52 protein-coding genes and 2 pseudogenes (2 of these 54 cut by a window edge) are annotated in these 57671 nt (G+C 71.2%); 39 read left to right on the forward strand and 15 right to left on the reverse strand.

Going from position 1 to position 57671, the window contains the following annotated elements:
* Both KK483_RS25825 and thiD read left to right on the forward strand, forming a co-directional pair.
* Nucleotides 1-520 carry the 3' portion of a thiamine-phosphate kinase gene (locus KK483_RS25825; protein WP_262007607.1) on the forward strand. The gene continues 443 nt to the left of window position 1, outside the view, so 520 of the gene's 963 nt are visible here — the last part of the coding sequence; its start codon lies beyond the left edge, outside the window; the stop codon is at nt 518-520.
* Nucleotides 517-1302 (forward strand): bifunctional hydroxymethylpyrimidine kinase/phosphomethylpyrimidine kinase, encoded by a 786-nt coding sequence (thiD, locus tag KK483_RS25830; RefSeq protein WP_262007608.1) that lies wholly within the window; start codon nt 517-519, stop codon nt 1300-1302. The genes KK483_RS25825 and thiD overlap by 4 nt, the downstream gene beginning before the upstream one ends.
* Nucleotides 1303-1492: 190 nt before the next feature.
* On the opposite strand, the gene rpmB is transcribed toward thiD, so the two are convergent.
* Complete coding sequence (gene rpmB, locus KK483_RS25835; protein ID WP_003957616.1) at nt 1493-1678, reverse strand: 50S ribosomal protein L28; 186 nt, start codon at nt 1676-1678, stop codon at nt 1493-1495.
* 148 nt (nt 1679-1826) lie between these two features.
* On the opposite strand from rpmB, the gene KK483_RS25840 reads away from it, so the two are divergent.
* Nucleotides 1827-3554: a DAK2 domain-containing protein gene (locus KK483_RS25840; RefSeq protein ID WP_399014910.1), complete on the forward strand. Its 1728-nt coding sequence runs from the start codon at nt 1827-1829 to the stop codon at nt 3552-3554.
* A gap of 153 nt (nt 3555-3707) precedes the next feature.
* On the opposite strand, the gene KK483_RS25845 is transcribed toward KK483_RS25840, so the two are convergent.
* Both KK483_RS25845 and KK483_RS25850 read right to left on the reverse strand, forming a co-directional pair.
* Entirely contained in the window at nt 3708-6629 is a 2922-nt protein-coding gene (locus KK483_RS25845; RefSeq protein ID WP_262007610.1) for a tetratricopeptide repeat protein, read from the reverse strand.
* On the reverse strand, nt 6626-8464 hold the full coding sequence (locus tag KK483_RS25850; RefSeq protein ID WP_262007611.1) for an HSP90 family protein: 1839 nt from the start codon (nt 8462-8464) through the stop codon (nt 6626-6628). The genes KK483_RS25845 and KK483_RS25850 overlap by 4 nt, the downstream gene beginning before the upstream one ends.
* A 360-nt stretch (nt 8465-8824) precedes the next feature.
* On the opposite strand from KK483_RS25850, the gene recG reads away from it, so the two are divergent.
* The 8 genes from recG to mutM all read left to right on the forward strand — a co-directional run bounded on the left by recG (nt 8825) and on the right by mutM (nt 16229).
* Nucleotides 8825-11002 carry an ATP-dependent DNA helicase RecG gene (gene recG / locus KK483_RS25855; protein WP_262007612.1) on the forward strand — a complete coding sequence of 726 codons (2178 nt, stop codon included), beginning with the start codon at nt 8825-8827 and terminating at the stop codon, nt 11000-11002.
* A 115-nt stretch (nt 11003-11117) separates the two neighbouring features.
* Entirely contained in the window at nt 11118-11702 is a 585-nt protein-coding gene (gene rsmD / locus KK483_RS25860) for a 16S rRNA (guanine(966)-N(2))-methyltransferase RsmD (RefSeq protein ID WP_262007613.1), read from the forward strand.
* Complete coding sequence (gene coaD / locus KK483_RS25865) at nt 11699-12208, forward strand: pantetheine-phosphate adenylyltransferase (protein WP_262007614.1); 510 nt, start codon at nt 11699-11701, stop codon at nt 12206-12208. The genes rsmD and coaD overlap by 4 nt, the downstream gene beginning before the upstream one ends.
* A gap of 142 nt (nt 12209-12350) precedes the next feature.
* Nucleotides 12351-13403, forward strand: a complete 1053-nt coding sequence (locus KK483_RS25870) for a cell division initiation protein (protein WP_262009695.1) — start codon at nt 12351-12353, stop codon at nt 13401-13403.
* 107 nt (nt 13404-13510) lie between these two features.
* The gene (locus KK483_RS25875) at nt 13511-14182 is read left to right on the forward strand and encodes a YceD family protein (protein ID WP_399016173.1); all 672 of its coding nucleotides are present in this window, start codon (nt 13511-13513) and stop codon (nt 14180-14182) included.
* Nucleotides 14183-14184: 2 nt separating this feature from the next.
* Complete coding sequence (rpmF, locus tag KK483_RS25880; RefSeq protein ID WP_026165248.1) at nt 14185-14358, forward strand: 50S ribosomal protein L32; 174 nt, start codon at nt 14185-14187, stop codon at nt 14356-14358.
* Between the two features lie 19 nt (nt 14359-14377).
* Nucleotides 14378-15226: a ribonuclease III gene (rnc, locus tag KK483_RS25885; protein ID WP_262007615.1), complete on the forward strand. Its 849-nt coding sequence runs from the start codon at nt 14378-14380 to the stop codon at nt 15224-15226.
* A gap of 139 nt (nt 15227-15365) precedes the next feature.
* A complete protein-coding gene (mutM, locus tag KK483_RS25890) occupies nt 15366-16229 on the forward strand; it encodes a bifunctional DNA-formamidopyrimidine glycosylase/DNA-(apurinic or apyrimidinic site) lyase (RefSeq protein WP_262007616.1) in 864 nt (287 codons plus the stop codon).
* 117 nt (nt 16230-16346) lie between these two features.
* Here the strand turns inward: mutM and KK483_RS25895 are convergent, their stop codons facing one another.
* The gene (locus KK483_RS25895; protein ID WP_262007617.1) at nt 16347-16787 is read right to left on the reverse strand and encodes a VOC family protein; all 441 of its coding nucleotides are present in this window, start codon (nt 16785-16787) and stop codon (nt 16347-16349) included.
* 378 nt (nt 16788-17165) lie between these two features.
* On the opposite strand from KK483_RS25895, the gene KK483_RS25900 reads away from it, so the two are divergent.
* A complete protein-coding gene (locus KK483_RS25900) occupies nt 17166-17582 on the forward strand; it encodes a hypothetical protein (protein ID WP_262007618.1) in 417 nt (138 codons plus the stop codon).
* A 23-nt stretch (nt 17583-17605) separates the two neighbouring features.
* Here KK483_RS25900 and KK483_RS25905 read toward each other — a convergent pair whose 3' ends face one another.
* Nucleotides 17606-18466 (reverse strand): CAP domain-containing protein, encoded by an 861-nt coding sequence (locus KK483_RS25905; protein ID WP_262007619.1) that lies wholly within the window; start codon nt 18464-18466, stop codon nt 17606-17608.
* Between the two features lie 143 nt (nt 18467-18609).
* Here KK483_RS25905 and KK483_RS25910 point away from each other — a divergent pair, with 143 nt between their 5' ends.
* From KK483_RS25910 to KK483_RS25925, 4 genes are all read left to right on the forward strand, one after another.
* Complete coding sequence (locus KK483_RS25910; RefSeq protein WP_262007620.1) at nt 18610-18891, forward strand: acylphosphatase; 282 nt, start codon at nt 18610-18612, stop codon at nt 18889-18891.
* A gap of 393 nt (nt 18892-19284) precedes the next feature.
* The gene (locus KK483_RS25915) at nt 19285-19503 is read left to right on the forward strand and encodes a hypothetical protein (protein ID WP_093653542.1); all 219 of its coding nucleotides are present in this window, start codon (nt 19285-19287) and stop codon (nt 19501-19503) included.
* 218 nt (nt 19504-19721) lie between these two features.
* On the forward strand, nt 19722-23312 hold the full coding sequence (smc, locus tag KK483_RS25920; RefSeq protein ID WP_262007621.1) for a chromosome segregation protein SMC: 3591 nt from the start codon (nt 19722-19724) through the stop codon (nt 23310-23312).
* A 226-nt stretch (nt 23313-23538) separates the two neighbouring features.
* Nucleotides 23539-24963 (forward strand): sugar porter family MFS transporter, encoded by a 1425-nt coding sequence (locus KK483_RS25925; protein WP_262007622.1) that lies wholly within the window; start codon nt 23539-23541, stop codon nt 24961-24963.
* A gap of 64 nt (nt 24964-25027) precedes the next feature.
* On the opposite strand, the gene KK483_RS25930 is transcribed toward KK483_RS25925, so the two are convergent.
* Nucleotides 25028-25999, reverse strand: coding sequence for an LLM class flavin-dependent oxidoreductase (locus KK483_RS25930; RefSeq protein ID WP_262007623.1), 972 nt, complete (start codon nt 25997-25999; stop codon nt 25028-25030).
* Nucleotides 26000-26061: 62 nt separating this feature from the next.
* Nucleotides 26062-27510 carry a cytosine permease gene (locus KK483_RS25935; protein ID WP_262007624.1) on the reverse strand — a complete coding sequence of 483 codons (1449 nt, stop codon included), beginning with the start codon at nt 27508-27510 and terminating at the stop codon, nt 26062-26064.
* Between the two features lie 138 nt (nt 27511-27648).
* Here KK483_RS25935 and ftsY point away from each other — a divergent pair, with 138 nt between their 5' ends.
* The gene (gene ftsY, locus KK483_RS25940; protein WP_262007625.1) at nt 27649-28872 is read left to right on the forward strand and encodes a signal recognition particle-docking protein FtsY; all 1224 of its coding nucleotides are present in this window, start codon (nt 27649-27651) and stop codon (nt 28870-28872) included.
* Between the two features lie 135 nt (nt 28873-29007).
* On the opposite strand, the gene KK483_RS25945 is transcribed toward ftsY, so the two are convergent.
* Nucleotides 29008-29667: a bifunctional DNA primase/polymerase gene (locus tag KK483_RS25945; protein ID WP_262007626.1), complete on the reverse strand. Its 660-nt coding sequence runs from the start codon at nt 29665-29667 to the stop codon at nt 29008-29010.
* A 581-nt stretch (nt 29668-30248) separates the two neighbouring features.
* On the opposite strand from KK483_RS25945, the gene KK483_RS25950 reads away from it, so the two are divergent.
* The 6 genes from KK483_RS25950 to ftsH all read left to right on the forward strand — a co-directional run bounded on the left by KK483_RS25950 (nt 30249) and on the right by ftsH (nt 40322).
* Nucleotides 30249-31727, forward strand: coding sequence for a hypothetical protein (locus KK483_RS25950; RefSeq protein ID WP_262007627.1), 1479 nt, complete (start codon nt 30249-30251; stop codon nt 31725-31727).
* A 366-nt stretch (nt 31728-32093) separates the two neighbouring features.
* On the forward strand, nt 32094-33452 hold the full coding sequence (locus KK483_RS25955; protein ID WP_262007628.1) for an ammonium transporter: 1359 nt from the start codon (nt 32094-32096) through the stop codon (nt 33450-33452).
* Nucleotides 33449-33787 carry a P-II family nitrogen regulator gene (locus tag KK483_RS25960; protein ID WP_242330074.1) on the forward strand — a complete coding sequence of 113 codons (339 nt, stop codon included), beginning with the start codon at nt 33449-33451 and terminating at the stop codon, nt 33785-33787. Before KK483_RS25955 ends, KK483_RS25960 begins: the two co-directional genes overlap by 4 nt.
* A 14-nt stretch (nt 33788-33801) precedes the next feature.
* A complete protein-coding gene (locus tag KK483_RS25965; RefSeq protein ID WP_262007629.1) occupies nt 33802-36255 on the forward strand; it encodes a [protein-PII] uridylyltransferase in 2454 nt (817 codons plus the stop codon).
* A 315-nt stretch (nt 36256-36570) separates the two neighbouring features.
* Entirely contained in the window at nt 36571-38124 is a 1554-nt protein-coding gene (gene ffh, locus KK483_RS25970) for a signal recognition particle protein (RefSeq protein WP_262007630.1), read from the forward strand.
* A 272-nt stretch (nt 38125-38396) separates the two neighbouring features.
* Nucleotides 38397-40322: an ATP-dependent zinc metalloprotease FtsH gene (ftsH, locus tag KK483_RS25975; protein ID WP_262007631.1), complete on the forward strand. Its 1926-nt coding sequence runs from the start codon at nt 38397-38399 to the stop codon at nt 40320-40322.
* 157 nt (nt 40323-40479) lie between these two features.
* Here ftsH and KK483_RS25980 read toward each other — a convergent pair whose 3' ends face one another.
* Nucleotides 40480-41334: a class I SAM-dependent methyltransferase gene (locus tag KK483_RS25980; RefSeq protein WP_262007632.1), complete on the reverse strand. Its 855-nt coding sequence runs from the start codon at nt 41332-41334 to the stop codon at nt 40480-40482.
* A 216-nt stretch (nt 41335-41550) separates the two neighbouring features.
* Here KK483_RS25980 and proS point away from each other — a divergent pair, with 216 nt between their 5' ends.
* The 15 genes and pseudogenes from proS to KK483_RS26055 form a co-directional block, all read left to right on the forward strand.
* Nucleotides 41551-42966 (forward strand): proline--tRNA ligase, encoded by a 1416-nt coding sequence (proS, locus tag KK483_RS25985; RefSeq protein ID WP_262007633.1) that lies wholly within the window; start codon nt 41551-41553, stop codon nt 42964-42966.
* A 199-nt stretch (nt 42967-43165) separates the two neighbouring features.
* On the forward strand, nt 43166-43795 hold the full coding sequence (locus tag KK483_RS25990; protein WP_262007634.1) for a hypothetical protein: 630 nt from the start codon (nt 43166-43168) through the stop codon (nt 43793-43795).
* 293 nt (nt 43796-44088) lie between these two features.
* The gene (gene rpsP, locus KK483_RS25995; protein ID WP_262007635.1) at nt 44089-44541 is read left to right on the forward strand and encodes a 30S ribosomal protein S16; all 453 of its coding nucleotides are present in this window, start codon (nt 44089-44091) and stop codon (nt 44539-44541) included.
* 2 nt (nt 44542-44543) lie between these two features.
* On the forward strand, nt 44544-44783 hold the full coding sequence (locus KK483_RS26000; protein WP_018850017.1) for an RNA-binding protein: 240 nt from the start codon (nt 44544-44546) through the stop codon (nt 44781-44783).
* Between the two features lie 80 nt (nt 44784-44863).
* The gene (gene rimM / locus KK483_RS26005) at nt 44864-45445 is read left to right on the forward strand and encodes a ribosome maturation factor RimM (protein ID WP_262007636.1); all 582 of its coding nucleotides are present in this window, start codon (nt 44864-44866) and stop codon (nt 45443-45445) included.
* Nucleotides 45445-46266 (forward strand): tRNA (guanosine(37)-N1)-methyltransferase TrmD, encoded by an 822-nt coding sequence (trmD, locus tag KK483_RS26010; RefSeq protein ID WP_262007637.1) that lies wholly within the window; start codon nt 45445-45447, stop codon nt 46264-46266. Before rimM ends, trmD begins: the two co-directional genes overlap by 1 nt.
* Nucleotides 46267-46396: 130 nt before the next feature.
* Nucleotides 46397-46747: a 50S ribosomal protein L19 gene (gene rplS, locus KK483_RS26015; RefSeq protein ID WP_242330094.1), complete on the forward strand. Its 351-nt coding sequence runs from the start codon at nt 46397-46399 to the stop codon at nt 46745-46747.
* 72 nt (nt 46748-46819) lie between these two features.
* Nucleotides 46820-47575: a signal peptidase I gene (gene lepB, locus KK483_RS26020; protein ID WP_262007638.1), complete on the forward strand. Its 756-nt coding sequence runs from the start codon at nt 46820-46822 to the stop codon at nt 47573-47575.
* Between the two features lie 142 nt (nt 47576-47717).
* Nucleotides 47718-48662: a signal peptidase I gene (gene lepB / locus KK483_RS26025; RefSeq protein ID WP_399014930.1), complete on the forward strand. Its 945-nt coding sequence runs from the start codon at nt 47718-47720 to the stop codon at nt 48660-48662.
* The gene (gene lepB / locus KK483_RS26030) at nt 48544-49656 is read left to right on the forward strand and encodes a signal peptidase I (protein ID WP_262009697.1); all 1113 of its coding nucleotides are present in this window, start codon (nt 48544-48546) and stop codon (nt 49654-49656) included. Before lepB (KK483_RS26025) ends, lepB (KK483_RS26030) begins: the two co-directional genes overlap by 119 nt.
* 77 nt (nt 49657-49733) lie before the next feature.
* The gene (gene lepB / locus KK483_RS26035) at nt 49734-50483 is read left to right on the forward strand and encodes a signal peptidase I (protein ID WP_262007640.1); all 750 of its coding nucleotides are present in this window, start codon (nt 49734-49736) and stop codon (nt 50481-50483) included.
* Nucleotides 50484-50667: 184 nt separating this feature from the next.
* Nucleotides 50668-51144 carry an NUDIX hydrolase gene (locus KK483_RS26040; RefSeq protein WP_262009698.1) on the forward strand — a complete coding sequence of 159 codons (477 nt, stop codon included), beginning with the start codon at nt 50668-50670 and terminating at the stop codon, nt 51142-51144.
* 55 nt (nt 51145-51199) lie between these two features.
* Nucleotides 51200-51508, forward strand: coding sequence for a DUF2469 domain-containing protein (locus KK483_RS26045; RefSeq protein WP_003965949.1), 309 nt, complete (start codon nt 51200-51202; stop codon nt 51506-51508).
* An 84-nt stretch (nt 51509-51592) separates the two neighbouring features.
* Nucleotides 51593-51973 carry a YraN family protein gene (locus KK483_RS26050; protein ID WP_262007641.1) on the forward strand — a complete coding sequence of 127 codons (381 nt, stop codon included), beginning with the start codon at nt 51593-51595 and terminating at the stop codon, nt 51971-51973.
* Nucleotides 51973-52986 (forward strand): annotated as a pseudogene (locus tag KK483_RS26055) (YifB family Mg chelatase-like AAA ATPase); the annotation flags it as partial. The gene KK483_RS26050 and the pseudogene KK483_RS26055, both read left to right, overlap by 1 nt.
* Nucleotides 52987-53056: 70 nt before the next feature.
* Here KK483_RS26055 and KK483_RS26060 read toward each other — a convergent pair.
* Nucleotides 53057-53299, reverse strand: a pseudogene (locus tag KK483_RS26060) (IS5/IS1182 family transposase); the annotation flags it as partial.
* Between the two features lie 419 nt (nt 53300-53718).
* Between KK483_RS26060 and KK483_RS26065 the strand changes: the two are divergent.
* Nucleotides 53719-54258, forward strand: a complete 540-nt coding sequence (locus KK483_RS26065) for a hypothetical protein (RefSeq protein ID WP_262007642.1) — start codon at nt 53719-53721, stop codon at nt 54256-54258.
* A 228-nt stretch (nt 54259-54486) separates the two neighbouring features.
* On the opposite strand, the gene KK483_RS26070 is transcribed toward KK483_RS26065, so the two are convergent.
* The 5 genes from KK483_RS26070 to KK483_RS26090 form a co-directional block, all read right to left on the reverse strand.
* A complete protein-coding gene (locus tag KK483_RS26070) occupies nt 54487-55035 on the reverse strand; it encodes an NUDIX hydrolase (protein WP_262007643.1) in 549 nt (182 codons plus the stop codon).
* Between the two features lie 13 nt (nt 55036-55048).
* Nucleotides 55049-56170: an adenosylhomocysteinase gene (locus KK483_RS26075; RefSeq protein ID WP_262007644.1), complete on the reverse strand. Its 1122-nt coding sequence runs from the start codon at nt 56168-56170 to the stop codon at nt 55049-55051.
* 92 nt (nt 56171-56262) lie between these two features.
* Nucleotides 56263-56781: a hypothetical protein gene (locus KK483_RS26080; protein WP_262007645.1), complete on the reverse strand. Its 519-nt coding sequence runs from the start codon at nt 56779-56781 to the stop codon at nt 56263-56265.
* Entirely contained in the window at nt 56778-57218 is a 441-nt protein-coding gene (locus KK483_RS26085) for a hypothetical protein (RefSeq protein ID WP_262007646.1), read from the reverse strand. The genes KK483_RS26080 and KK483_RS26085 overlap by 4 nt, the downstream gene beginning before the upstream one ends.
* Nucleotides 57219-57273: 55 nt before the next feature.
* Nucleotides 57274-57671, reverse strand: the end of a protein-coding gene (locus KK483_RS26090; protein WP_262007647.1) for a helix-turn-helix domain-containing protein. It continues 832 nt past the right edge of the window; only the last 398 of its 1230 coding nucleotides appear in the window; its start codon lies beyond the right edge, outside the window; its stop codon occupies nt 57274-57276.

Consider the following 57671-nt stretch of genomic DNA (forward strand, 5'->3'; position numbering starts at 1 on the left):
CCCCGTGACCCGCGCGGGCGCCCAGCCCGGCGATGTCGTCGCCTACACGGGCTGGTTGGGCTGGTCCGCCGCCGGGCACGCCGTCCTCTCGCGGGGCTTCCGCTCGCCCCGCGCCTTCGTCGAGGCCCACCGGCGCCCCGAACCGCCGTACCACGCGGGCCCGGCCGCCGCGGGGCTCGGCGCCACCGCCATGACCGACGTCAGCGACGGACTCGTCGCCGACCTCGGGCACATCGCCGAGGCCAGCAAGGTCCGCATCGACCTGCGCTCCGGACTCATCGACATCCCCTCGCAGATGAACGACATCGGCCAGGCCGTCGGCGTCGACCCGCTCCAGTGGGTGCTGAGCGGCGGCGAGGACCACGCGATCGTCGCGACCTTCCCGCCGGACGTGAAGCTGCCCGCCCGCTGGAAGGTCATCGGCGAGGTGCTCAACCCCTCCGCGCTGCCCCAGGTGACCGTGGACGGGGCACCCTGGACCGACAAGGGCGGCTGGGACCACTTCGGAGAGGAATCATGACGCCACCACGCGTGCTCACGGTCGCCGGATCCGACTCGGGCGGCGGCGCCGGGATCCAGGCCGACCTCAAGACCATGCTGGCCCTCGGCGTCCACGGGATGAGCGTGGTCACCGCCGTCACGGCGCAGAACTCGCTCGGGGTCCAGGGGGCCTGGGAGCTCCCGACGGACGCGGTGCGCGCGCAGTTCAGGAGCGTCGTCGACGACATCGGCGTACAGGCCGTGAAGACCGGCATGCTGGCCTCGGCCGAGCTCGTCGAGACAGTCGCCGAGCTGCTGGCCGGGACGGACGCGCCCGTCGTCGTCGACCCGGTCGGCGTCTCCAAGCACGGGGACGCGCTGCTCGCCGCCTCCGCGCTGGAGTCCGTACGGACGAAGCTGCTGCCGACGGCGACCGTGGCCACGCCGAACCTCGACGAGGTCGCCCAGCTCACGGGCGTACGCGTGGAGACCGAGACCGATCTGCGGCGGGCGGCCGACGCGGTGCTCGGCCACGGCCCGCACTGGGCGCTGATCAAGGGCGGCCATCTCGCCGGAGACGCCGTCGACCTGCTGACCGACGGGACCGACGAGCACTGGCTGCGGGCCCCGCGCCACGACAACCGGCACACGCACGGGACCGGCTGCACGCTCGCGTCGGCGATCGCGGCCGGGCTGGCGAAGGGGCTGAGCGTGCCGGAGGCGGCACGGACGGCCAAGGAGTACGTCACGGGCGCGATCGTGGCCGGCTTCGCACTGGGCGGCGGGATCGGCCCGGTCGACCACGGCTGGCGATTCCGCTAGGCGCAGCGAGCGGGGCACACCGAGCAGGGCCCCGCAAGCATCGAGCAGGGTGCCGTAAGCACCGAGCAGGGCCCCGCAAGCACGGCAAAAAGCCGGTCCACTGATGTGGACCGGCTTTTCAAGGCAACCGCAGGGGCTGCGCTACGACAGACGTCGCGGGGACATCCCCGCGTACGCGGGGAGCATCACCTTAGCGCGAGACCTTGCCGGCCTTGATGCACGAGGTGCAGACGTTGAGCCGCTTCGGCGTCCGACCGACCACGGCACGCACGCGCTGGATGTTCGGGTTCCAGCGACGGGACGTACGGCGGTGCGAGTGCGAAATGTTGTTGCCGAAGCCCGGCCCCTTGCCGCAGACGTCGCAGTTGGCAGCCACGGGTCACTCCAAAGACTTCAGATGCACTTACAGTGAAATCCGGCGTGCCGGAATCAGTGATCTGAAGTGGCCTGCCGGGGGAATGGCCCGACTTTCATCGGGCAACCGGAGCAGCATACAACGGCTGCGCCCGTACAACGAAACTACCATGCGCCGCTCCGCCCCCGCCCCGGCTCCCGCCGGGGTCCGGGTCTACCCTGCGGTGACGCCCTCCCCTACGCCCGGGTGCGTGGGGCGACCCCGGAGGAGGACCTCGTTGCCGCAGACTCTCGACGCCCTGGCGGTACGCACATGGTGCTCACTGGCGCTGGAGGCGCTGGGCAGGGAGCGCGAGCAGATCGACGCGATCAATGTGTATCCGGTCGCGGACGGGGACACCGGCACCAATCTCTATCTGACGGTCGAGTCCGCGGCACAGGCCGTGGAGGCGGTGTTCGCCGCGTACGAGACCGGCTCGACGGCACCCGCGCTGGCCGACGCGGTGCGGGCCATGGCCCACGGGGCGCTGATCGGAGCACGGGGCAATTCCGGGACGATCCTGGCGCAGCTGCTGCGGGGCATGGCCGATGTGCTGGGGGACGGCGACCGGGGCGGGGCGGCCGAGGCGCTGCGCAGGGCCGCCCTGGCCGCGCGCGAGGCGGTCGCGCACCCGGTCGAGGGCACGATCCTGACGGTGGCGTCGGCGGCCGCGGACGCGGCGGTCGCCGTGCCGGCGCCGGACGACGACGCGAGCGCCGTGGCGGCGGCGTACGCACGCGCCTGCGAGGCGCTGGACGAAACCCCCCGCCAGCTGGACGTGCTGGGCCGGGCCGGCGTCGTGGACGCCGGCGGACAGGGGCTGCTGGCGGTGCTCGGCGCACTCGTCGAGGCCGTGACGGGGGAGACACCGGCGGTACGGGCCTCCGCACGGCCCTCCCCGCGGGCGCACCCGGCCGTGGCGGCGTCGGCCACCACCGAGCCGTGCGCCGACGGGGGCCCCGAGTTCGAGGTGATCTACCTCCTGGAGGCGGACGACGCGGCCGTCGCCCGGCTCAGGGCCCGTCTGGACGCACTGGGCGATTCACTCGTCGTGGTCGGCGGCGACGGGCTGTGGAACGTCCATGTGCACGTGGACGACGCGGGCGCCGCGGTCGAGGCGGGCGTCGAGGCGGGGCGGCCGTACCGGATCCGCATCACCCACTTCGGCACGGCCGGCCCCGTCGTGCCGCGGGAACGGGTCCAGCGGGCCGTCGTCGCGGTCGTGCCGGGGGAGGGGCTCGCCGGTCTCTGCGAGACGGCCGGGGCGACCACCGTGCTCGCCAGGCCGGGCGAACCCCCGGCGAGCGGAGAGCTGGTCGAGGCGATCCGACGGGCCCACGCGCGCGAGGTGGTCCTCCTGCCCAACGACACGGAGCTGCGGCACACCGCTGCCGCCGCCGCGGAACAGGCCCGCGCCGAGGGCGTACGGGTCGCCCTCATCCCGACCCGCTCCGCGGTCCAGGGCATCTCGGCGCTCGCCGTCCACGAGCCCGACCGCACCTTCGACGAGGACGTCGTTGCGATGACCTCGGCGGCGGGCGCCACCCGCTACGGCGAACTCGCCGTCGCCGAGCGGCAGTCCTTCACCTCCGCCGGGGTCTGCCAGGCGGGCGACGTGCTCGGCCTCATCGACGGCGACGTGGCCGTCATCGGCACGGAGCTCGCCGCCACGGCGGAGACGGTCCTCGACCGCATGCTCTCCGCGGGCGGCGAACTCGTCACCCTCGTCCTGCCCGACGACGCGCCCCCGTCCCTGGCGGACCGCCTGGAATCCCACGTCCGCCGGGGCCACCTGGCGGTGGACACGGTCATCCACCACGGCGGGCGGGGCTCTCCTCTGCTGATCGGCGTGGAGTAGCCGGCGCGGGCGGCGGCCCGGCGCCTGCCCGCCACCCGCGTTACGACACGTACTCCAGGACCGATCTCGCCTCTGTCCGCCGTGACTCCGCCGTGTCGCCCGGGGCGTTCGCGTACGTCGCGGCGGGGGCCCGGTGCCGGTCCGCCGCTCGCGTTAGGTCACGTATTCCTGGACCGATCTCGCCTCTGCGCGCCGTGATTCCGCCGTGTCGCCCGGGGCGTTCGCGTACGTCGCGAGGACCGCCTCCGCGCGGCGCATCGCGGCCGGGGTGTCGCCCAGGTCCGCTTCCAGCCAGGCGGCGGCGAGTTCCGCCGCCGTGCGCAGGTCCGTGAAGTCGTCGCCCGCCTCGGCGAAGCCGGCGATGGCGCGTTCGACGTGCGGGAGGGCCTCGCGCGGGTCGTCCACGAGGAGCTCGCCTGTCTGGCGGTGGGTGTCGGCGAGCTCCGCGCGCAGCCGGGCACGTGCCGCCGGCTCGGTGGCCTCCGTGAGCGCCTCCTCGCACTCCCGCTCGGCCGCCGCCATGAAGTCCCGCGCCGCGTCCGGCCCCGCCTGTCCCTCGCGGACCGCGATCCACGCCCGTACCCGCAGCGCGCGTACGACCGCGTGGACATCGCCCAGATCGCGCCAGAGGGTGCACGCGCGCTCGTAGACGCGGTCGGCCTCCGTGTTGAGCCCCGCCCGGTACAGCGCCTGGCCGGCGAGGTTGGCGAGCATCGCGTGGTCGTGCTGCTCCGGCCAGCCGCGGGCGATGTCGGCCGCCCCGAGCCAGTGCTCGGCCGCCGCACGCGGCTCCCCGAGCGCGGTCAGGGCGTCGCCGAGCCACCACAGGGTCTCGACGACCATGCCCTCACCGTGGCCGTCCACGGTGAGATCGGGCAGCACCGCCTCCAGCACGGCCGCCGCCTCCGCCGCCCGGCCCGCCCGCAGCAGCGAACCGCCCAGCTGATGGCGGGCGTACGCGCCGATTCCCGTGCCCTCGCCGGCCTCGTCGGCCCAGTGCGCCGCCTCCAGGGCGTGCTCCACCGCCTCGTCGAACCGGCCCGAGCCGACGAGGATTTCGGTGAGCTGGAGGTGGAGCCGGGTGCTGCCGGGAGCCTCCAGATGCGTCCCGCCGTGCTCCAGCGCCGCACGGGCGGCCCGCTCCGCGCCCTCCAGATCGCCGAGGTGGCGGGCCACGGCGACGAGGCGGGCCTCGGGCTCGGCCGCGTACCAGGGCAGCCCGGCCTCGTGGAACAGGCCGGCCGCGGCCCCGTACAGCTCCGCGGCGGCCGCGGCGTCGCCGCCGTGCGCGGCGAGGTCGCCCCGCACGGACATGGCCTCGGCGACCCGGTCCGCGACGTGCGGGTCGGCCTGGTGGGGACCGGCCAGGTCGAGGAGTTCGGACACGGCCTCCTCCACGGCGCGGATCTTCGCGCCCCCGCCCCCGCCCCCGTCTCCGCCTCCGTCTCCGTCCCCGTTCTCGTTCTCGTTCTCGTGCTCGTGCTCGTCGTGCAGCCGGAGCAGATGGATACGGACCCGGCAGAGCAACGCCCCGGCGGCCTGGCGGGTGCTCGCGGCCCCCTCGGCGTGCAGCGCGAGCGCGCGGGCGACCGGCTCCGCGACGGCCGCGACGGCCGCGTCCGGGTCCCCGCCGAGCGCGAGCGCGAACGCCCCGCGGGCCAGCGCGGCCACCGCGCTGCCCGGGTCGCCCGCGGCCTCGTACCGCTCGGCGGCCGACCGGAACAGCCGGACGGACTCCGCCGGCTCGTTCGCCGGGGCCATCGCGCGGTGGTCGTCGATCTCGGCGAGCGCCCGGTCGTCGAGCTCCGCGTCCCCCGCGGCCCCGGCGACCGCCTCCCAGGCGCGGATGGCGTCCGGGTGCCGCGCCTCGGACAGCAGCCGCGCCTCGGCGAGGAGCTCGTCCACGCCCCGGGACTCCGGTGCCTTCGCGGACGCGGCCGCCTTCACGGGAGCCGCGGAAGCGGGCCGTACCGCCCGGATCCCCAGCGGTAGCCGCTCCAGCAGCGGCCGCCTCCCCAGCCGTTCCCGTACGCGCGAGCCGACCGCGTCCGTGCCGTTGCGCTCGTCGAAGCGCGCGGCGATCGCAAGGGCCTGCTCCCGCGCATGGGCGGCCAGCGTCCGGGCCGTCCAGGACGTCCCGGCGGGCCCTGGCACGCCCTGCTCGCCGTGGCCGAGGGCGACCAGCCGGTCCATCAGCACGGCCGTGGCGGCCAGATGGCGCATCAGCGAGTCGGGGTCGCCGCTGTCCGTGAAGTACGCGGGCCGGTCCGAGAGGATCTCCAGCGCCCGCGCCTCATTGCCGGTCAGCGCGCAGAACTCGACGTGCAGAGCGACCCAGCCGCGCATGCTCTCCAGCGGGCGCACCATGCGGTAGCCGCGCAGATGGTGGGCGCGCGCCTCCTCCGCCCGGCCGAGCCGCAGCAGCGGCAGCAGGGAGGCCGCCAGCACGGCATGCGGCTCGTGCGCACACGTGTACTCGCCGTCGAGGACCGGACGCCACAGCTCCAGCGCCTGCTCGTCGTTGCCCACGCGGGCCTGCCATGCGCCCTGGTCGTGCAGTTCGCAGGCGTGGCAGTCGGCCATCCGGTCCCGGTCCGCGGCGAGCCACGCCGTATACGCCCGCTCGGCCCGCTTCTCGTCGCCGATGTGCCGGGCGAGGCAGAACTCGCCTTGGCGTACCGCCCGTTCCGAGTACCCGGCCAGCCGGTAGCGCTGCTCCATCTCGCCGAGCCACTTCTCCATGGAGGCGAGCGGGATGTGCGGCTGGTCGAGCATGTCCGTGGAGACCCATTTGAAGTACCAGTGCAGCGAGTGGGCCGACTGCTCGTCGAACTCCCCGGGCCGCTCGTCCCACAGCCGCAGCAGCCGGGCGAACGGCACGAACAGCTTGTCCCGTTCCGAGCTGTAGTTGTACGCCTGGAGCAGGTGCGACAGGGCCTCGATCAGCAGGGGCGTGTCGCCGGTCCCCTCGGCCTCGGCGAGCAGCCGCTCCGCCCGGGCGTTGCGCGCGGCGCCTTCCGGCGCCCGGTAGTTGTCGTACAGCGCCTGCCGAATCGCGGCGGTGTCGTGGCTCATCGGCCGCCTCCCTTGGGGTCCGTCTCGCCGTGGGTGGCCCATTCGAGCAGGCCGACGAAGGCGCGGTTGAGCAGCGCCGAGTCGGCCGGGCGCAGCGGACGCTGCGCCATGAGCAGGGCCTGCCCGTAGAGCGACTCGACGGCCGTGCCCGTGAGCTCCGGGTCGTCGAGAGTGCTGATCCTGCGGATCAGCGGACTGAGGTGGTTGAGGACGAGACGGGCGCGCGGCGCGCTGCCGCGCAGCGAGCCGAGGATGCCCGCCCACAGGTCGTCCGCCTCCTCCTCGGCCTCCGCGCGGGCCTGCTCATGGCGGGCCGCCCGGTCGTCGAGGTGCAGTGCGGGCACGGTCAGGGGGTGGAAGGAACGCAGGGACACATCGCAGCCGAGCGGATCCAGCGTGGCACGCGCCACTGACAGGAAGCTCGCGAGCGCGAGTTCCTGGGCCGGGTCGACCATGTCGAGATGGGCGGTGACGGTGTCCGCGTCGAGCTCGGCGACCGCCGTTCCGGGGCGGACCGAGGGCAGCGCCTCGACGAGTTCGGAGTCGTACGTGTAGCCGCCGTTGACGACGCCGATGCCCTGGGCCGAGGCGATCGGGGCGACCTGCCGGTACTCCTCGACGGTGCGGGTGAAGTGGACGACCGGATGGCGCTGGGCGAACTCCTCCAGGGACAGCCGGCCGTCGGTCGTCTCGAACGGCAGCCACGGCAGCATCGTGCGCAGCATGTCGCCGTCGTGCCGGGCCAGCGACTTCACACCCAGGTGGTGCACGGACAGAAAGCGCGCGAGCCGTTCGGGGTCGCCCGCTGCGAGCCCGGTCAGCCAGTCGCGGATACGTCCGCCGAGCGCGTCCCGTACGCCCGCCAGGGCCTCGTCCGCGTACAGCGACTCGCGCGACGCGGTCGGCCGCAGGCTGTCCGTGTCCAGGACGCAGCGCACGAAGAAGGCCCAGTCGGGCAGGAGTTCGTCGGCACGGTCGGTGAGCAGCATCCCCTTGAGGTGCACCCGGTGGCCCGCACGCTGGGCGGGGCTCACCGCCGAGGGCAGTACGTACGCGACGCCGCGGACCCCCGCCAGTGGCAGCTCCAGCTCGATCGAGTCGAGCGGGGTGAAGCCGAAGAGCTCGTGGCAGTGGCCCGCCAGGGCGACGCGACGCGCCGCCGGGCTCGGATACGAGCGGTCCCACGGCGCCGGCAGACCGGTGACCGCCTCCTCGCCCACGCGCACGTCGTACGGCAGCAGCGACCCGAAGTCCCGTGCCAGCGCCAGGACCCGGTCCTCGGTGAGCCATTCGCCGCTGCCGGGACGCGCGGTGAGGTACACGGTCGTACCCGGCTCCTCGCGGGCGCTGTCCGGGAGGGTGCGCACCGTGTACGAACCGTCGTCGCGGGCGGCCCACTCGACCGGCGGCGCGCCCTGCGCCCGCGCGGAGCGGCTGACCACCCGGATCTCCGCCGCGACGACGAAGCAGGCGAGCAGCCCGATCCCGAACTGGCCCAGGAACTCGGCCCGCGCCGACTCCAGATCGCCGTCGCGCTTGGAGCTGCGGCCGATGGTGGCGAGCAGACTGTGCACGTCCGACTCGGTCAGCCCGATGCCGCTGTCCTCGACGCGCAGCCGGCCCTCCTCGGCGTACAGCCGCACACGGGCGGGCGCGTCCGGCTCGACGGCACGGCGCGCGGTGATGGCGTCCACGGCGTTCTGCAGCAGCTCGCGCAGATAGACCCTGGGACTGGAGTAGAGGTGATGGGAGAGGAGATCGACCAGGCCGCGCAGATCGACCTGGAACGTGTGCGGGGTGGCTGGCGTGGAATGCGGTGTGGTCTCAGCAGTCATCGTCGCTGCGCCGGTGGGGGGCCGAACGGCGGCGCGGGTCGGGCGATCCCGTCACACGGTGATCGCGGCGTGGCAGTGCCGGGGCGGGGGAGACCGCGCCATCCTAGGGTGCACGGCACCGGCGTGACCAGCGCGTATCGGGCGGTGCGCGACGCCTGTCGGTGCGGTGGTGTGGAATGGATCGCGTGTCCGCACTGGATGAACCGCTCACGAAGACCCTCGGTCCGGCCACGGCGAAGGTGATGGCCGAGAGCCTTGACCTGCGTACGGTCGGCGATCTGCTCCATCACGCTGCGTTTTTCCGGGGGGCGACCCCCGGTCCCCCGGCAGGGTGCGCGTTGGGGCGGGGCGGGAGGCATTGTGCTCGGTGAACCGCTCACGAGGGCTCTTGGCCCGGCCACGGCGAAGGTGATGGCCGAGAGCCTTGACCTGCGTACCGTCGGCGATCTGCTCCATCACTACCCCCGGCGGTACGAGGAGCGCGGCCAGCTGACCCGGCTCGCCGAGCTGCCGCTCGACGAGCACGTCACGGTCGTCGCCCAGGTCGCGGACGCGCGCGTGCACAAGTTCAACGCCGGGCGCGGCCAGCGCCTGGAGATCACCATCACCGACGGCAGCGGACGGCTCCAGCTGGTCTTCTTCGGTCGCGGCATCCACAAGCCGCACAAGGACCTGCTGCCCGGCAGCCGCGCGATGTTCGCCGGCAAGGTGTCCATGTTCAACCGCAAGCTCCAGCTCGCCCACCCCACCTACGAGCGGCTGGACGCGGAGAGCGGCGACGGAGCGGTCAGCGCCTTCGCCGGAAGGCTCATCCCGATCTACCCGGCCTGCAAGGGACTGGAGTCCTGGAAGATCGCCAAGGCCGTCGACGCGGTCCTCCCGCAGGCCGGGGAAGCCACCGACCCGCTGCCGCCCGCGCTGCGCGAGGGCCGCGGGTTCGTCTCCCTCCCCGAGGCGCTGCTCAAGATCCACCGCCCGGCCACGAAGGCGGACATCGAGGACGCCCGCGAGCGCCTCAAGTGGGACGAGGCGTTCGTCCTCCAAGTCGCCCTCGCCCGGCGGCGTCACGCGGACGCGCAGCTGCCGGCCGTCGCCCGCAGGCCCGTGCCGGACGGACTGCTCGACGCCTTCGACGCCCGGCTGCCGTTCACGCTCACCGAGGGCCAGCAGAAGGTCTCGGCGGAGATCTTCGGCGACCTCGCCACCGAACACCCCATGCACCGCCTGCTCCAGGGCGAGGTGGGCAGTGGTAAGACCCTGGTCGCGCTGCGCGCCATGCTCGCCGTCGTCGACGCGGGCGGCCAGGCCGCCATGCTCGCGCCCACCGAGGTCCTCGCCCAGCAGCACCACCGCTCGATCGTCGAGATGATGGGCGAGCTCGCCGAGGGCGGCATGCTCGGCGGCGCCGAGCACGCGACCAAGGTCGTGCTGCTCACCGGCTCCATGGGCGCCGCCGCCCGGCGCCAGGCCCTGCTCGATCTCGTCACCGGCGAGGCCGGGATCGTCATCGGCACCCATGCGCTGATCGAGGACAAGGTGCACTTCCACGACCTGGGGCTGGTCGTGGTCGACGAGCAGCACCGCTTCGGCGTGGAGCAGCGCGACGCGCTGCGCGGCAAGGGCAAGCAACCGCCGCATCTGCTGGTCATGACCGCCACCCCCATTCCCCGCACGGTCGCGATGACGGTCTTCGGCGACCTGGAGACCTCCGTGCTGGACCAGCTCCCCGCCGGGCGCTCGCCGATCGCCACCCATGTCGTCCCCGCCGCCGACAAGCCGCACTTCCTGGCGCGGGCCTGGGAGCGGGTGCGCGAGGAGGTCGAGGGCGGGCACCAGGCGTACGTGGTCTGCCCCAGGATCGGCGACTCCGCCGACGAGCAGGACGGGCCCAGGAAGAAGTCGGCGGAGGACGAGGCCGAGAAGCGGCCGCCGCTCGCCGTCCTGGACGTCGCCGGGCAGCTGACGGCGGGGCCGCTCGCGGGCTTGCGGGTGGAGGTGCTGCACGGCCGTATGCCGCCCGACGACAAGGACGACGTGATGCGCCGCTTCGCCGCCGGCGAGGTGGACGTGCTGGTGGCCACCACGGTCATCGAGGTCGGGGTGAACGTACCGAACGCGACCGCGATGGTGATCATGGACGCCGACCGCTTCGGCGTCTCCCAGCTGCACCAGCTCCGCGGCCGCGTCGGCCGTGGCTCGGCCCCGGGCCTGTGCCTGCTCGTCACCGAGATGCCCGAGGCGAGCCCCGCCCGGTCCCGGCTCGGCGCGGTCGCCGCCACGCTCGACGGCTTCGAGCTGTCCCGGATCGACCTGGAGCAGCGCCGGGAGGGCGATGTGCTGGGCCAGGCCCAGTCCGGCGTCCGCTCCTCGCTGCGGGTCCTCGCCGTCATCGAGGACGAGGAGGTCATCGCGGCGGCCCGCGAGGAGGCGGTGGCGGTCGTCACCGCCGATCCGGAGCTGGAGGCGCTGCCGGAGCTGCGCACCGCGCTCGACGCACTGCTGGACAAGGACCGCGAGCAGTACCTGGACAAGGGCTGAGACCCGAGGGCTGAGACCCGAGGGCTGAGAGCACCTCCGCATCCGGAGCCCATATCGTGGAGGTGACCGAATCGGTCCGCAGTGCATGTCTCCGTGAAGGACTCGAAGGACTCAGATGACCCGCGTGATCGCCGGTGCGGCCGGCGGACGTCGCCTGGCCGTGCCGCCGGGCAACGGCACCCGCCCCACCTCCGACCGGGCACGCGAGGGCCTCTTCTCCACCTGGGAATCCCTGCTGGGCACGTTCCAGGGCCTCCGCGTCGCCGATCTGTACGCGGGTTCGGGCGCCGTCGGACTGGAGGCGCTGTCACGCGGCGCGTCCCACGCGCTGCTCGTCGAGGCCGACAACCGGGCCGCCCGCACGGTCCGCGAGAACGTACGGACGCTGGCCCTGCCCGGCGCGGAGGTCCGCACCGGCCGTGCCGAGCAGATCGTCCAGGGCCCGCCGCCCGCGGAGCCGTACGACATCGTGTTCCTGGACCCGCCGTACGCGGTCACGGACGACGATCTTCGGGAGATTCTCCTCACACTCCGCACGCGGGGCTGGCTCGCCGAGGGCGCTCTCGTCACCGTGGAGCGCAGCACCAGAGGCGGGGAGTTCGGCTGGCCCGACGGGGTCGAGCCACTGCGGGCCCGTCGCTACGGCGAGGGCACGCTTTGGTACGGTCGCGCCGCCTCTACGTGCGAAGACGCACCATGACCGGACCGGAGAGCGAGGGACTTCAGTTGCGCCGCGCCGTCTGTCCGGGGTCGTTCGACCCCATCACCAATGGACATCTCGACATCATCGCCCGCGCCTCCAAGCTGTACGACGTCGTGCACGTCGTGGTGATGATCAACCAGGCCAAGCAGGGTCTGTTCACCGTCGAAGAGCGGATCGAGCTGATCCGCGAGGTCACCGCCGAGTACGGGAACGTCGAGGTGGAGGCGTATCACGGGCTGCTCGTCGACTACTGCAAGGCGCGGGACATCCCCGCCATCGTCAAGGGCCTGCGCGCCGTGAGCGACTTCGACTACGAGCTCCAGATGGCCCAGATGAACAACGGCCTGTCGGGCGTCGAGACGCTGTTCGTGCCCACCAGCCCGACCTACAGCTTCCTGTCGTCCTCCCTGGTCAAGGAGGTCGCGGCCTGGGGCGGCGACGTCTCGCACCTGGTGCCCCCGGCGGTGCTCGCGGCGCTGACGGAGCGCCTCCCCAAGAAGTGACGCCGCGGGCCGTTGCCGGCGTCCCGGTGCTGACTGGCCGTCACCCGGTGTCGGACGGCCGCCGACTGGCCGTACAGTCGTCCCGTCCGTCTCCATATCGGCCGTAGTGGCTGAAGTGACTGTAGAGAGTGGCGAGCACACGGTGGACGTGCAGAAGAAGCTCGACGAGATCGTCGACGCGGTCGGGAACGCCCGGTCCATGCCCATGTCGGCCTCCTGCGTGGTCAACCGCGCCGAGCTGCTCGCGATGCTCGAAGAGGTGCGGCAGGCTCTGCCCGGCTCGCTCGCCCAGGCGCAGGAGCTGATCGGCGGCCGGGAGCAGCTGGTCGAGCAGGCCCGCCAGGAGGCCGAGCGGATCATCGAGGCCGCCCACTCCGAGCGCGGTTCGCTGGTCTCCGGCACCCAGATCGCGCTGCAGTCCCAGGAGGAGGCCGACCGCATCCTCGCCGAGGCCCGCCGGGAGGCCGAGGAGATCCGCGCCGAGGCCGACGACTACGTCGACTCCAAGCTCGCCAACTTCGAGGTCGTCCTCAACAAGACCATCGGCTCGGTCGACCGCGGCCGCGAGAAGCTCCTCGGCCGCGGCCCGGGACTCGACGAGCAGGGATACATCGACCCTGCCGAGGATGACGCGCCCGAGTACAGCGCGGACCCGGACACCCTGATCCGGCGTGCGGACGACTACGTCGACGCCAAGCTGGGCGCCTTCGAGGCGGTGCTCACCAAGACACTGGAGGCCGTCGGGCGCGGCCGGCAGAAGCTGCACGGCCGCACCGTCACGGACGACCTCGGGGCGCACATGGCCGCCCAGGACGCGGCCGGTACGCAGCACACGAGCGACGCCGACTATCTGGCGGGGCTCGCGGAGCTGGCGGACCGGGAGCCGCAGCAGGCGCCGCAGACCCCCCAGGCGCCGCAGGTCCAGCAGCCGGTGCCGGCGCAGGCGGACCCGTACGGGTACCAGCCCCAGGTCCAGCCGCAGGAGGTCTACGCGTACCAGCACCAGGACCCGTACGCCTACCAGCAGCAGGCGTACGCGTACCAGCATCCGCAGCAGGACCCGTACGCCTACCAGCAGCCGCAGGCCCAGGCCCAGCAGCAGCACCAGCAGCAGCCCCAGCTCGACGAGACCAGCTTCTTCGACACGAGCATGATCGACATGGAGCAGCTGCGCCGCTACGAGCAGGGACGCTGATCCGGCACGGACCGGATTGGGCCAATAGCGAACGGTCCAGTATCCTGGCTCTTCGGTCGCGCGTGCGTGGAGCTGATGCCTGCGCTGACATCGCGGCCTCCCACACGATTCCGAAAGCAGGAAGAGCCCTGAACGCCCGCCTCGACCACCGCAACCCCCTCGTGTTCGACACGCACGAGCTGGGTCGGCGGCCCGGTGCGCTCCAGCGGCTCTCCCGCTCGGTCCCGGGCCCCAAGGATCTCGGGATCGAAGGAGTCATCGGAGTGCCCGAGGGTGCGCCGGTGGAGCTTGAGCTCCGTCTTGAGTCGGTCATGGAAGGGGTGCTCGTCACAGGCACCGCCCGTGCCACTGCCGAGGGGGAGTGCGTAAGGTGTCTGGAGCCGCTGCGCCAGCAGGTCGCGGCGGACTTCCAGGAGATGTTCTCGTACCCCGACGCCGACGACCGGGGCCGCCCGAAGACGGCCTCGTCCGACAAGGACACGGTCGACGACGAGGACGACGAGGGCAGGCTCTTTATCGAGGACGGACTCTTCGACCTCGAGCCCGTGCTGCGTGATGCGGTGGTGCTCGCACTGCCGATGCAGCCGGTGTGCCGGGAGGACTGTGCGGGTCTGTGTTCCGACTGTGGGACCAGCCTGAACGAGAACCCGGACCACCACCATGACGCCGTCGACATCCGTTGGGCGGCACTGCAGGGACTCACCGATTCACTCGGAACCGGTGAGAAGGACAACATGAGCGGCGCCGAAGCGGGCGTCGACGAGAAGCAGGAGAAGTAGCCGTGGCTGTTCCGAAGCGGAAGATGTCGCGCAGCAACACGCGCCACCGCCGGTCGCAGTGGAAGGCTGCGGTCCCCACCCTGGTTTCGTGTGAGCGTTGCCAGGAGCCGAAGCAGCAGCACATCGCGTGCCCGAGCTGCGGCACCTACAACAAGCGCCAGGTCCTCGAGGTCTGAGCGGCTGGTGAGAGGCTCCATGTCTGACGCCGGCAACAGCGACAAGCAGGCAGAGACCGCAAGCGCAGCCTCGTCCCACACGCTTCTGGAAGGGCGGCTCGGGTATCAGCTCGAGTCCGCCCTTCTGGTGCGTGCGCTGACCCACCGTTCGTACGCGTACGAGAACGGCGGCCTGCCCACCAACGAGCGGCTGGAGTTCCTCGGGGACTCCGTGCTCGGACTGGTGGTCACGGACACGCTCTACCGAACCCACCCCGACCTGCCCGAGGGCCAGCTGGCCAAGCTGCGGGCCGCGGTGGTCAACTCGCGTGCGCTGGCGGAGGTCGGGCGCGGCCTCGACCTGGGCTCCTTCATCCGGCTCGGCCGCGGTGAAGAGGGCACGGGCGGCCGGGACAAGGCGTCCATCCTCGCCGACACCCTCGAAGCGGTGATCGGCGCGGTCTATCTCGACCAGGGCCTCGACGCGGCGTCCGAGCTGGTGCACCGGCTCTTCGACCCGCTGATCGAGAAGTCCTCGAACCTCGGTGCCGGCCTGGACTGGAAGACCAGCCTCCAGGAGCTCACCGCGGCCGAGGGGCTCGGTGTCCCCGAGTACCTGGTCACCGAGACCGGACCGGACCACGAGAAGACCTTCACTGCTGCCGCCCGCGTCGGTGGTGTCTCGTACGGCACCGGCACCGGCCGCAGCAAGAAGGAAGCGGAACAGCAGGCGGCGGAGTCCGCGTGGCGCGCGATCCGCGCCGCCGCGGACGAGCGAGCGGAGGCGGCGAAGTCCGCGGCCTCCGAGGCTTCCGCCGTCTCCGAGGCTGAAGGGGCCGAAGGGGCCGAAGGTGTCGCCGACACCCCTTCACCCCAGACGACCCCCTGACCGTCCCGCTTCCGGCCCCCGCCACGCCTCGCGCGGCGGGGGCTTTCCGCTGCCGCCGGGGACAAGGCCCGCCGCGGGCGCGGTCCCCCGTGGGAGGTACGCTGCGGGCGTCGTCCCGTACGCCTTCCGGAGGAGCCCCGTGCCCGAGTTGCCCGAGGTCGAAGTCGTCCGGCGCGGGCTCGAGACCTGGGTCACCGGCCGAGTCGTCGCCGACGTGGCCGTCCTCCACCCCCGCGCCGTGCGGCGCCACATCGGTGGCGGCGAGGATTTCGCCGCGCGCCTCAAGGGCCACCGGCTCGCCGCCGCCGGACGCCGGGGCAAGTACCTCTGGGTGCCGCTCGCGGACGGCGACGCCGCGATCCTCGGCCACCTCGGCATGAGCGGGCAGCTGCTCGTCCAGCCGGAAGCCGCCGCGGACGAGAAGCACCTGAGGATCCGGATCCGCTTCGAGGACGACCTCGGCACCGAGCTCCGCTTCGTCGACCAGCGCACCTTCGGCGGTCTCTCGCTGCACGACACCACCCCCGACGGCCTCCCCGACGCCATCGCGCACATCGCGCGGGACCCGCTCGATCCAAAGTTCGACGACGCGGCGTTCGCCACCGCCCTGCGGCTGCGCCGTACGACCGTCAAGCGCGCCCTGCTCGACCAGTCACTGATCAGCGGCGTCGGGAACATCTACGCCGACGAGGCCCTGTGGCGCGCCAGGCTGCACTACGACCGGCCGACCACCGGACTGACCCGGCCCCGGGCCGCCGAGCTGCTCGGACACGTGCGGGACGTGATGAACTCCGCCCTGGCCGCCGGCGGCACCAGCTTCGACAGCCTCTACGTGAACGTGAACGGCGAGTCCGGGTACTTCGACCGTTCCCTGGACGCCTACGGCCGCGAGGGCGAGCCCTGCCGCCGCTGCGGCACCGCGATGCGCCGCCGCCCCTGGATGAACCGGTCCAGCTACTTCTGCCCGCGCTGCCAGCGCCCGGCGAGGCCGAAGGCCCTGTAGGGCCGGGGTTGCGCAAGCCTCAGGCCCTGCGAGCCCTCAGGCCCTGCGAGCCCTCAGGTCCTGGGGCTCAGACGTTGCGCGGGGTTCCGTCCTTGGTGACGTAGGCCAGGCGGGTCCTCAGCGCAGTTGCTCGGCCAGTCCGACGATGATGCCCTCCGGGCCGCGGATGTAGCAGAGCAGATAGCTGTCCTCGAACCGGGCGATCTCGCCGACGAGTTCGGCGCCGTGAGGGCGCAGGCGGGCAACGGTGTCCTCGATGTCGTCGACGGCGAACATGACGCGGTGCGTGCCCAGAATGTTGTGCGGCCGGTTGCGCGGCCCGACGCTGATCACCGCGGGGCTCCGGTACTTCGCCAGCTCGAGCCGGCTGTGACCGTCCGGGGTCCGGACCATCGCGATGTCACAGCGGACGCCGTCGAGTCCGGTGCACTGGTCGGCGAAAAGGCCCTCGACCTCTGCCCTGCCCTCCAGCTCCATACCGAGTTCCACGAAGAACGCGATGGCGGCATCCATGTCCTCGACGACGATGCCGACGTTGTCCATCCGCTGAATCGCCATGCTGGATTCCCCTTCCTCCTCGTCCGGCCGGTGGTGGCCGCTGATGTCCCTGGGACGGAGCCGGTGCCACGTTCTCGACGTGCGCAGACCGCCGAACTCCGAAAATCTGAAACCCCTTGGGCCCCTCGATGCGAACTACGGGCGGGCCGGCCGCTGCGGTCTGCTGGGCTGCCTGTGCGGCTCCGCACGGGCGCTGTGTCGGTCGCCTGCGGTCACCATGACTGCTGTACTCCGCTGCTGTACTCCGCTGCTGTACTGCACAGCTGTACTGCACAGCTGTACTGCACAGCGCTGACCACCGCTTGTGGAGTGCGCTCCGAAAGCCGTCCGGCACCGTGAGGCCGGGCGCGGAAGGGGCACGCCTGCGAGGATGCTGAGATGGTGCAGTCACACGCAGCGTGGGAGAAGCGCGTACGGGTCCTGGTCGAGTCCCTCGTGGCCTCTGACTCAGACCTCGGGCGTTGGGACGTGCTCGACTTCCTCACGGCCGGTGAGCACGGCCTCGCCATCGAGACGCTCGCCGACTGGATCGGGGATCTCGAAGACCCCGCGCTCGTTTCGCCCGGCGACCGCGCGCGAGTGCTCGACCTGGTCTCCGACTTTCCGGAGGAGACACGGACTCGCGTGAGGCGGGCTCTCACTGACGCTGCCGAGTCGCGGCTGAGCACACACTTGATGCCGTCGAGCGAGACGCGTACGCAGACGCGTACGCAGACGCGTACGCGGGCCCCTGTGGATGCAGTCCGGGCCGCCCCGGTCGCCGACAACGGCGCCGAGACGGCCCAGGAAAGCTGACGCGTCGCTGACCCGCGGAAATCTCAGAAGCCGAAGTCCTGGGTCCACCAGGGACCGCCGTCCGCGAAGTACACGCCCACACCGAGCGTCCGGTACTCGCAGTTGACGATGTTCGCACGGTGGCCGTCGCTGTTCATCCAGGACCGCATCACCGTCTCGGCGTCGGCCTGGCCACGGGCGATGTTCTCGCCGCCGAGAGCGCCGACACCGGCCTGGGCCGCCCGCTCCCAGGGGTCGTCGCCGTCCGGGTCGGTGTGGTCGAAGAAGCCGCGCGCCGCCATGTCCGCGCTGAACCCGCCGGCGAGCGCCGCCAGCGAGGAGTCGGCACGCACCGGGCTGCAGCCCACCTTGGCGCGCTCCTCGTTCACCATCCGCAGGACCTCCGCCTCCATCGCGGCCGAGGTGGTCGGCGCCTTGGGACGGATCGGTTCGACGGGCTTGACGGGAGCGGGCGGGGCCTTGCGCTCAGGAGCCCTGGTGGCGGTCTTCGACGGCTTGGCCGGCGCCGCCGGAGCCTTCTGCACCGGCGTCGTCTTCACGGGAGCCGCCGGCTTCTTCGCCTCGGGCGCCTTCGTGGGCTGCTTCGACGGCGACGCGGACGGCTTGGTCCCCGTCGTCGCGGACGTGCCCCTCGTCGGGGTCACCGCCGCGGACGGGCGGTCCGAGGGGGTGGCGGAGGCGCCGCCTTGCGCGTCCAGCCGGCCGGAGGCCGACTCACGCACCTGCTGGGCGCTGTTGCTGCTCCCGCCCACGATGAGCTTCTCGCCGCCCGGCACCAGACCGGAAGCCACGGCAACGGCGCCCACCGCCACGGCGGCGGAGACCCCGAGCAGCCCGGTGCGTACGGGCACGGAGACCCGCTTCTTCAGGCGGTGGCGTCCCATCCGCTCGCCCTCTCTCGACTCGACAGCACACGACACTCATCCGAATGAGTGAAGTTCATTGCGTCGGGACTGTACGCGAAGACGGAAGAGCATGAAGCGGTCCCGCGGCAATTGCTCAATTGGCTGCCGTGTATTTTTCGCGCATGAACGAACACGCACGGCTCACCGCGTGGGTACGCGGCCGAGTACAGGGAGTGGGCTTTCGCTGGTTCACCAGGGCAAACGCTTTGGAGATCGGCAGTCTGTACGGTTTCGCCCTCAATCTCGACGACGGCCGGGTGCAGGTTGTGGCGGAAGGGCCACGTGAGAATTGCCACCGTCTGCTGGCGTGGCTCCGCTCGTCCGACACGCCCGGGAGAGTGGACGGTGTCACCGAGATCTGGGGTGATCCGCGCGGCGGTTACGCGGGCTTTGCGATCCGCTGAACGAGGTCCTCGCCGGGCACCGCCCCGTGGCCACGCGATGTGTTCAGATGACTGCCGATTGCACGCGCGTTCGATGAAAACGGCCTGGTGGTTGCCAATAAGGGGCCTGCCGTGCCAGGCTGCGGCAGTAGCGATGATCTCCACGCCCCCAGGGCCCCGAAGGAGAGCCGCTGCCGTGGTTTCGACGGTGGTGTGCCCCCGGGTCGTCCGTTGATGCGGGGCGTGATCGTGTTGACCGTCAAACTTTTTGGTGAGACGCTGGAAGCCCCGCGCACCTTAGCTGTTTGGCAGTACGAACCGCAGTCTTGACAAGCGCTGCCGAGCACCGCGGGTGCGAATCCCTCACGACCCACACCGCATCGGTCGGTCACTCAGTGTGGAGGACCATCCATCATGGCAAAGGCGCTTCTCGGTTACGTCGGCGGTTCCGACCCGCGACTTCTCGCCGAGATGCGACGGCTTCAGCAGCGCGTCCAGGACCTGGAGTCCGAGCTCGTACGGATCCAGTCCGAGAACGACGCGCTGAGCGCTGCCGCCGCACAGCACCATGGCGAGTCGCTGCTCGAAGGCATCGACATCGACGTACCCAAGGGCGAGCCGGCACTCACCTGATGCAGTACCCCTGGGGAACCACACCCAGTGGGATCAGGTGAGAAACACTCTCGCAAGGCACGTATGCAAGGGACGCTTCGGCGTCCCTTCTTTTTTGTCCCCCTCCTCGATTCCCCCTTTGTCCCCCCGCTGTTGGGCTGCGTTCACCGTGCTTTACCGTCTGATCTGCCCTGCACCCTCATAGGTGAAACCGAGACCGGAAGGTAGAGTCCTCGGGCGTGCATCTCAAGGCCCTGACCCTGCGTGGGTTCAAATCCTTCGCGTCCGCCACGACGCTGCGTTTCGAGCCGGGCATCACGTGTGTCGTGGGGCCGAACGGCTCGGGCAAGTCCAATGTGGTGGACGCGCTGTCCTGGGTCATGGGTGAGCAGGGCGCGAAATCACTGCGCGGCGGCAAGATGGAGGACGTCATCTTCGCCGGCACGACCGGGCGCCCGCCTCTCGGGCGCGCCGAGGTGTCGCTGACGATCGACAACTCCGACGGGGCGCTGCCGATCGAGTACGCCGAGGTCACGATCACGCGGATCATGTTCCGCAACGGCGGCAGCGAATACCAGATCAACGGCGACACCTGCCGGCTGCTGGATATTCAGGAACTGCTCTCCGACTCCGGAATCGGACGCGAGATGCACGTCATCGTCGGGCAGGGGCAGCTCGACTCCGTACTGCACGCGGATCCCATGGGCCGCAGGGCATTCATCGAAGAGGCCGCCGGAGTCCTCAAGCACCGCAAGCGCAAGGAGAAGGCGCTGCGGAAGCTGGACGCGATGCAGGCGAACCTCGCGCGCGTCCAGGACCTGACCGACGAGCTGCGGCGGCAGTTGAAGCCGCTCGGGCGGCAGGCCGCGGTGGCACGCCGGGCGGCGGTCATCCAGGCCGATCTGCGCGATGCCCGGCTGCGCCTGCTCGCCGACGATCTCGTGCGGATGCGGGAGGCACTGAAGTCCGAGATCGCCGACGAGGCTGCGCTGAAGCAGCGCAAGGACACCGCGGAGACGGAGCTCAAGGCGGCGCAGGCACGGGAGGCGGCGCTGGAGGACGAGGTGCGGCGGCTGGCGCCGCGGCTCCAGCGGGCGCAGCAGACCTGGTACGAGCTGTCGCAGCTGGCCGAGCGGGTGCGGGGCACGGTGTCGCTGGCCGACGCACGGGTGAAGAGCGCGACCTCCGCGCCCACCGAGGAGCGGCGCGGCCGCGACCCCGAGGACATGGAGCGCGAGGCCGCCCGGATCCGGGAGCAGGAAGCGGAGCTGGAGGCCGCGCTGGAGGCGGCGGAGCGGGCGCTGGACGACACCGTCGCGCACCGCGCCGAACTGGAGCGCGAGCTGACGGCCGAGGAGCGTCGGCTCAAGGACGTGGCCAGGGCCATCGCCGACCGGCGCGAAGGGCTCGCCCGGCTGAACGGGCAGGCCAACGCCGCCCGTTCGCGAGCGGCATCGGCCCAGGCGGAGATCGGCCGGCTGGCCGCGGCCCGCGACGAGGCCAAGGAGCGGGCGAGTGCGGCACAGGAGGAATACGAGCAGCTGAAGGCCGAGGTCGACGGCCTCGACGCGGACGACTCGACGCTCGCGGAGCAGCACGACGCGGCCAAGCGCGAAAGGGCGGAGGCCGAGGCGGCGTTGTCAGCGGCGCGCGAGGCCGCCACGACCGCCGAGCGCAAGCGCGCCGCCCTCGCCGCCCGACACGAGGCGCTCGCCCAGGGTCTGCGCCGCAAGGACGGCACGGGCGCGCTGCTCTCGGCCCGGGACGCCCTCACCGGCCTGCTCGGCCCCGCCGCCGAACTCCTCACGGTCACCCCCGGCTACGAGATCCCCGTCGCCGCCGCACTCGGCGCGGCCGCCGACGCGATCGCGGTACGCGACCCTTCCACCGCCGCGGAGGCGATCCGCCTCCTCCGTAAACAGGACGCGGGCCGCGCGTCGCTGCTGCTCTCCGTCCCCGCACAGGGCGGATCCCACCCCGCGCCCCGGCAGGACGCCGCGCCGGGCACCGCCGACGGGGGGAGCGGCGCAGTGCCGCGCGTCGCCGACCTGGTGCGGGGGCCCGTGGAGCTGATGCCCGCCGTGGAGCGGCTCGTGCGGGACATGGTGGTCGTCGGAACGCTGGAGGACGCCGAGGATCTCGTGCAGGCAAGGCCCGCGCTGACCGCCGTCACCGCGGAGGGGGATGTGCTCGGGGCACACTTCGCGCACGGCGGGTCCGCCGGCGCGCCGAGTCTCCTGGAGGTGCAGGCGTCGGTCGACGAGGCCGCCGCCCAGCTGGAGGAGCTCGCCGTACGGTGCGAGGAGCTCGCCGGGGAGCAGCACGAGGCCGCCGAGCGGCGCGCCGCGCGCGCCGCGGCGGTCGAGGAGCTGGGCGAGCGGCGGCGCGCGGCCGAGAAGGAGAAGGCGGGGTTCGCCCAGCAGCTGGGGCGGCTCGCCGGGCAGGCGCGCGGCGCCGCCGGTGAGGCCGAGCGGACCGCCGCCGCCGCGGCGCGGGCCCAGGAGGCGCTGGAGAAGGCGCTGTTCGAGGCCGAGGAGCTTGCCGAGCGGCTCGCCGTCGCCGAGGAGACACCCGTCGAGGAGGAGCCGGACACGTCCGTGCGGGACCGGCTCGCGGCCGACGGTGCCAACGCCCGCCAGACCGAGATGGAGGCCCGGCTCCAGGTCCGTACCCACGAGGAGCGGGTCAAGGGGCTCGCGGGCCGCGCCGACGCGCTCGACCGCGGGGCGCGCGCCGAGCGCGAGGCGCGGGCGCGGGCCGAGCAGCGCCGTGCCCGGCTACGCCACGAGGCGGCGGTGGCCGAGGCCGTGGCCGGCGGAGCCCGTCAGCTCCTCGCGCACGTCGAAGTCTCCGTCGTACGGGCTGAAAGGGAGCGGGCGGCCGCGGAAGCCGCCAAGTCGGCCCGCGAGCAGGAGTTGTCCGCGGCCCGCAACGAGGGCCGGGAGCTCAAGAGCGAGCTCGACAAGCTCACCGACTCCGTCCACCGCGGCGAGGTGCTCGGGGCCGAGAAGCGCCTGCGGATCGAGCAGCTGGAGACCAGGGCCCTGGAGGAGCTCGGGGTCGAGCCCGCGGGTCTGGTCGCCGACTACGGACCCGGTGAGCTCGTACCGCCCTCCCTGCCCGCCGAGGGCGAGGAGCTGCCGGAGGACCCCGAGCACCCGCGCAACCAGCCGCGGCCGTTCGTCCGCGCGGAGCAGGAGAAGCGGCTCAAGTCCGCCGAACGGGCGTACCAGCAGCTCGGAAAGGTGAATCCGCTCGCCCTGGAGGAGTTCGCGGCGCTGGAGGAACGCCACAAGTTCCTCTCCGAGCAGCTCGAAGACCTGAAGAAGACCCGCGCCGATCTCCTCCAGGTGGTGAAGGAGGTCGACGAGCGCGTCGAGCAGGTGTTCACGGAGGCGTACCGGGACACCGCTCGTGAGTTCGAGGGGGTCTTCTCACGGCTCTTCCCGGGAGGCGACGGGCGGCTCATCCTGACCGACCCCGACAACATGCTGACCACGGGTGTCGACGTCGAGGCCCGCCCGCCCGGCAAGAAGGTCAAGCGGCTGTCGCTGCTGTCCGGTGGCGAGCGCTCGCTGACGGCCGTGGCCATGCTGGTGTCGATCTTCAAGGCGCGGCCCAGTCCGTTCTACGTCATGGACGAGGTCGAGGCGGCGCTGGACGACACCAATCTCCAGCGGCTGATCCGGATCATGCAGGAGCTGCAGGAGAGTTCGCAGCTCATCGTCATCACGCACCAGAAGCGGACCATGGAGGTCGCGGACGCGCTGTACGGCGTGTCCATGCAGGGTGACGGCGTGTCCAAGGTCATCAGCCAGCGGCTTCGCTGACCGGTCTCGGTCACTTCACCTCCCCACAATCTTCAAAACTTGAAGTCAACCGATGGCAGGCCATCCCACGGTGGGCGTGAACCCCACTCTTGACTTCGAAACTTGAACGCATAGTCTCTGCAACGTTGCTTTTACCTTCAAGTGGTGGGCGGCGTGATCTTGTGCGCCACTTGAAGTGCTCGCCCCCCACGTCCGGCGCCGCTGCCGGGCGGCCCCAGGAGTACATGTGACCAGCACCTCGCAGGTGCAGCCTGAAGGCCGGAAGGCCAGGCCCGAGCACCTCAGCCATGTCATCTTCATCGCGGCCGCGGCCGCGATGGGAGGCTTCCTCTTCGGCTACGACAGCGCAGTGATCAACGGAGCCGTCGTGGCGATCCGGGATCGCTTCGACGTCGGTTCCGAGGCTCTGGCCCAGGTCATCGCCGCCGCGTTGATCGGCTGCGCCATCGGCGCGGCCACCGCCGGCCGGATCGCCGACCGCATCGGCCGGATCCGCGTCATGCAGATCGCCTCCGTGCTGTTCACCGCGAGCGCCCTGGGCTCGGCGCTGCCGTTCGCCCTCTGGGACCTCGCCATGTGGCGCGTCATCGGCGGCATCGCCATCGGCATGGCCTCGGTCATCGCCCCGGCCTACATCGCCGAGGTCTCCCCGTCCGCGTACCGCGGCCGCCTCGCCTCCTTCCAGCAGGCCGCCATCGTCACGGGCATCGCCATCTCCCAGCTGGTCAACTGGGGCGTGCTCAACCTCGCCAACGGTGAGCAGCGCGGCAGGATCGGCGGCCTCGAAGCCTGGCAGTGGATGCTCGGCATCATGGTGATCCCCGCCGTGCTCTACGGGCTGCTGTCCTTCGTGATCCCCGAGTCGCCCCGCTACCTGCTCTCCGTCGGGCGTCGTGACGAGGCCCGCAAGGTGCTCCGCGACGTCGAGGGCAAGGACGTGAACCTGGACACCCGGGTCGCCGAGATCGAGCACAACATGCACCACGAGCAGAAGCCCACCTTCAAGGACCTGCTCGGCGGCAAGTTCCTCTTCCTGCCGATCGTCTGGATCGGCATCGGCCTCTCGGTCTTCCAGCAGCTCGTCGGCATCAACGTGATCTTCTACTACAGCTCCTCGCTGTGGCAGTCGGTCGGCATCAACCCGGAGAGCTCGTTCTTCTACGCCTTCGAGACGTCGATCGTGAACATCATCGGTACGGTGATCGCGATGGTCCTCGTCGACCGGATCGGCCGCAAGCCGCTCGCGCTCATCGGCTCCGTCGGCATGGCGCTCTCGCTGGGCCTGGCCGCCTGGGCCTTCTCGTACAAGACCGGGGTCGGTGACGCGGTCTCGCTGCCCGGCCTCCAGGGCACCGTGGCGCTCTTCGCCGCCAACTTCTTCGTGCTCTTCTTCGCGCTCTCCTGGGGCGTCGTGGTGTGGGTGCTGCTCGGCGAGATGTTCCCCGGCAGGATCCGCGCCGCCGCGCTGGGTATCGCCGCGTCGGCCCAGTGGCTCGCCAACTGGCTGATCACCGTGACGTTCCCGTCCCTCTCGGACTGGAACCTGTCGGGCGCGTACGTCATCTACACGATCTTCGCCGTGCTCTCGATCCCGTTCATCCTCAAGTGGGTGCCGGAGACGAAGGGCAAGGCGTTGGAGGAGATGGGCTAAACCCCGCTGCCCCTCTCCTCTCGGCCGCCTCAGGCCACGGAACTGCCCCGGCTGCCCGGCTGCTTCAGCCCTTGAGCCGGGGCAGTACCTGTTCGCAGAGCAGTTGCAGACTGCGCCGGCCCTCGTCCAGCGGCATCCCGCCGCACAGCGGGTGCAGGACGAGGCTGTCGGCGCCCAGCGCCACGCACTCCTGCGGCGTCACCACCCGGTAGACCCCCTCCGCCCGCAGCTCCGCCACCGTCGTCGCGGCCGACTTCACCGCCGAACGGATGTCGCCGGACTGCCAGGAGGCGTACGTCCGCGCCTCGTGCAGGAAGTGCTCCCCGTACCGCGCCCAGGTCTCGTCCGGGTCCTCCGCGATGTGCAGCAGCGGCGTCTCGGCCGCCGGCATCATGCAGAATCCGTCCGTCCCGTACTCCTCGCGCAGCCGGTGGTAGTACGCCTCCAGCTCCGGCAGATGGGCGCTCGGGAAGAACGGCAGCCCCAGGCGGGCGGCGCGGCGGGCCGCGGGCTTCGAGGATCCGCCGACGAGCAGCATCGGGTGCGGCTGGGTGTACGGGCGCGGAGTGACCCGTACCGTACGCCCCCGGAAGGCGAACTCCTCGCCGGTCCACGCCGCCAGCAGGGTCTCCAGGAGCTCGTCCTGGAGCGCGCCGCGCCGCTTCCAGTCGACGCCGTGGGCCGCGTACTCCTCCGGCCGGTAGCCGATGCCCGCGACCGTGACCAGCCGTCCCCGGCTCAGCAGGTCGAGTACGGCGATGTCCTCGGCGAGCCGCAGCGGGTCGTGCAGCGGGCCGATGACCGCCGAGACGGTGACCGCGATCCGCCGTGTCGCGCCGAAGACCGCGCCCGCGAAGGCGAAGGGGGAGGGCAGCCAGTTGTTGGCGGCCCCGTGGTGCTCCTCGGTCTGGACGGTGTCGACGCCCTGCTCGTCCGCGTACGCCGCCATCTCGACGGCGGCCCGGTAGCGGGCCGCCAGGGTCTCGGGGGTCGCCGCGGGGTCGACGAGGTTGAACCGGACGACTGTGAAGGCCATGACGAAACGTCCCCCTCCGCCGGGTGCGAGCGTGGCGAGGGGGGACGTTAGCTGACGCAGCGTCAGATGGGAACGGTCTCGGGCTCGCGCTCTTCCACGGGCGCCGGGGTGGTGACGGAGGCGCTCTCGCGCGGCAGGAACGCGTACAGGCCCGCGGCGATCACGATCGTCGCGGCCCAGCCCAGGCCGTTCTCGCCGATCCACGACGGGGCCAGCGGGCCCGCGAACCAGTCGACCTTGGTGAAGAGCAGACCGACGACGAGCGCCGTGCCCCAGGCGGCCATCGCCTGCCAGGCGAAGCCGCCGCGGTACCAGTAGGCGCTGGTGCGGGTGGTGTCCATCAGGGCCTCGCCGTCGTACGTGCGCCGGCGCAGCATGTCGATGCCGAAGACGCCGATCCACGCCGAGAACGCCACGGCCAGCAGCGTCAGGAAGGAGATGAACGAGCCGATGAAACTGGTCGCCACCACCATCAGCAGGAAGCCGAAGACGAGCGAGATGACCGCGTTCACGCTGACCGCCCAGGCGCGCGGCACATTGATGCCCAGCGTCTGCGCGGTGAAGCCGGCCGAGTACATGGACATCGAGTTGATCAGCAGCATGCCGATGAGCGCGATCAGCAGATACGGCACCGAGATCCAGGCGGGCAGCAGCTCGCCGATGAACGACACGGGGTCCTGGGCCGAGGCCAGGTCGGGGGTGGCCACCGCCATCACCGCGCCCATCAGCACCATCGGAAGCACGACGATGCCGGCGCCGCCGACGGTCGAGCCGACCACCGCGCGGTTCGACGCGGTGCGCGGCAGATAGCGGGTGAAGTCCGGCCCCGAGGGCACCCAGCTGATCCCGCCCGCCGCGATGGTGCCGATGCCGGCGATCATCATGGCCGTGGAACCCGCCGGCTTGGCGAGGACGGCCGACCAGTCGGTGTGGGTGACGAGATAGCCGAGCACGAGCACCGAGAAGGCGCCGAAGAGATAGGTCGACCACTTGCTGCACACGCGCAGGGCGTTGATGCCGAGCCCGGAGACCAGGAACGTCGCCGCGACGAAGAGGAGCAGTGCGACGACGATCAGTGCGGTGTTCGACTCGATGCCGAAGAGCAGATCGAGCACGGTCAGCAGCGCGTAGGCGCCGGTGACGGCGTTGATCGTCTCCCAGCCCCAGCGGGCCACCCAGATCAGGGAGCCGGGGAAGAGGTTGCCGCGCTGGCCGAACACCGCGCGGGAGAGCGCCATGCCCGGGGAGCCGCCGCGCTTTCCGGCGAGGGAGATCAGTCCGACGATCCCGTACGAGATCACCGGTGCCGTGACGCCGACGACCAGGACCTGCCAGATGTTGAGGCCGTTGAAGACGATCATCCCGGCGCCCATCGTGAGCAGCAGCACACTGATGTTCGCGGCGACCCAGGTGGGGAAGAGTTCGCGGACGTGGCCGGTGCGCTCGTCATCGGGGACGGGCTCGAGGCCGCGGGTCTCTATCGCGCCTTCGGATTCGGAGGCGTGGGGCATGGAAGAGGCTCCGTACGGGTGGGGGAGAAACTCAACTATCGTACGTTCCCCCCAAAAGGAGCAAATCCCCGGCTCGAATCTTGTGTGATCCTCTGAGAACGCTTTTCGGTGCCGGGCGTGGCCGATACTGGGTGGGTTATGGAAATCGTCATCCTTGCTGTAGTCATCGCTCTGGTCGCGGTCGGCGCGATCAGCGGGCTCGTGATCGGCAGCCGCCGGAAGAAGCAGCTGCCGCCGTCCCCGCCGTCGAGCACGCCGACCATCACCGCTCCGCCCGCCGAGCCGCACGTCGGCGAGGAGGCGGAGACCCCGCGGGAGGAACCGCGCCGCACCATCGAGGAGGTCGACCTCCCCACCGCGGAGGAGGCGCCCGAAGCCCCGGTCGCGGTCGATGAGCCGGTCGTCGAGGAGCCCGCGGCTCCCGCGATCGAGGTCCCGGAACCGACCGCGGGCCGTCTCGTACGACTCCGCGCCCGGCTGGCCCGCTCGCAGAACGCGCTCGGCAAGGGGCTGCTGACCCTGCTCTCGCGCGAACACCTCGACGAGGAGACGTGGGAGGAGATCGAGGACACCCTCCTCACCGCGGACATCGGTGTCGCGCCGACGCAGGAGCTGGTCGAGCACCTGCGTGAGCGTGTGAAGGTGCTGGGCACCCGCACGCCCGACGAACTGCGCGGGCTGCTCCGCGACGAGCTGCTGCAACTGGTGGGCACGGACTTCGACCGCGCGGTGAAGACCGAGAGCGGCCTCGACACCCCGGGCGTCGTCATGGTGGTCGGCGTCAACGGCACCGGCAAGACCACGACGACGGGCAAGCTGGCGCGGGTCCTGGTGGCCGACGGCCGGTCGGTGGTGCTCGGCGCCGCCGACACCTTCCGGGCGGCGGCGGCCGATCAGCTCCAGACGTGGGGCGAGCGCGTCGGCGCGCGTACGGTACGCGGCCCGGAGGGCGGCGACCCGGCGTCGATCGCCTTCGACGCGGTCAAGGAGGGCATCGCCGAGGGGGCCGATGTCGTGCTGATCGACACGGCGGGCCGCCTCCACACGAAGACCGGCCTGATGGACGAGCTCGGCAAGGTCAAGCGCGTCGTGGAGAAGCACGGCCCGCTGGACGAGGTGCTGCTGGTCCTCGACGCGACGACCGGCCAGAACGGCCTGGTCCAGGCGCGGGTCTTCGCCGAGGTCGTGGACATCACCGGCATCGTGCTGACCAAGCTCGACGGCACGGCCAAGGGCGGCATCGTCGTCGCGGTCCAGCGGGAGCTGGGCGTTCCGGTGAAGCTGGTCGGCCTGGGCGAGGGCCCGGATGATCTGGCGCCCTTCGAGCCCGAGGCGTTCGTCGACGCCCTGATCGGCGACTAGGGGGGCCTGCTCCCCGGCCGAACGACCCGGCCCCGCGCTCACGATGGCGAGCGCGGGGCCGGGTCGTTCGCGGTGGGTGCCGTGGGTGCCGTGGGTGCCGTAGATGTGGTGCGTGCCGGGGGTGTCGCGGGGCCTTCAGACCGCCGAGCGGTGGCAGATGTACGCCAGGGTGCCGAGCAGGAGGCGGGCCTGCGGCGGGGTGGCCGTGGTGTCCAGGGATGGCGGGCGAAGCCAGTGCACCGGGCCCAGGCCCGCGTGGTCGGAGGGCGGAGCCGTGATGTGCGCGCCGGGGCCGAGGCAGTGGAGGTCGAGGTCCGCGTCGTCCCAGCCCATCCGGTAGAGGAGCTGGGGCAGCTCGGACGCGGCGCCCGGCGCCACGAAGAACTGGGCGCGGTCGGCCGGGGTGGCGCTGACCGGGCCCAGGGGGAGCCCCATGCGCTCCAGCCGGACCAGCGCGCGGCGCCCCGCCGCGAGCGCCACGTCCAGCACGTCGAAGGTGCGGCCCGTCGGCAGCAGCACCGCCGCACCTGGCACCTGTGCCCATGCCTTCGCCGCCTCGTCCAGCGTCGACCCGGCCGGCAGCTCGGGCGCGAAGTCCAGCGGATGCGCCCCGGGGGCCTCGCACCGGGCGTCCCCGCAGGAGCACTGCCCCGCCGACGCCCGCGCGCCCGGGACCACGTCCCAGCCCCACAGTCCTGTGTACTCGGCCACGGCCGTGACCTCTGTCGTGCGGCCGCGGCGCCGTGAGCCTGGCCGGATCTCCCGGACCCGGGAACCGCCGATCGTGAAGCCCATGCCCCCTCCAACGGGTCGAACTCGCCGGTGGTTACGACCCGGAGTGACCCGGTGACGCAGAGTCGCAAAATCTTCGGTTCCTGCCCGGACCCGAAGGCGCCCCGCGGCACTCGGGGTGGTGCGTCCCGGTCTGCGCGCCCTGGCGCGCAACGCTCCGCCCACTCCTGCTCGTCCCGATGTCAAGTGAATCGCGGGAAGGCCTCGGCCGGTTCATTCGAAGGGGTGGCGAATGGTGGCGTTTCTGGAATCGCCATGGCGGGAGCGGTGATCGTAGGATTACTTTCAGTGCACGAACCCCGGAAGTCACCGCACTCGCGGGTATGCCGGAGGCAAATCGATTTCCCGTTCGACGGAGTGCAACTCCCGTACGGGGAGCGGCGACCGACGGCATTCTGGTACCGGTTCGCGCGCGAAGGCGGCGTGATGCAGCGCCTTGCTCTGGGTAAGCAGCCCTGGGTAATCAGTACGACAGCAACCAGTGCAACCAGCACGACAGAGTCAGTACGACAGAGCCGGTACGAGAGCAAGACGACGGCAGGACGACGGCAGCCACGAAGGCGGCATCGGATGGGGGCGTTCCAGTGAGCGGCAGCGGCGCAGACGGTACGGCCACCGGCAAGCGCCCGAACGAGCAGCTGAGCTCGTGGTTCGTGCGCAGCGGCTGGTCCAAGGGCGAGCTCGCACGGCAGGTGAACCGCAGGGCACGCCAGATGGGCGCGCACCACATCAGCACGGACACCTCGCGCGTACGGCGCTGGCTCGACGGCGAGCAGCCGCGCGAGCCGATCCCGCGCATCCTCTCCGAGCTGTTCTCCGAACGCTTCGGCAGTGTCGTCGCCGTCGAGGACCTGGGCCTGCGCACCGCCCACCAGTCGCCCTCCGTGTCCGGAGTCGATCTGCCCTGGGCCGGACCGCAGACCGTCGCCCTGCTCAGCGAGTTCTCGCGCAGCGACCTCATGCTCGCCCGCCGCGGCTTCCTCGGCACCTCGCTCGCGCTCTCCGCGGGCCCCGCCCTCATCGAGCCCATGCAGCGCTGGCTGGTTCCCGGCCCCGCCGCCGAAGCGGGATCGCCCGAGGCGGCCTCCGCGCCGCGCCGCCCCTCCCGGCTCTCCAAGCCCGAGCTCGACCTGCTGGAGTCCACCACCGCGATGTTCCGCCAGTGGGACGCCCAGTGCGGCGGCGGGCTGCGCCGCAAGGCGGTCATCGGCCAGCTCCACGAGGTGACCGACCTCCTCCAGGAGACCCACCCGGAGGCCACCACGATGCGGCTCTTCAAGTGCGCCGCCGAACTGTCCGAGCTGGCCGGCTGGATGAGCTACGACGTCGGCCTCCAGCCCACCGCGCAGAAGTACTTCGTCCTCGCTCTGCACGCCGCCAAGGAAGCCGGCGACAAGCCCCTCGGCTCGTACATCCTCTCGTCCATGAGCCGCCAGATGATCCACCTCGGCCGGCCCGACGACGCCCTGGAGCTCATCCACCTCGCCCAGTACGGCAGCCGCGACTGCGCCACCCCGCGCACCCAGGCGATGCTGTATGCGATGGAGGCCCGGGCGTACGCCAGCATGGGCCAGCCCAGCAAGACCAAGCGGGCCGTCCGCATGGCCGAGGACACCTTCACCGACGCGCTCGAGGAGCGCGGCGAGCCCGAGCCCGACTGGATCCGCTTCTTCTCCGAGGCCGAGCTCAACGCCGAGAACGCCCACTCGTACCGCGACCTCGCCTATGTCGCGGGGCGCAGCCCCACGTACGCCTCGCTCGCCGAGCCCGTCATGGAGCGCGCCGTGGAGCTCTTCCACGAGGACGGCGAGCACCAGCGCTCGTATGCACTGAACCTCATCGGCATGGCCACCGTGCATCTGCTGAAGAGGGAGCCCGAGCAGTCCACCCACCTCGCCGAGCAGGCCCTGCACATCGCCAAGCGGATCCGCTCCGAGCGGGTCAACACCCGGCTCCGCAAGACCGTCGACACGGCGGCCAGGGACTTCGGCGACGTCGCCGAGGTCGCCCGGCTCACCGACCTGCTCACCGCCCAGCTGCCCGAGACGGCGGAAGCCGTCTGACCCGGGACGGCGGAAGCCGTCCACAGCGGGCAGGCACCCCCGGAGCCCGGCGCGGCGGTCACCCCGGAAGCCCGACTCGGCCCCCCACGCCAGGCCAACCGGGTGACCGTCGCGACCGGCACAGGGCGCCACGGAGGACACCTCCGCGGAGGGTACGCGCGTGATGTTTTCGTGACCCTCCAGTTCATTCGGGCGTAACACGCCCGACCTCTTCGTCACTGCGGCGAAACATCGTGCGGCATCGTCGGAAACGGCGGCGCGCCAACCTCAGGGCGCATAACCGGCCGACCCCTTATCCAGCCGCACCGGTTCCCCAGCCGCCACGGCTCAGCCCCGCACAGGCCGTACGACGACGAGGAGACGCCGATGCCTCCAGGCATCACGACGCTTGCCGCAGACGCCCCCGAGCTGTCTGCCGCCAACACCGGGTTCATGCTCATCTGCTCCGCTCTGGTGATGCTCATGACGCCGGGCCTGGCCTTCTTCTACGGAGGCATGGTCAGGGTCAAGAGCACCCTCAACATGCTGATGATGAGCTTCATCAGCCTCGGGATCGTCACGATCCTCTGGGTGCTGTACGGCTTCAGCCTCGCCTTCGGCACCGACTCCGGCTCGCTCATCGGCTGGAGCTCCGACTACGTCGGACTGAGCGGCATCGGGCTGACCCAGCTGTGGGACGGCTACACCATCCCGGTGTACGTCTTCGCCGTCTTCCAGCTGATGTTCGCGATCATCACGCCCGCCCTGATCAGCGGTGCGCTCGCGGACCGGGTCAAGTTCACCGCCTGGGCGCTGTTCGTCGCCCTGTGGGTCACCGTCGTCTACTTCCCGGTCGCGCACTGGGTGTGGGGCGCGGGCGGCTGGCTGTTCGAGCTCGGCGTCATCGACTTCGCCGGCGGTACCGCCGTCCACATCAACGCCGGTGCCGCGGCCCTCGGCGTGATCCTCGTCATCGGCAAGCGCGTCGGCTTCAAGAGGGACCCGATGCGGCCGCACAGCCTGCCGCTGGTGATGCTCGGCGCCGGGCTGCTGTGGTTCGGCTGGTTCGGCTTCAACGCCGGCTCCTGGCTCGGCAACGACGACGGCGTCGGCGCGGTGATGTTCGTCAACACGCAGGTCGCCACCGCCGCCGCGATGCTCGCCTGGCTCGCCTACGAGAAGATCCGCCACGGCTCCTTCACCACCCTCGGCGCCGCCTCCGGTGCGGTCGCGGGCCTCGTGGCCATCACCCCGTCCGGCGGCTCGGTCAGCCCGCTCGGTGCCATCGCCGTCGGTGCCATCGCCGGTCTGCTGTGCGCCATGGCCGTCGGTCTGAAGTACAAGTTCGGCTACGACGACTCCCTCGACGTCGTCGGTGTCCACCTCGTCGGCGGTGTCGTCGGCTCCCTGCTCGTCGGCTTCTTCGCCACCGGCGGTGTCCAGTCCGACGCCAAGGGCCTCTTCTACGGCGGCGGCCTCGACCAGCTCGGCAAGCAGGCCGTGGGCGTGTTCGCCGTCCTCGCCTACTCTCTGATCGTCTCCGCGCTCCTCGCCCTCGTCCTCGACAAGACGATCGGCATGAGGGTCACCGAGGACGACGAGATCTCCGGCATCGACCAGATCGAGCACGCCGAGACCGCGTACGACTTCAGCGGAGCGGGCGGCGGCGCCGGATCCCGCAAGGCAGCCCCCGCATCCGCCGACACCGTGGCAGCCGCACCGAAGAACAAGAAGGTGGACGCATGAAGCTCATCACCGCAGTCGTGAAGCCGCACCGGCTGGACGAGATCAAGGAGGCCCTCCAGGCCTTCGGCATCCAGGGACTCACGGTCACCGAGGCCAGCGGCTACGGACGGCAGCGCGGACACACCGAGGTCTACCGGGGCGCCGAGTACACCGTGGACCTCGTCCCCAAGATCCGCATCGAGGTGCTCGTCGAGGACGATGACGCCGAACAGCTCATCGACGTGGTGGTGAAGGCGGCCCGAACCGGCAAGATCGGTGACGGCAAGGTGTGGAGCGTGCCGGTCGAGACGGCGGTCCGGGTGCGGACCGGCGAACGCGGACCGGACGCGCTGTAGACGGGAGTTGCTGGGTGACGAGCCTCGATGTGACCACTGAAGCGGAAGACTCGGGACCCAGCGGCTACGCGGCGGCCCGGCTGCGCCTCCTCCAGGAGAAGGCGCGGTCCGGGCCGCCGCGCCGTGCCGCCCTGGCCCGGCTGACCGACGACTGGCTCTCCGCGCTGTTCACCACAGCCGCGCAGAGCCTCGGAGTCCGCGGCGCCGCGCTGGTCGCCGTCGGCGGGTACGGACGCGGCGAACTCTCCCCGCGCAGCGACCTCGACCTGCTCCTGCTGCACGACGGCAGCGCCGACAGCGGCGCGGTCGCCTCACTCGCCGACCGGATCTGGTACCCGGTCTGGGACCTCGGCCTGGCCCTCGACCACTCCGTGCGCACCCCCGCCGAGGCCCGCAGGACCGCGGGCGACGACCTCAAGGTGCAGCTCGGCCTCCTCGACGCCCGGGGCATCGCCGGAGACCTGGGTCTCGTCGCCGGGCTGCGCAGCGCCGTCCTCGCCGACTGGCGCAACCAGGCCCCCAAGCGGCTCCCGGAGCTCGACGAGCTCTGCCGCGAACGGGCCGAACGCCAGGGCGAGCTCCAGTTCCTGCTGGAACCCGATCTCAAGGAGGCCCGTGGCGGCCTGCGCGACGCCACCGCCCTGCGCGCCGTCGCCGCCTCCTGGCTCGCCGACGCCCCCCGCGAAGGGCTCGCCGACGCCCGCCGCGTCCTCCTCGACACCCGCGACGCCCTGCACCTGACCACCGGCCGCGCCACCGACCGGCTCGCCCTGCAGGAGCAGGACCAGGTCGCCGGCGAACTCGGCCTGCTGGACGCCGACGCCCTGCTGCGCCAGGTGTACGAGGCCGCGCGGACCGTCTCGTACGCCTCCGACGTCACCTGGCGCGAGGTGAACCGGGTGCTCAAGGCACGGTCGGCGCGGCCCCGGCTGCGCGCCATGTTCGCGGGCGGCCGCAGGCCAGAGCCGGAGCGCACCCCGCTCGCCGACGGTGTCGTCGAGATGGACGGCGAAGCCGTCCTCGCCCGCACCGCCAAGCCGGAGCGCGACCCCGTGCTGCCGCTGCGGGCGGCCGCCGCGGCGGCCCAGTCCGGGCTGCCGCTGTCGCTGCACGCCGTACGCCACCTCGCCGCGGCCGCCAAGCCGTTGCCCGTGCCCTGGCCGGCCGAGGCCCGCGAGGAACTCGTCACGCTCCTCGGCGCCGGCGAGCCCACCGTCGCCGTATGGGAGGCCCTGGAGGCCGAGGGCCTGATCACCCGGCTGCTGCCGGACTGGGAGCGCGTGCGCTGCCGCCCCCAGCGCAACGCCGTGCACACCTGGACCGTCGACCGGCACCTCGTCGAGGCCGCCGTCCGCGCCTCGGCCCTCACCCGGCGCGTCGGCCGTCCCGACCTGCTCCTCGTCGCCGCGCTCCTCCACGACATCGGCAAGGGCTGGCCGGGCGACCACTCCGTGGCCGGTGAGACCATCGCCCGCGACATGGCCGCCCGGGTCGGCTTCGACAAGCACGACGTCGGCGTCATCGCCACGCTCGTACGCCACCACCTGCTGCTCATCGAGACCGCGACCCGGCGCGACCTCGACGACCCGGCGACCGTGCGCGCCGTCGCCGACGTCGTGGGATCACTGGGCACGCTGGAGCTGCTGCACGCGCTCACCGAGGCCGACGGTCTGGCCACCGGGCCCGCCGCCTGGTCCGCCTGGCGCGGCTCCCTCGTCGCCGACCTGGTCAAACGGGTCGCCGGGGTACTCGCGGGGGAGAGCTCAGCCGAGCCGGAGCCCGCGGCGCCCAGTGCCGAGGAGGAGCGCCTCGCCATCGAGGCGCACCGCACCCGTGGTCCCGTACTCGCCCTGCACGCCCAGGCCGAGACCCCGCTGCCGGACGCCGAACCGGAGCCCGTCGGTGTCGAGCTGCTGATCGCGCTGCCCGACCAGCCGGGTGTGCTGCCCGCGGTCGCGGGCGTCCTCGCCCTGCACCGGCTCACCGTCCGCGCCGCCGACCTGCGCGCCGTCGACCTGCCGGGCGAGGTGGGCCCCGGCTCCGTCCTGCTGCTGAACTGGCGGGTCGCGGCAGCGTACGGATCGCTGCCGCAGGCGGCCCGGCTCCGCGCCGACCTCGTACGTGCCCTCGACGGTTCGCTGGACATCCCGGCCCGGCTCGCCGAGCGGGACGCGGCGTATCCGCGCCGGCGCGGGGTGAAGGCCCCACCGCCGCGGGTCACGGTCGCCTCCGCCGCCTCCCGCCTCGCCACGGTCATCGAGGTCCGCGCCCAGGACGCCCCCGGGCTGCTGCACCGCATCGGCCACGCGCTCGAATCGGCGGCCGTGCGGGTCCGCAGCGCGCATGTGTCGACGCTGGGCGCCAACGCGGTCGATGCGTTCTACGTCACAGGCCCCGAAGGGGCGCCGCTGCCCACGGGCGAGGCGGGCGAGGTGGCCCGGACGCTGGAGGCGGCGCTGCGGGGATGACGGATGACGTGCTCGGCGGGTGAGCCGAAGAGGCGCGCGGGCGTCGCATGGGAGAACGCGCGGAGGCCCCGGGGTACGAGGGGCCGAGCGGGGCCGAGCACGATCGGCCCCGCTCGCGCGCGGAGGCCCCGGGGTACGAGGGGCCGAGCGGGGGCGGAGCGGGGCCGAGCACGATCGGCCGTCGACGCACGCTGAAGCGCCTCGGAGGCGGACCGAGCCGCTGAACGAGACAGGGCAGACCCCATCCCACGCGTCCGGATACCCTGGGGAGACATCTGTCCGCCCGCCCCCGAGACCTGAGGATCCGCGACCACCGTGTTCGACACCCTCTCCGACCGCCTTGCAGCGACATTCAAGAACCTCCGGGGCAAGGGCCGCCTGTCCGAGGCGGACATCGACGCCACGGCGCGCGAGATCCGTATCGCGCTGCTCGAGGCCGATGTCGCACTGCCCGTCGTCCGCGCCTTCATCAAGCAGATCAAGGAGCGGGCGCTCGGCGCCGAGGTGTCGCAGGCGCTGAACCCGGCCCAGCAGGTCATCAAGATCGTCAACGAGGAGCTCATCGGCATCCTCGGCGGTGAGACCCGCCGGCTGCGCTTCGCCAAGCAGCCGCCCACCGTGATCATGCTCGCCGGTCTCCAGGGCGCCGGTAAGACGACGCTGGCCGGAAAGCTCGGTCTCTGGCTGAAGAGCCAGGGCCACTCGCCGCTGCTCGTCGCCTGTGACCTCCAGCGCCCCAACGCCGTCACCCAGCTCGGCGTGGTCGCCGAGCGCGCGGGCGTCGCCTTCTTCGGCCCCCAACCGGGCAACGGCGTGGGCGACCCGGTGCAGGTCGCCAAGGAGTCGATCGAGTACGCGAAGACGAAGGTCCACGACATCGTCATCGTCGACACCGCGGGCCGCCTCGGTATCGACCAGGAGATGATGCAGCAGGCCGCGGACATCCGCGACGCGGTCAGCCCCGACGAGGTCCTCTTCGTCGTCGACGCGATGATCGGTCAGGACGCCGTCAACACGGCGGAGGCCTTCCGCGACGGCGTCGGCTTCGACGGCGTCGTCCTCTCCAAGCTCGACGGCGACGCCCGCGGTGGTGCCGCGCTCTCCATCGCGCACGTCACCGGCAAGCAGATCATGTTCGCCTCCAACGGCGAGAAGCTGGACGAGTTCGACGCGTTCCACCCGGACCGCATGGCGTCCCGCATCCTCGGCATGGGCGACATGCTCTCGCTCATCGAGAAGGCCGAGCAGACCTTCAGCCAGGAAGAGGCCGCCAAGATGGCCTCCAAGCTGGCGAGCAGCAAGGGCAAGGACTTCACGCTCGACGACTTCCTGGCGCAGATGGAGCAGGTGCGGAAGATGGGCTCCATCTCCAAGCTGCTCGGCATGCTGCCCGGCATGGGCCAGATCAAGGACCAGATCAACAACATCGACGAGCGCGACGTGGACCGCACGGCCGCGATCATCAAGTCGATGACCCCTGCCGAGCGCCAGGACCCGACGATCCTCAACGGCTCGCGCCGGGCCCGTGTCGCCAAGGGTTCGGGTGTCGACGTCAGCGCGGTGAAGAACCTGGTCGAGCGGTTCTTCGAGGCCCGCAAGATGATGTCCCGGATGGCCCAGGGCGGCGGCATGCCCGGCATGCCGGGGATCCCGGGCATGGGTGGCGGTCCCGGCCGCCAGAAGAAGCAGCAGAAGCAGGCCAAGGGCAAGCGCAAGAGCGGTAACCCGATGAAGCGCAAGGCCGACGAGCAGGCGGCCGCCGCCCGCCGCGAGCAGGCGGCCGCTCAGGGCAACGCCTTCGGGCTGCCGGCGGGTGGCGGGAACCAGGACTTCGAGCTCCCGGACGAGTTCAAGAAGTTCATGGGCTGACGCCCCTGAGCATGGGAAGGGGGCCCCGCGGGCACGGACCGCGGGGCCCTCGGCCGTCTGCCGCCGCTCCCGGTGGCGGGAGCCCGGGATGTGTGCGGTCATGGGCAGAGATCCGGCCGGAGTGCCGATCACGGATCAGGCATCCCGCAGCACCGATCACGGATCCCGATCACGGACCTCGATCACGGATCCGATCACCGGTCCCGATCACCGGTCCCGATCACCGGTCCCGATCACCGATCCGGTCGCGGAGCAGGGAGCAGGAGGGCAGCGTGGCCAATCCCGTACCCCCGCGCGATCGCACCGACCAGCCCTGGCGCTCCGAGGGAGCCCCGCCGCCACCGCCGCCGAAGCGCAAGATGCCCGGTGGCTGGATCGGACTGGCCGTCTCGGCGTTCGTCGTCTTCCTCGCCGCCTTCCTGGCGCTGTCGTACTTCACGGACGGCGGAGAGCCGACCATTTCGTACACCGAGTTCAGCAAGCAGGTCGGGGCCGGGAACGTCACCAAGATCTACGCCAAGGGCGATGCCATCCAGGGCGAGCTGAAGAACGAGCAGCCGGTCCCGGACGGCGGCGGGGACTACCGGAAGTTCACCACCCAGCGGCCCGCCTTCGCCGACGACGACCTCTGGCAGCAGCTCACCCGGCAGGGCGTCACCGTGACGGCGGAGCCCGTCGTCAGCGAGCGCAGTTTTCTGGCCAACCTGCTGTTCTCGCTCGCCCCGATCGCGCTGCTCGTCCTGCTCTGGGTCCTCCTCGCGCGCCGGATGGGAGGGGCGATGGGCGGCGGCCCGCTCGGCCGGAAGGCGCCGCCCAAGCCCGTCGAGCTCGTACGCGGCGGGCGCACCACCTTCGAGGACGTGGCCGGGATCGACGAGGTCGCGGGCGAGCTCAACGATGTCGTCGACTTCCTCAAGAACCCGCAGGCATACCGCGAGATGGGCGCCCGGATGCCCGGCGGGGTGCTTCTCTCGGGTCCCCCTGGCACGGGGAAGACCCTGCTCGCGCGGGCCGTGGCGGGTGAGGCGGGGGTGCCGTTCTTCTCCGCGTCCGCCTCGGAGTTCATCGAGATGATCGTCGGTGTGGGCGCCTCTCGGGTACGGGAGCTCTTCGCCGAGGCGCGCAAGGTCGCCCCGGCGATCATCTTCATCGACGAGATCGACACCATCGGCCGGATCCGCGGCGGCGGCGCGAGCATCGGCGGCCACGACGAGCGCGAGCAGACCCTCAACCAGATCCTGACCGAGATGGACGGTTTCACCGGCTCCGAGGGCGTCGTCGTGCTCGCCGCCACCAACCGCGCCGACGTCCTCGACCCCGCGCTCACCCGGCCCGGCCGCTTCGACCGGATCGTGCAGGTCAGCCCGCCCGACCGGGGCGGCCGAGAAGCCATCCTGCGGATCCACACCCGGGAGATCCCGCTCGCCGAGACCGTCGACCTCGCGCAAGTGGCCCGTACGACACCGGGCATGACCGGCGCCGAACTGGCCAACCTCGCCAACGAGGCCGCGCTGCTCGCGGTCAAGCGCCGGCAGCGCGAGGTCACCCAGGCCGATCTCTCCGACGCCCTCGCGAAGGTCCAGCTCGGCGCCGAGCGGCCGCTCGTGATGCCCGAGGAGGAGCGCCGCAGGACGGCGTACCACGAGAGCGGCCACGCGCTCCTCGGCATGCTCCAGCCGGGCGCCGACCCCGTCCGCAAGATCACGATCGTTCCGCGCGGGCGTGCGCTGGGCGTCACGCTCTCCACCCCGGACGCCGACCGGTACGCGTTCACGGAGGAGTACCTGCGCGGCCGGGTCATCGGCGCGCTCGGCGGTATGGCGGCCGAGCACGTCGTCTTCGGGGTCGTCACCACCGGCTCGGAAAGCGACCTCGAACAGGTCACCGCCCTGGTCCGGGGCATGGCCGGCCGCTGGGGCATGAGCGAACGCGTCGGCCGCTTCACCGCCGTCACGGGCGAGGGCCGCCAGGAGCCGTACGGCCTGTCGGCCGCGCCCGCGACCCTCGACGCCGTCGACCACGAGATGCGCCGCATTGCCGACGAGTGCTACGAGAGCGCCTGCCGCCAACTCCGCGACAACCGCGACCGCCTGGACGCCCTCGCGGAGGCGCTGCTCGTCCACGAGACGCTGGACGAGGAAGCGGCGTACCGGGCGGCGGGGATCGCCCGCCTGACGAAGAACAACGGTGCGCACTGACCCCGTCCGGCGATGGAGGCGGGGCCCCGGCCACCACCGGCCCGGCCACCGCCGTCAGGCCCGCCCGCCACTGGCAGGGTGGGGGTCCCCGGCCACCGCCGCCCGCGAGGGGACGTGTTCCCGAGGCCCGGCCCCGGGAACGAATCCGTCGGTGGCCCTACCGCGTACGCGCGATCACGTACCGGAAGACGTTCGGCATCCACACCGTCCCGTCACCCCGCACGTACCCGTGCAGCGCCTCCGTGATCTCCTTCTCCACCTGCGCCTGGTCCGTCGCTCGTACCGCCGGGTCGAACAGTCCCGTCGACAGCAGCCCCCGTACCGCGCTCTCCAGGTCCGCGTAGCCGAAGGGGCAGGCCACCCGGCCCGAGCCGTCCGGCTTGAGGCCCGCCCTGGTGGCGACGTCCTCCAGGTCGTCCCGCCGGGTCTGCCGCCAGCCGCCGTCCCCGCGCAGCCGCTCCGTGAGGCGGCTCGCGACCCGCAGCACCACGGAGGTGGCGCAGCGCTCCGGCGGTCCCCAGCCCGCGAGGACGACCGCGGCGCCGCGCCCGGCGAGCGGAACCACTGCCTCCAGCGTCGGCACGAGCCCGTCCGAGTCGCCTGCCGTACACCCGATCGGCTGAAAAACCGTGATCACATCGAACCGGGGGAGCGAGAGCTCGGCCGCCTCGTCGGGGCCGCCCTCCACCAGCCGTGCCCCCTGCGGCGCACGCGCCTCCCGGTCGGGCTCCGGTGTCAGCAGCCGTTCGCGCGCCAGTTCGATCCGCGAGGCGTCCGTGTCGAGGCCCGTGACGCTCGCCCCGCGCGCCGCGGCCATCAGCAGGGCCAGACCGGAGCCGCAGCCGAGCCCCAGCACCCGGGAGCCCGCATCGACCTCCAGGTGCTCGTACACCGCCTCGTAGAGGGGCACCAGCATCCGCTCCTGGATCTCGGCCCAGTCACGGGCACGGCCCGCCGGGTCGGGGGGCGCGGAGGCCGTGCGGGGGTGGTGCCGGACGAGCGTAGGTGTCATCGAGAAGCGCCCCAATCCGCCGAGAGGTCAGCTGTGCCCGGATGGACAGCCCCCCGTGTACATGCGCTCTGGACCCCCTCCGTATGCCAGAAAACTGCGCATCCGTCCGTACGTCCAGAGGTCGCGCCGCAAAGCCTGACGCGCCCTGGGCCGTGCGCCCCCGCGCCCGGGAAATCGAGTCCTCATCAAGCGTGCGGCAGCCGTACGATTCCCGCCATGGCAAAGGCACCCGTTCTCACGCCGCAGGCCGAGGACTTCCCCCGCTGGTACCAGGACTTGATCACCAAGGCCGAGCTCGCCGACAACGGCCCGGTGCGCGGCACGATGGTCATCCGGCCGTACGGCTACGGGCTCTGGGAACGGATGCAGCAGGAGATGGACGCCCGCATCAAGGAGGCCGGGGCGTCCAACGCCTACTTCCCGCTCTTCATCCCGCAGTCGTACCTGACGAAGGAGGCCGAGCACGTCGAGGGCTTCGCCCCCGAGCTCGCCGTCGTCACACACGGCGGCGGCAAGGAGCTGGAGGAGCCGGTCGTCGTCCGCCCCACCTCCGAGACGATCATCAACGACTACTTCGCCAAGTGGATCCAGAGCTACCGGGATCTGCCGCTGCTCATCAACCAGTGGGCGAACGTGGTCCGCTGGGAGCTGCGCCCCCGGGTCTTCCTCCGTACGACCGAGTTCCTCTGGCAGGAGGGCCACACCGCCCACGCCACCTACGAGGAGGCCCGGGAGTATGCCGCCCACATCCACCGCAACGTCTACGCCGACTTCATGGTGAACGTCCTGGCCATGGACGTCGTCCTGGGCCGCAAGACGGCCCGGGAGCGCTTCGCGGGCGCCGTCAACACCCTTACGCTGGAAGGCATGATGGGCGACGGCAAGGCCCTCCAGATGGGCACGAGCCATGAGCTCGGCACCAACTTCTCCAAGGCCTTCAACACCACCTACCTGTCGAAGGACGGCACGCAGGAGCTGGCCTGGCAGACCTCGTGGGGCTCCTCCACCCGCATGGTCGGCGGCCTGATCATGACCCATGGCGACGACGACGGACTGCGCGTCCCGCCCCGGCTCGCCCCCGTCCAGGCCGTCGTCCTCGCCATCAAGGGCGACGACGCGGTGCTCGCCGCGGTGCGCGAGACCGGTGAGCGGCTCAGGGCCGCGGGCATCCGCGTCCAGGTCGACGACCGCACGGACACCCCCTTCGGCCGCCGCGCCGTCGACTGGGAGCTCAAGGGTGTCCCGCTGCGGGTCGAGATCGGTCCGCGCGACCTGGAGAACGGCACGGCGATGCTGGCCCGACGCATCCCCGGGGGCAAGGAGCCCGTCGCGCTCGACGGGCTCGCCGCGCTGCTGCCCACGATCCTGGAGGAGGACCAGGCGCTGCTGCTGCGCCGGTCCCGGGAGCGCCGGGAATCCCGCACGGCCGATGTGACCACGATCGAGGAGGCCGCCGAGGCCGCCGTCGCCGGCGGCTGGGCGCGCATCCCGTGGGCGGTGCTCGGCCCCGAGGGCGAGGCGCTCCTCGCCGATCAGGCCGTGTCCGTTCGGTGCCTGGTCGCGGAGGACGGGTCGGTGCCGGAGTCCGACGACGCGCCGGGTACGCTCGCGATCGTCTCGCGCGCCTATTGACCCGCGCCACCCGCCCGTGCCGGCGCGCGTACGCGGCGCACGCCCGGCCGACCCCGCCGGTGCCCGCCGGGCGTACGCGCCACTACGTACCGGCTTGGTGTGAGCTGTGTGACTTCTCCGCAGATCAGCGCACCCGCCCTCGTCAGGACGCATCAACGGCAACTGACGGGTACGTGCAAATTATTTGGGATGCCCCGGAATGGAACCCGAGGGCCGCCCGGCTCGTTATCACGACGTGAGCACGACACCACCTGTCCTCGCCGCAGAGCTGGCACAGGCGTGGGCCGACATTCAGCGGCACCACCCCGAGCTGCCGGATCTTGCCGCGCCAGAGTCACTGATCGGAGAGTCCTCGTCGGCCTGCGGCCACGAGCTCTCCTTCGAGCGACTGCTCCATGAGGCAGTCCACGGCATCGCCGCCGCCCGAGGAGTCCGTGACACCTCCCGCGCCGGCCGCTACCACAACCGCCGGTTCCTGGCGATCGCCGAGGAGATGGGCCTGGACCACCCCGAGGAGCCGCATCCGAGCAGTGGTTTCTCGCTGGTCACGCTCAATCCCGAGGCGAAGCGCCGGTACCGCCCGACGATCGAGCGGCTCCAGCGCGCCCTCGCCGCGCACACGGTCGCCACGGCCGCCGACACCAAGCGGAGCTTCCGGGGCCCGGCCGCCCGGCACGGTTCCTCCGGCGGCGGCGTCCGGGTCAAGGCCGTCTGCGACTGCGGCCGCAATGTCAGAGTCGTGCCATCGGTCCTCGCCCAGGCGCCGATCGTCTGCGGCGGCTGCGGAAAGCCGTTCCGTATCCCCGAAGCGGTGGCCGCGGCGAGCTGAGACCGCCGGTGTCCGCCGGTGTCCGTGGGTGTTCGCCTGAGTCCGCGGCGGAGGCCGTCGCCCGCCCGCGCACCCGTGACCGGCCGGAGCCCCGTCCGGGCCCGGCCGGTCACCGGTCCCGGCCTCCCTGCCGATCGGGTGGAATCGGTGTGGCACAATGGCAAGCTGCACTCGACAGTCGCACAGGACCCCTCTCTCCTCCGGCTGACGCGTCCATCGGGCCATCGGGTACCGCAACCCCACGCGGCATCTCGTTGTGCCCAACCACGTCAAAACCAGGAGAACCCACTCCCGTGGCAGTCAAGATCAAGCTGAAGCGTCTGGGCAAGATCCGTTCGCCTCACTACCGCATCGTCGTCGCCGACTCCCGTACCCGCCGTGACGGCCGGGCCATCGAGGAGATCGGGCTGTACCACCCGACGTACAACCCGTCGCGCATCGAGGTCGACTCGGAGCGCGCGCAGTACTGGCTCTCCGTCGGCGCCCAGCCGACCGAGCCCGTCCTCGCCATCCTGAAGCTCACCGGCGACTGGCAGAAGCACAAGGGTCTGCCGGCCCCGGAGAAGGCGCTGCTCCAGCCGGAGACGAAGGAAGACAAGCGCGCTTCCTTCGAGGCCTTCGCCAAGACGCTCGAGGGCGACGACACGAAGGGTGAGGCCATCACCCAGAAGTCGAAGAAGACCGAGAAGAAGGCGGACGAGGCTGCTGAGTCGGCGGCTGCTCCCGCCGAGTCGACCGAGGCCTGAGCATGCTCGAGGAGGCTCTCGAGCACCTCGTGAAGGGCATCGTCGACAACCCGGACGATGTGCAGGTCGCCTCGCGCAACCTGCGTCGCGGGCGGGTGCTGGAGGTCCGGGTGCACCCCGACGACCTCGGCAAGGTGATCGGCCGCAACGGTCGCACCGCGCGTGCCCTGCGTACCGTGGTGGGCGCCATCGGCGGCCGTGGCATCCGTGTCGACCTCGTCGACGTGGACCAGGTCCACTGACTCGATCGAAACACCGGCACGGGCCGGGGAAGGCCGACCGGCCTTCCCCGGCCCGTCGTCGTATGACAGGAGCATTGAGCGTGCAGTTGGTAGTCGGACGAGTCGGCCGTGCCCACGGCATCAAGGGCGAGGTCACCGTAGAGGTACGCACCGACGAGCCGGAGCTGAGGCTCGCGCCCGGAGCCGTGCTCGCCACCGACCCGGCCTCCGCGGGACCGCTGACCATCGAGACGGGCCGCGTGCACAGCGGGCGGCTGCTGCTGCGCTTCGAGGGCGTACGCGACCGCAACGCCGCCGAGGCGCTGCGGAACACCCTGCTCATCGCCGACGTGGACCCGGACGAGCGGCCGGACGAGTCCGACGAGTACTACGACCACCAGCTGATCGATCTGGACGTGGTGCTCGCCGACGGGACGCAGATCGGCCGGATCACCGAGATCTCGCACCTCCCCTCGCAGGACCTCCTCATCGTGGAGCGGCCCGACGGCGGCGAGGTGATGATCCCGTTCGTGGAGAAGATCGTCACCGACATCGACCTGGAGGAGCAGAAGGCCGTCGTCGACCCGCCGCCCGGGCTGATCGACGACCTCGCCGCCCCCGACGAAGTCGCCGACGAGCACAGCGCGTCCGGCCGGGACGAGGAATCCGGGGCAGGCGCCTGATGCGGCTCGACGTCGTCACGATCTTCCCCGAGTACCTGGAGCCGCTGAACGTCTCGCTCGTCGGCAAGGCGCGGGCCCGCGGCGTACTCGACGTCCACGTCCACGATCTGCGGCGGTGGACGTACGACCGGCACAGCACCGTCGACGACACCCCGTACGGCGGCGGCCCCGGCATGGTCATGATGACCGGCCCCTGGGGTGACGCCCTCGACCAGACCCTCGCCGACGGCTACGAGGCCGGAGCGAGCGGCCCGGTGATGGTCGTCCCCACCCCCAGCGGTCGGCCGTTCACCCAGGAACTCGCCGTCGAACTCGCCGAGCGGCCCTGGCTGGTCTTCACCCCCGCCCGGTACGAGGGCATCGACCGCCGCGTCATGGACGAGTACGCGCACCGGATACCGGTCTACGAGGTCTCCATCGGGGACTACGTCCTGGCCGGCGGCGAGGCGGCCGTCCTCGTCATCACGGAGGCGGTGGCGCGGCTGCTCCCGGGCGTCCTCGGGAACGCCGAATCGCACCGCGACGACTCCTTCGCGCCCGGCGCGATGGCGAACCTCCTGGAAGGGCCCGTCTACACCAAGCCCCCGGAGTGGCGCGGGCGCGGCATCCCGGAGGTGCTGCTCAGCGGGCACCACGGGAAGATCGCCCGCTGGCGGCGGGACGAGGCGTTCCGCCGTACGGCCGAGAACCGGCCCGATCTGATCGAGCGCTGCGATCCCTCGGCCTTCGACAAGAAGGACCGTGAGATCCTCTCGATCCTGGGCTGGGCGCCGTCACCCGACGGCCGATTTTGGCGCAGGCCGGAGGCCGTGGAAGAATAGGCCGCTGCCGTACGTCCGGCGTGCGCCCCTGCCACAGGGGGACACGACGCTCGCTCCGACGACGCGGCCCCCATCTCATCTCTTCTATACCGCTGATGACCTGTGGCATCGGCGAAGAAAGCAGACGAACATGTCGCACGTGCTCGATGTCGTCAACGCCGCCTCGCTGCGGACCGACGTCCCCGCCTTCCGTCCCGGTGACACCGTGAACGTCCACGTTCGCGTCATCGAGGGCAACCGCTCCCGTATCCAGCAGTTCAAGGGTGTCGTCATCCGCCGCCAGGGCTCCGGCGTCAGCGAGACCTTCACGGTCCGCAAGGTCTCCTTCTCCGTCGGCGTCGAGCGCACCTTCCCCGTGCACTCCCCGATCTTCGAGAAGATCGAGCTCGTCACCCGCGGTGACGTCCGTCGCGCCAAGCTGTACTACCTGCGCGACCTGCGCGGCAAGGCCGCGAAGATCAAGGAGAAGCGCGAGAACTGAGCCACGGCTCACATCCGCGCCGGGCTTTGGATTTAAGCGGTTCATACGGCGGCCGGATACCATCTGGCCCCGATGGACACCGAAGCACAGCACGTGGAGCGCGACCGCTCCTCCTCACCGGAGACCCGAGGGTCCCGACAGGAGGAGGGGTCGCGCTCCACGCGTTTTTCGCTGCGGCGGGCCGGTCTGCTCGGCGTCGGCTGCGGTGTCCTCCTGCTGGTCGTCAGCCACTTCGTGGTGCAGCCCTTCCTGATCCCCAGCACCTCGATGCAGCCGGCCCTGGAAGTCGGCGACCGGGTGCTCGTGAACAAACTGGCGTACCGCTTCGGGGCCGAGCCGCACCGCGGTGACGTGGTCGTCTTCGACGGCACCGGCTCGTTCCTCCGGGAGGCGCCCGAGGAGAACGCGCTCGCCGGCCTGGTGCGGGGCGCGGGCGCGGCGGTGGGCCTGGCAGAACCGGCCGATACCGACTTCGTGAAGCGCGTCATCGGTGTCGGCGGCGACCGGGTCGTCTGTTGCGACAGGACGGGAAGGCTCGAGGTGAACGGCGTACCGGTCGACGAGAGCTACGTCCACATCGGCGACGCCCCGTCCCGTGTCCCCTTCGACATCGTCGTACCCCGTGACTCGCTGTTCGTCCTCGGCGACCACCGCAGCAGGTCCCGGGACTCCCGCGACCATCTCGGCGAGCCCGGCGGCGGCATGGTGCCCCTCGACAAGGTGGTCGGCAGGGCCGACTGGATCGGCTGGCCGCTCGGCCGCTGGACCGCGCTGGAGCCGGCCGCCGCCTTCGACGCCGTACCCGCACCCGGCGGCGCCCATGGGTAACCGCGGACGGCACGCCAGCCACCGGGCCGACACCCGGCTGCCCACCGGAACCCGCCCCACCAATGGCGAGCGGACCCTCCCCGGCCGCGCGGAACGGCGCAAGCTGGCGCGCAAGGTGAAACGGCGGCGACAGCGGTCCGCGGTGAAGGAAATACCCATCCTCATCACCGTGGCGCTGATGATCGCGCTGGTCCTGAAGACCTTCCTGGTCCAGGCGTTCGTGATCCCGTCGGGGTCGATGGAACAGACGATCCGGATCGACGACCGGGTGCTGGTCGACAAGCTGACGCCGTGGTTCGGCTCCGAGCCGGCGCGCGGTGACGTCGTCGTCTTCAAGGACCCGGGCGGCTGGCTCCGGCAGGAACAGGCGCCCAAGGCGGACGACCCCGTCGGGATCAAGCAGGTCAAGCAGGGGCTGACCTTCATCGGACTGCTGCCGTCGGAGGACGAGCAGGACCTGATCAAGCGCGTCGTCGCGGTCGGCGGCGACACCGTCAAGTGCTGCGACCGGAACGGCAAGGTCACGGTCAACGGCGTGGCACTGAACGAGCCCTACCTGCATCCCGGGAACGCCCCCTCGGAACGGAAGTTCGAAGTGAACGTCCCCTCGGGGCGGCTCTTCGTGATGGGTGACCACCGGGACAACTCGGCGGACTCGCGCTTCCACCTCGACGAGGAGTTCAGCGGCACCGTCTCGCTGGAGGAGGTGGTCGGACGCGCGGTCCTCATCGCGTGGCCGTTCGATCACTGGAGCAAACTGGAGCAGAGAGCGACCTACGCGTCCGTGCCGGATGCGCGTGCCGGGGCGTCCACGGCACATGCTCCGTCGCATAGTGTGTCCTCCCAGGATCCCAATGGCATGATCCTGCTCCCGAGCCCTGCGGAACTCCCGCTCGTTATGGGAGTAGTGGGCCTGCGCCGTCTCCGGCGCGGGCGGTCGCACGGAGTGAGGAGTGGATGTGGGGGATTTGGCGGTCGGCGCACGATCCGGACACGACGAGCCGGAGGATCGGCCCGAGCGGCTCGCGAAGCCTTCCCCCGGTCATGGCGGTTCGGGCGGCCCCGGTGGCGGTTCCCGGGGCGCTGAGGGTGGCGCTGCCGGGGGTCCCGGCGGGCCCGCCGGCCGTGCGGACCGTGGCCCCGGCGACCACGACGTCCCGGCCGGCGGAGCTTCCGGAGGCGGTGCGGGCGACGGTGACGAGGCCGCGGACGGCGACGGGCCGGACGGCGGCAGCGAGTCGAGGAAGCACCGGTCGTTCTGGAAGGAACTGCCGCTGCTCATCGGTATCGCCCTCATCCTCGCGCTGCTGATCAAGACCTTCCTGGTGCAGGCGTTCTCGATCCCCTCGGACTCGATGATGAACACGCTGCAGCGGGGCGACCGGGTGCTGGTCGACAAGCTGACGCCCTGGTTCGGCTCCGAGCCGGAGCGAGGCGAGGTCGTCGTCTTCCACGACCCGGGCGGCTGGCTGGAAAGCGCCCTGACCCCCGAGCCCAACGCGCTGCAGCAGTTCCTCAGCTTCATCGGCCTGATGCCCTCGGCCGAGGAGAAGGACCTGATCAAGCGCGTCATCGCGGTCGGCGGCGACACCGTCGAGTGCAAGGAGGGCGGCAAGGTCAAGGTCAACGGCAAGGAGCTCGACGAGTCGTCGTACATCCACCCCGGCAGCACGCCGTGCGACGACGAGCCGTTCGGTCCGATCAAGGTGCCCGAAGGCCGGATCTGGGTGATGGGCGACAACCGGCAGAACTCGCTGGACTCCCGCTACCACCAGGAGCTCCCCGGCAACGGCACCGTCTCGGTCGACGACGTCGTCGGGCGGGCCGTGGTGGTCGCCTGGCCGCTCGGCCGCTGGTCCACGCTGCCCGTGCCGGCCACCTTCGACCAGCCCGGGCTGAACGCCGCGGCCTCGGCCGCCGCCGCGGTCGCGCCGGGTGCGCTGGGGCTCGCGGGCGCGGTGCCGGTCGTGCTGGTACGCAGGAGGCGGCTGACCGCGGCCCAGACCAACGTCCAGACCACCGTGCAGACCGCCGCGCAGACCACCGTGCCGTCGGGTACGGCTGGTGCGAGCACCGGCTGAGGGCTGACCCGCGGGCAACCGGCGGGTAGGGTGCCGCTCGGATCAGCGATGTCGGTCTCCGAGGTGGGAGCGCTGGGATGAGCGGAACGGGACGTACGCAGGACGGCCACGGCCGTCTCGGCAGCGCGCTGTCGGGGCTGGCCGTGGCCGTCGGCTGTGTGCTCTTCCTCGGAGGATTCGTCTGGGGAGCGGTCGAGTACCAGCCCTACACGGTGCCGACGGACTCCATGTCGCCCACCGTCCAGGCGGGCGACCGGGTACTGGCGCAGCGCATCGACGGTTCCGAGGTGCGGCGCGGCGACGTCGTGGTCTTCACCGACTCGGTGTGGGGCGACATGCCGATGGTGAAGCGGGTCGTCGCGGTCGGCGGCGACGAGGTGGCGTGCTGCGACGCGGACGGTCGGACGACCGTCAACGGCAAGCCGCTTGAGGAACCCTATCTGCGCGGCGACGGGCCGGCCTCGCCGCAGTCGTTCACGGCGAACGTGCCCAAGGGGAAGCTGTTCCTCCTCGGCGACGAGCGCATGGGCTCCCAGGACTCCCGCGTCCATCTGCAGGACCCCGGGCAGGGGTCGGTGCCCCGGACCGCCGTAAAGGCCAGGGTGGATGCCGTGGCATGGCCGCTGGGCGGCCTCGTCGAGCGGCCGGAGGGCTTCGCGGAACTGCCCGGCGGGGTGTCGCAGCCGGGGCCGGTGAAGCTGGTCGTCGGGTCGGTGGTGCTGGGTGCCGTGCTGATCCTGGGCGGCGCGGCGTACGGGCCTGTCGCCCGGGTCTTCGGCAGGCGCAGGGCATCGGAAGTCCGGGGCAGGGTGACGGCCGGTGTCTGAACCTGGACCTGGACCTCAGCCGGGACCAGGACCGGGACCGGGACCGGGACTTGGATCTGGACCGGGACTTGGATCTGGACCGGGACTTGGATCTGGACCGGGACTTGGATCTGGACCGGGACCTGGACCGTCTGGATCATCTGAGCCGTCCGAACCGGACGGGCGAGGGCTCGAAGGCGCGCGACTGAGGCCGGTGGCGCGGGTGATCCTGCTCGATCCGGACGACCGCATTCTGCTCATCCACGGGTTCGAGCCGGACGATCCGGCGGATGCGTGGTGGTTCACGCCGGGCGGCGGCGTCGAAGGCGGCGAGACCCGCGAGGAGGCGGCGCTGCGCGAGGTCGCAGAGGAGACCGGGATCACCGATGTGGATCTGGGGCCGGTGATCTGGCAGCGCGTCTGCTCCTTCCCCTTCGACGGCCGGCGCTGGGACCAGGACGAGTGGTACTTCCTGGCCCGTACGAAGCAGACGGCGACGAGCCTCACCGGGCTCACCGGGCTCGAGCAGCGCAGTGTCGCGGGGCTGAGGTGGTGGACCTCCGCGGAACTGTCGGCGGCGCGTGAGACGGTGTATCCGACCAGACTCGCCGAGCTGCTGCGCACGCTGCTCGACGAGGGTCCGCCGAGTGTGCCGGTGGTCCTGGCCCCGGAAATCGCCTGAGGGCCCCGCAGGCTGGCGCACAATAGGGGGACGCACGGCTGAAGGGGAACATGCCATGAGCGCCGAGGACCTCGAGAAGTACGAGACCGAGATGGAGCTGAAGCTCTACCGGGAGTACCGCGACGTCGTCGGTCTGTTCAAATACGTGATCGAGACTGAGCGTCGCTTCTACCTCACCAACGACTACGAGATGCAGGTGCACTCGGTCCAGGGTGAGGTTTTCTTCGAGGTCTCAATGGCGGACGCGTGGGTCTGGGACATGTACAGGCCGGCCAGGTTCGTCAAGCAGGTCCGCGTGCTCACGTTCAAGGACGTGAACATTGAGGAGCTGAACAAGAGCGATCTCGAACTTCCGGGTGGCTGAGTTATCCACAACGGACGGGTTGTCCACCAAGATCCACAAGCTGGGGTGTGACGCGTCAGAGTCGGTGCCGGAGGTGGTGCCGAGATGAACGCGACGCGGGCACTGGGGCGGTACGGCGAGGAGCTGGCGGCACGCAGGCTCAGTGAGGCCGGGATGGCCGTGCTGGCGCGGAACTGGCGATGTGGACGGGTGGGCGAGATCGACATCGTCGCCCGTGACGGCGATGTGGCGGTCATCTGTGAGGTGAAGACCCGCAGAGGCGCTCCGCCGGGATCGGCGGCGGCGTTCGAGCATCCGATGGCCGCGGTCACACCCGCGAAGGCCGAGCGCCTGAGACGGCTCGCCGCTTGCTGGCTCGACCGCCATGGCGGGCCGCCGCCGGGCGGGGTGCGTATCGACCTCGTCGGTGTGGTGCTGCCCCGCAGGGGTGCCGCTGTCGTGGAGCACGTGCGGGGGGTGGCCTGATGGGTTTCGCGCGCACGTGCTCCGTGGCGCTGGTCGGCGTCGAAGGCGTGGTGGTCGAGGTCCAGGCCGACCTGGAGCCGGGGGTGGCGGCCTTCACTCTCGTCGGGCTCCCCGACAAGAGCCTGGTGGAGAGCCGGGACCGGGTCAGGGCTGCCGTGGTCAACTCCGAGTCCGACTGGCCGCAGAAGAAGCTCACGGTGGGCCTCAGCCCGGCGTCGGTGCCCAAAGGCGGCAGCGGCTTCGACCTGGCCGTCGCCTGCGCCGTCCTCGGCGCGGCCGAGCGCATCGACCCGAGGGCGATCGCCGATCTGGTGCTCGTCGGCGAGCTGGGGCTCGACGGCAGGGTGCGGCCGGTGCGCGGCGTGCTCCCCGCAGTGCTGGCGGCCGCCGAGGCGGGATACCGGCAGGTGGTCGTCCCCGAGCAGACGGCAGGGGAGGCATCGCTGGTGCCCGGGGTTTCCGTCCTCGGAGTGCGCAGCCTGCGCCAGCTGATCGCGGTGCTCAACGACGAGCCGGTGCCGCAGGAGGAGCCGGACGGCGAGGGCCGGCCGGATGCCATGCTCGCCGGGCTGATGGTGCCCGGCGCCGGGGTCGGCACGGGACTGGCGGCGAGCGGGACGGCGGACGCCGGACGGGGCTCCTTCGCGGACCTTGCGGACGTGGCGGGGCAGCACGCCGCCCGCACGGCCCTGGAGGTCGCCGCGGCCGGAGCCCACCATCTGCTGCTCCAGGGCCCGCCGGGCGCGGGCAAGACCATGCTGGCCGAGCGGCTGCCAGGGTTGCTGCCGCCGCTGACCCGGCGGGAGTCCCTCGAAGTCACCGGAGTCCACTCGGTCGCGGGCATCCTGCCGCCGGGTGAGCCCCTGGTGCGCACGCCGCCGTACTGCGCGCCCCACCACTCGGCGACGATGCAGTCCCTCGTCGGCGGCGGTCAGGGCCTGCCGAGGCCGGGAGCGGTGTCTCTGGCACACCGCGGGGTGTTGTTCCTAGACGGAGCCTGTAAAACAAGTGGCTAGTCCGGAAGCTTGGCGGCCCCAGTCCCTGTCTGAGGACTTGGGGCTGCCATAGTCGTGCCGCCCCACTGGGCATCATGGCGACGGCTGGCTGTGGGTGGAGTGTGACACCCCGAACGGCAGCCAGCTGGCGCAGGGTGAGGTTCGTCCGTCAGTACGCGGCGACCAGCAGCACGCGGTCCTCCAGCGGCAGGCGCCACGGCCGACCCTTGCGCACCGGGTCGGCACTCTCACGCCGCAACGCGGTGATCGGCTTGCTGAACTGACTTGGGCTCAGCCTGGTGAGCGGGGCTATCCAGGACGGCTCCGACATCGTGATCACACCAGACCCAGCAAGATCATCTCACCTGTGACCAGCACTTACGGGACAGCCTTTACCTCCTGGCTCGGTCCAAAACAACTGGATCGTTTACATCATTCCTTCGGGTAGGGATTGGTTCGGGCTGTGCCATAGAAGGCGCGGTTTTATCTTCCGCGTACGGGCGGTATTCAACACGTTCACGGGGTAGCCGTTGGATGGCTTATTGCCAACCGGCCTTTCTGGCCTGACTGTTGGAAAGTGCCGACTGAAACAGTCGGCGCGCACATTTCGCGAGTCCTACACGTAGGCCATTGCCCTGTCGCACCCGCCGGGGGGCAACAGGTCCGTACACATCCACCGCACCACGACGTCCCTCCGGCCCGCCGGTGTCCCTGGTAGGAGTAGGCGGATCGGAGGCGAAGGGAATCATCATGCAATTTGCCCGCTCCCGATCAGTCCGTGGACCGGCCGCAGCACTGGCTGTCCTCACCCTCGGTGCCGCGCTGGTCGCCGCGCCGTCGGCCTCCGCCCAGCCCCAGGTCCACGTCTGCAGCCTGAACGAGTTCGAGATGCGCATTGACAGCGACGGCAACGCCACCGGTAGCGCTTCGGGGTCGTGCCAGACGCCGCTGCAGTCCGACATCCGCAGAGCCACGGTCGAAATGGAAGGCACCGGCTCCTCCACCGCCTTGACCGCCACCAGCAACACCCACGATACGTGGACCTTCTGGGACGGCAATAACAACCCCGTGGCCACCGTCGTGGCCGACGAACGACGCGATTACACCGGACCCAACGGCACGGTCCTCGAAACCGGCTCCGCTGGCCTCCTGAGCGGCGAACCATTCACCGGCTGCACTGAAGCAGAAGTCGGCACTGCCACCCGCAGCGCAGCCAACAACGCGATCACCATCCAGAGGATCGACAATGTGGTCCCTAACCTCGATGTGGGATTCAACTGCGAGGAGTAGAGGGTCGGAGTGTTTCGGAGTGGGATCCGGCATCAACGCTCACGGGCAAGAGGAACTTTCGGAGATCACAGCACGTGTAAGACAGGTGGGCCGGAACGGCCGCTAGTGCGACTCCCTCGCGGCCCTGTAGGGCGCTTTTGCGGCCTGCTAGTAGCCTGGGGGCCGCGGAGTACGCCGACGGCCCCGGAGCCCCTCTGGGGGGGCGGGGCCGTCTTCGTGCAGGGGGTCCTACATACGGGCGGCGGCCATCACGCGGGAGCGCAGCGGCTCGGCCGTCAGCATGTCGGCGAACTGCCACGAATATGCCGTGACCTCTTCCTCTTGCAGCTCGACCATGTCGGCCGTGGTGCGGAACAGGTACCGGAAGTCGAAGTGCATGTGTTCCGGCTCGCCCTTGACATCGTTGGCCGGGATGGCGTGCACGTCGACGTGAAGGGGCAGGCCGCTGTCGGGCTCGACCTGGTCGGGGCTGATGCCCGTCTCTTCAGCCAGCTCACGCAGGGCTGCATCGACAAGGGTTGAGTCGCTCTCCTCGACGTGGCCACCGGGCAGCAACCACTTACGCAGGGCCCTGTGTTCGATGGTCAGCACGCGCCCGTCGGGGCGGAGCAGGGCGGCCCCGGCGGTGACGTGTCCGCGGAACTCCTTGCGCGAGGCGATCGTGTCGCCGGCCTGGTCGAGGGTCGCGACGAGTGCGGACAGGCTGTCCTTTTCGTCGAGGTGCTCGGCGAGGTAGGCGTCGACGGTCTCGCGCACATGCTGTGCCGTGATCGGCATGGGGTCCTGTCTCCTAGCGGTTGAAGTAGTTGAGCCACGTTGCCGCGATGGTCTTCCGCTCGGCGGCGTCCACCTCGTGCATACCGCGTCCGAGGTCGCCGCGGGTGAGCATCCGGATTCCGGCGAGTATCTCGGCCTGCACGAGGAAGATGAACGGTCCCACGCTGGCGCCGTGCAGGAAGTTGACGGCGTTGCCGCGGTTGAGCAGGTAGAAGTAGTGGCCGGTCGTCGCGTAGCGGGTGACGTGCTCGCCGTTGGGCGTGCGCTGATAGACGTCGGGCAGGCCGGCGAGGTCGAGTTCGTCTTCGCTGCTGGTGACCGTGGCCACGTAGGCGCCGTTCCGCAGCGTGGCGAAGTCCTCGCCGCGGAGAGACACGGCCCCGGTGGCGCACAGGACCAGGCCGGCGCCGTGCAGGGCGACGTCGCGGTCGCGGGCCACTGTGAAGCCCTGCGAGAGTGCCTGTGTGCGCCGTACGGGGTCGACGTCGTGCACGGTGACCTGTACGCCCTTTGCGTGCAGCAGGCGGGCGATGCTGGACCCGAGCTTTCCGAATCCGATCACGAGTGCGGGACGCCCGTGCAGGATGTCGCCGCGGCTGCGCATGAGTGCCTCGGTGGAGAACACGACCGACTGCCCAACGAGGAAATCCTCGGGGTCTTTGAGCGGGGAGCGCGCGACGGAGACGACGGGGCAGGGCAGTTTGTCGTGGTCGGCGTAGCGCTTGTGCCCGTTCTCCGTGTCCTCGACGACGCCCAGGATGCGGCCGGAGAACTGATCGCAGATGGCGTCGAGCGAGGGGGCGAAGTAGCCGCCCACGTCGAGCAGCACGACGGCCTCGCCGGCGGCGCGTGACTCGATGTACTCGACGGCGGTGTCGGGGTCCTCGAACATCTCCCGCGACAGGGTTTCGCACGGGGTTGTCTTCTCGACCGCGCGGCGGGCCGCGGCGTCGATGGACTTCGGCTTGGGCAGGACGGCCCGCAGGCTGCTGGTCTTGCCCACGGCCCCTACGAACGAGGGGCGTTCGGGCAGAAGGTGCGTGATCAGGAAGGATGACGGCCGCTCGGCCGGGGCGAACTGGTCGGCGATGCGCGCGAAATACGAGTCGAGGCGGGCGCGCTCGAACTGCTCCATGGACTCACTTCCCTTGGTTGGGGCGGTGGTTCTGGACAGGTGGTGCACCGCCCCCGCACCCGGGGGAGCCGTCGTCGACGCGGGGGCGGGGTTCATCGGCCGAAGCGCCACCGGCGCGGCTTGCGATGACGTCCCGCCCCCGCCGGGGCATAGGGGGAACACCCGGCGGGAGCGGGGGACTGTAACGGCCTGCTGCGGGTTGGCAGGGCGTAGGTGCGCACGGAGTATCGGGCGTCGTAGTCCGTGACATTGAGCAGGTAGGTGTGACCGGAGGCGAGGACGCGCAGGGCGTGCTCGTATCGCTCGTCGCTGCTGGCCCATGCGAGCAGGTCGTCGTCGGGCCGCGGGCAGTCGGGGCCCGCGGCAACGAGCAGGACCGACTCAAGGTGCGGCGTGTTCGGCTCTGGGGCGAGCAGGCGGGCGAGGCGCTGCGCCTCGGCGCGCATCCATCGTGCGGCGAGGCGGGGGGACGCGGCCCGGTAGTACGCGAGGATGACCTCGCGGGAGCCGCTCAGGTCGTAGGCCGTCACCTCACAGCGGAAGGCGACGGCGGCGTGCCTGAGCGGGCGCGCGGGGACTGGCGGGCGGTACGTCAAGACGCCGGCGCTCACCGCCCGTGCTCCTGGGCCTTCTCCCGGCGCTTGATGAGCTGTTCGAATTGCACGTGATACAGCTCGACTTGCGCCGGAGTGAGGATGAGCACCGACTCGGAGGTGCCCCCGTCCTCATGGTGGACCGTGACCCGTAGCGCGGCCTGATGCGCCCGGTGGTCGTAGATCACATCCCGCTTTTGCGGGGTTACGTGGGTGATCGGTACGACCACCGGGCGCAGCGTGGTTCCGTCGGCTCTCGCGCGCCAGTCACCCCCGCCTCCGGGCAAGCGCAGGTGGTACGACTTCGCGCTGTCGCTCGGCAGGTCGACCACGACCCCGATCTGCCCGCCCTTGGCGAGGTCGAGGGCGAGGTCGCCAAGTCGCGGGTGAAACGGGGTGCCTGCGCCTAACTCGACGCCACGTGTGGGGAGTTGCTTCGAGGTCTGTTCGGCCATACCCCGAAGCTAGGAGCGAGCTACAGGCCCAATATGAACCGGAGGAATATCACCCTCATCCGTCGAGGTGAAAGCGGTCTGACATGCGGCGCAGCTTCTCGCGGGTGGCTGCTCGTTCGGCGTAGACGATGCTGCGCAGGGTTGACCGGGCGATCGGGTGGTTGCGGATGAGCTGCGGCGCGATGCGCTCAGCTGTTTCCAGTTCCTTCAACGCCTTGTCGCGGTTTCCGTCCCACAGCCACGCCCGGGCGAGGTCCATGTGATGGTGCCCTTGCCGGGAGTTGGGGAGTGCGGCGACCAGGCCCCGCGGCGTGCGTCGGTTTATGGACAGCGCCTTGCGCTGCTCGCGCATCTCCAGTGCGACGCTGATTGCGTGGATCTGGACGTTGCCGGGTGAGAACGTGAGTGAATGCCGGTCGTAGATCGGGGGGCCGGCGTACTCGCCCAACCGGT

Origin of the sequence: Streptomyces sp. FIT100 (assembly GCF_024584805.1) — a bacterium.
Classification (GTDB): domain Bacteria; phylum Actinomycetota; class Actinomycetes; order Streptomycetales; family Streptomycetaceae; genus Streptomyces.

Bases quoted from the DNA above. Each gene is read 5' to 3' on its own strand.
- rplS (WP_242330094.1), top strand. From the start codon at position 46,397: ATGTCGCACGTGCTCGATGTCGTCAACGCCGCCTCGCTGCGGACCGAC.
- KK483_RS25900 (WP_262007618.1), top strand. From the start codon at position 17,166: ATGGTGCAGTCACACGCAGCGTGGGAGAAGCGCGTACGGGTCCTGGTC.
- KK483_RS25945 (WP_262007626.1), bottom strand. From the start codon at position 29,667: ATGGGCTTCACGATCGGCGGTTCCCGGGTCCGGGAGATCCGGCCAGGC.
- KK483_RS25960 (WP_242330074.1), top strand. From the start codon at position 33,449: ATGAAGCTCATCACCGCAGTCGTGAAGCCGCACCGGCTGGACGAGATC.
- proS (WP_262007633.1), top strand. From the start codon at position 41,551: ATGGCAAAGGCACCCGTTCTCACGCCGCAGGCCGAGGACTTCCCCCGC.
- ftsY (WP_262007625.1), top strand. From the start codon at position 27,649: ATGGAAATCGTCATCCTTGCTGTAGTCATCGCTCTGGTCGCGGTCGGC.
- KK483_RS25980 (WP_262007632.1), bottom strand. From the start codon at position 41,334: ATGACACCTACGCTCGTCCGGCACCACCCCCGCACGGCCTCCGCGCCC.
- KK483_RS25955 (WP_262007628.1), top strand. From the start codon at position 32,094: ATGCCTCCAGGCATCACGACGCTTGCCGCAGACGCCCCCGAGCTGTCT.
- lepB (WP_262007640.1), top strand. From the start codon at position 49,734: ATGAGCGGAACGGGACGTACGCAGGACGGCCACGGCCGTCTCGGCAGC.
- KK483_RS25840 (WP_399014910.1), top strand. From the start codon at position 1,827: ATGCGCCGCTCCGCCCCCGCCCCGGCTCCCGCCGGGGTCCGGGTCTAC.
- KK483_RS25935 (WP_262007624.1), bottom strand. From the start codon at position 27,510: ATGCCCCACGCCTCCGAATCCGAAGGCGCGATAGAGACCCGCGGCCTC.
- KK483_RS26065 (WP_262007642.1), top strand. From the start codon at position 53,719: ATGCAATTTGCCCGCTCCCGATCAGTCCGTGGACCGGCCGCAGCACTG.
- KK483_RS25915 (WP_093653542.1), top strand. From the start codon at position 19,285: ATGGCAAAGGCGCTTCTCGGTTACGTCGGCGGTTCCGACCCGCGACTT.
- KK483_RS25850 (WP_262007611.1), bottom strand. From the start codon at position 8,464: ATGACTGCTGAGACCACACCGCATTCCACGCCAGCCACCCCGCACACG.
- KK483_RS26050 (WP_262007641.1), top strand. From the start codon at position 51,593: ATGAACGCGACGCGGGCACTGGGGCGGTACGGCGAGGAGCTGGCGGCA.
- KK483_RS26075 (WP_262007644.1), bottom strand. From the start codon at position 56,170: ATGGAGCAGTTCGAGCGCGCCCGCCTCGACTCGTATTTCGCGCGCATC.
- KK483_RS25895 (WP_262007617.1), bottom strand. From the start codon at position 16,787: ATGGCGATTCAGCGGATGGACAACGTCGGCATCGTCGTCGAGGACATG.
- KK483_RS26085 (WP_262007646.1), bottom strand. From the start codon at position 57,218: ATGGCCGAACAGACCTCGAAGCAACTCCCCACACGTGGCGTCGAGTTA.
- KK483_RS26070 (WP_262007643.1), bottom strand. From the start codon at position 55,035: ATGCCGATCACGGCACAGCATGTGCGCGAGACCGTCGACGCCTACCTC.
- thiD (WP_262007608.1), top strand. From the start codon at position 517: ATGACGCCACCACGCGTGCTCACGGTCGCCGGATCCGACTCGGGCGGC.
- coaD (WP_262007614.1), top strand. From the start codon at position 11,699: ATGACCGGACCGGAGAGCGAGGGACTTCAGTTGCGCCGCGCCGTCTGT.
- KK483_RS26000 (WP_018850017.1), top strand. From the start codon at position 44,544: ATGCTCGAGGAGGCTCTCGAGCACCTCGTGAAGGGCATCGTCGACAAC.
- KK483_RS25990 (WP_262007634.1), top strand. From the start codon at position 43,166: ATGGAACCCGAGGGCCGCCCGGCTCGTTATCACGACGTGAGCACGACA.
- KK483_RS25845 (WP_262007610.1), bottom strand. From the start codon at position 6,629: ATGAGCCACGACACCGCCGCGATTCGGCAGGCGCTGTACGACAACTAC.
- KK483_RS26045 (WP_003965949.1), top strand. From the start codon at position 51,200: ATGAGCGCCGAGGACCTCGAGAAGTACGAGACCGAGATGGAGCTGAAG.
- rsmD (WP_262007613.1), top strand. From the start codon at position 11,118: ATGACCCGCGTGATCGCCGGTGCGGCCGGCGGACGTCGCCTGGCCGTG.
- KK483_RS25905 (WP_262007619.1), bottom strand. From the start codon at position 18,466: ATGGGACGCCACCGCCTGAAGAAGCGGGTCTCCGTGCCCGTACGCACC.
- KK483_RS25930 (WP_262007623.1), bottom strand. From the start codon at position 25,999: ATGGCCTTCACAGTCGTCCGGTTCAACCTCGTCGACCCCGCGGCGACC.
- rnc (WP_262007615.1), top strand. From the start codon at position 14,378: ATGTCTGACGCCGGCAACAGCGACAAGCAGGCAGAGACCGCAAGCGCA.
- lepB (WP_262007638.1), top strand. From the start codon at position 46,820: ATGGACACCGAAGCACAGCACGTGGAGCGCGACCGCTCCTCCTCACCG.
- trmD (WP_262007637.1), top strand. From the start codon at position 45,445: ATGCGGCTCGACGTCGTCACGATCTTCCCCGAGTACCTGGAGCCGCTG.
- KK483_RS25910 (WP_262007620.1), top strand. From the start codon at position 18,610: ATGAACGAACACGCACGGCTCACCGCGTGGGTACGCGGCCGAGTACAG.